Source organism: Flavobacteriales bacterium, from assembly GCA_020435415.1.
Taxonomy (GTDB): domain Bacteria; phylum Bacteroidota; class Bacteroidia; order JACJYZ01; family JACJYZ01; genus JACJYZ01.
In genome coordinates this window covers 1-57,671 of the sequence record JAGQZQ010000006.1, presented here as the reverse complement: position 1 = coordinate 57,671, position 57,671 = coordinate 1, and the positions used below count along the sequence as shown (strand labels likewise).

Annotated in this window: 42 protein-coding genes (1 of these 42 running past the window's edge); 30 read left to right on the top strand and 12 right to left on the bottom strand. The window is 47.8% G+C overall.

The features are described from left to right. The 3 genes from KDD36_02340 to mqnE all read left to right on the top strand — a co-directional run. Positions 1-988, top strand: partial view of a hypothetical protein gene (locus KDD36_02340; protein ID MCB0395463.1) — the 3' portion only. Its footprint begins 614 nt before the window's first position; only the last 988 of its 1,602 coding nucleotides appear in the window; its start codon lies beyond the left edge, outside the window; its stop codon occupies positions 986-988. Positions 989-1,044: 56 nt separating this feature from the next. Next, positions 1,045-1,470, top strand: a complete 426-nt coding sequence (locus KDD36_02335; GenBank protein ID MCB0395462.1) for a T9SS type A sorting domain-containing protein — start codon at positions 1,045-1,047, stop codon at positions 1,468-1,470. Positions 1,471-1,544: 74 nt separating this feature from the next. Continuing rightward, the gene (gene mqnE, locus KDD36_02330; GenBank protein MCB0395461.1) at positions 1,545-2,699 is read left to right on the top strand and encodes an aminofutalosine synthase MqnE; all 1,155 of its coding nucleotides are present in this window, start codon (positions 1,545-1,547) and stop codon (positions 2,697-2,699) included. Here mqnE and KDD36_02325 read toward each other — a convergent pair. Continuing rightward, complete coding sequence (locus KDD36_02325; GenBank protein MCB0395460.1) at positions 2,679-3,080, bottom strand: hypothetical protein; 402 nt, start codon at positions 3,078-3,080, stop codon at positions 2,679-2,681. The two genes, mqnE and KDD36_02325, sit on opposite strands and share 21 nt — an antisense overlap. 206 nt (positions 3,081-3,286) lie before the next feature. Here KDD36_02325 and KDD36_02320 point away from each other — a divergent pair, with 206 nt between their 5' ends. Continuing rightward, positions 3,287-3,628, top strand: a complete 342-nt coding sequence (locus KDD36_02320; protein ID MCB0395459.1) for a single-stranded DNA-binding protein — start codon at positions 3,287-3,289, stop codon at positions 3,626-3,628. A gap of 48 nt (positions 3,629-3,676) precedes the next feature. Here KDD36_02320 and KDD36_02315 read toward each other — a convergent pair whose 3' ends face one another. From KDD36_02315 to KDD36_02290, 6 genes are all read right to left on the bottom strand, one after another. Then, complete coding sequence (locus tag KDD36_02315; GenBank protein ID MCB0395458.1) at positions 3,677-4,729, bottom strand: RluA family pseudouridine synthase; 1,053 nt, start codon at positions 4,727-4,729, stop codon at positions 3,677-3,679. 8 nt (positions 4,730-4,737) lie between these two features. Then, positions 4,738-6,567: a T9SS type A sorting domain-containing protein gene (locus tag KDD36_02310; GenBank protein MCB0395457.1), complete on the bottom strand. Its 1,830-nt coding sequence runs from the start codon at positions 6,565-6,567 to the stop codon at positions 4,738-4,740. Next, positions 6,564-7,424 carry a PASTA domain-containing protein gene (locus tag KDD36_02305; protein MCB0395456.1) on the bottom strand — a complete coding sequence of 287 codons (861 nt, stop codon included), beginning with the start codon at positions 7,422-7,424 and terminating at the stop codon, positions 6,564-6,566. Before KDD36_02305 ends, KDD36_02310 begins: the two co-directional genes overlap by 4 nt. Beyond that, the gene (locus KDD36_02300; GenBank protein MCB0395455.1) at positions 7,402-10,086 is read right to left on the bottom strand and encodes a hypothetical protein; all 2,685 of its coding nucleotides are present in this window, start codon (positions 10,084-10,086) and stop codon (positions 7,402-7,404) included. Before KDD36_02300 ends, KDD36_02305 begins: the two co-directional genes overlap by 23 nt. Positions 10,087-10,166: 80 nt before the next feature. Beyond that, on the bottom strand, positions 10,167-10,745 hold the full coding sequence (locus KDD36_02295) for a non-canonical purine NTP diphosphatase (protein ID MCB0395454.1): 579 nt from the start codon (positions 10,743-10,745) through the stop codon (positions 10,167-10,169). 88 nt (positions 10,746-10,833) lie between these two features. Then, on the bottom strand, positions 10,834-20,352 hold the full coding sequence (locus tag KDD36_02290; protein MCB0395453.1) for a PKD domain-containing protein: 9,519 nt from the start codon (positions 20,350-20,352) through the stop codon (positions 10,834-10,836). Positions 20,353-20,594: 242 nt separating this feature from the next. Here KDD36_02290 and KDD36_02285 point away from each other — a divergent pair, with 242 nt between their 5' ends. The 9 genes from KDD36_02285 (at position 20,595) to KDD36_02245 (ending at position 30,215) form a co-directional block, all read left to right on the top strand. After that, entirely contained in the window at positions 20,595-21,416 is an 822-nt protein-coding gene (locus KDD36_02285; GenBank protein ID MCB0395452.1) for an ABC transporter permease, read from the top strand. 1 nt (position 21,417) lies between these two features. Continuing rightward, complete coding sequence (locus tag KDD36_02280; GenBank protein ID MCB0395451.1) at positions 21,418-22,683, top strand: ABC transporter ATP-binding protein; 1,266 nt, start codon at positions 21,418-21,420, stop codon at positions 22,681-22,683. Beyond that, positions 22,680-24,290: an aminoglycoside phosphotransferase family protein gene (locus KDD36_02275; GenBank protein MCB0395450.1), complete on the top strand. Its 1,611-nt coding sequence runs from the start codon at positions 22,680-22,682 to the stop codon at positions 24,288-24,290. The genes KDD36_02280 and KDD36_02275 overlap by 4 nt, the downstream gene beginning before the upstream one ends. Then, entirely contained in the window at positions 24,287-24,670 is a 384-nt protein-coding gene (locus tag KDD36_02270) for a capsular biosynthesis protein (protein ID MCB0395449.1), read from the top strand. The genes KDD36_02275 and KDD36_02270 overlap by 4 nt, the downstream gene beginning before the upstream one ends. Next, a complete protein-coding gene (locus KDD36_02265; protein ID MCB0395448.1) occupies positions 24,667-25,380 on the top strand; it encodes a glycosyltransferase family 2 protein in 714 nt (237 codons plus the stop codon). Before KDD36_02270 ends, KDD36_02265 begins: the two co-directional genes overlap by 4 nt. Beyond that, the gene (locus KDD36_02260; protein ID MCB0395447.1) at positions 25,377-26,432 is read left to right on the top strand and encodes a hypothetical protein; all 1,056 of its coding nucleotides are present in this window, start codon (positions 25,377-25,379) and stop codon (positions 26,430-26,432) included. The genes KDD36_02265 and KDD36_02260 overlap by 4 nt, the downstream gene beginning before the upstream one ends. Next, positions 26,429-27,238 (top strand): hypothetical protein, encoded by an 810-nt coding sequence (locus tag KDD36_02255; GenBank protein ID MCB0395446.1) that lies wholly within the window; start codon positions 26,429-26,431, stop codon positions 27,236-27,238. The genes KDD36_02260 and KDD36_02255 overlap by 4 nt, the downstream gene beginning before the upstream one ends. Positions 27,239-27,310: 72 nt before the next feature. After that, entirely contained in the window at positions 27,311-28,384 is a 1,074-nt protein-coding gene (locus KDD36_02250) for an NAD-dependent epimerase/dehydratase family protein (protein ID MCB0395445.1), read from the top strand. Further along, entirely contained in the window at positions 28,377-30,215 is a 1,839-nt protein-coding gene (locus KDD36_02245) for an FkbM family methyltransferase (GenBank protein ID MCB0395444.1), read from the top strand. Before KDD36_02250 ends, KDD36_02245 begins: the two co-directional genes overlap by 8 nt. An 8-nt stretch (positions 30,216-30,223) precedes the next feature. Here the strand turns inward: KDD36_02245 and KDD36_02240 are convergent, their stop codons facing one another. Together KDD36_02240 and KDD36_02235 are read right to left on the bottom strand one after the other, a co-directional pair. Beyond that, on the bottom strand, positions 30,224-31,372 hold the full coding sequence (locus KDD36_02240; GenBank protein ID MCB0395443.1) for a class I SAM-dependent methyltransferase: 1,149 nt from the start codon (positions 31,370-31,372) through the stop codon (positions 30,224-30,226). After that, on the bottom strand, positions 31,362-32,555 hold the full coding sequence (locus KDD36_02235) for a glycosyltransferase (GenBank protein MCB0395442.1): 1,194 nt from the start codon (positions 32,553-32,555) through the stop codon (positions 31,362-31,364). Before KDD36_02235 ends, KDD36_02240 begins: the two co-directional genes overlap by 11 nt. A 108-nt stretch (positions 32,556-32,663) precedes the next feature. On the opposite strand from KDD36_02235, the gene KDD36_02230 reads away from it, so the two are divergent. The 8 genes from KDD36_02230 to asnB all read left to right on the top strand — a co-directional run bounded on the left by KDD36_02230 (position 32,664) and on the right by asnB (position 42,036). Further along, positions 32,664-33,596, top strand: coding sequence for a glycosyltransferase (locus tag KDD36_02230; GenBank protein MCB0395441.1), 933 nt, complete (start codon positions 32,664-32,666; stop codon positions 33,594-33,596). A gap of 30 nt (positions 33,597-33,626) precedes the next feature. Then, entirely contained in the window at positions 33,627-34,592 is a 966-nt protein-coding gene (locus KDD36_02225) for a polysaccharide deacetylase family protein (protein ID MCB0395440.1), read from the top strand. Positions 34,593-34,604: 12 nt separating this feature from the next. Continuing rightward, entirely contained in the window at positions 34,605-35,510 is a 906-nt protein-coding gene (locus KDD36_02220; protein ID MCB0395439.1) for a sulfotransferase, read from the top strand. Continuing rightward, positions 35,503-36,690 (top strand): glycosyltransferase, encoded by a 1,188-nt coding sequence (locus KDD36_02215; protein ID MCB0395438.1) that lies wholly within the window; start codon positions 35,503-35,505, stop codon positions 36,688-36,690. The genes KDD36_02220 and KDD36_02215 overlap by 8 nt, the downstream gene beginning before the upstream one ends. A 135-nt stretch (positions 36,691-36,825) precedes the next feature. After that, positions 36,826-37,563, top strand: coding sequence for a methyltransferase domain-containing protein (locus KDD36_02210; GenBank protein ID MCB0395437.1), 738 nt, complete (start codon positions 36,826-36,828; stop codon positions 37,561-37,563). 5 nt (positions 37,564-37,568) lie between these two features. Continuing rightward, entirely contained in the window at positions 37,569-38,909 is a 1,341-nt protein-coding gene (locus tag KDD36_02205; GenBank protein MCB0395436.1) for a hypothetical protein, read from the top strand. A 3-nt stretch (positions 38,910-38,912) separates the two neighbouring features. Next, positions 38,913-40,205, top strand: a complete 1,293-nt coding sequence (locus KDD36_02200; protein ID MCB0395435.1) for a hypothetical protein — start codon at positions 38,913-38,915, stop codon at positions 40,203-40,205. Position 40,206: 1 nt separating this feature from the next. Further along, positions 40,207-42,036 carry an asparagine synthase (glutamine-hydrolyzing) gene (gene asnB / locus KDD36_02195; GenBank protein ID MCB0395434.1) on the top strand — a complete coding sequence of 610 codons (1,830 nt, stop codon included), beginning with the start codon at positions 40,207-40,209 and terminating at the stop codon, positions 42,034-42,036. On the opposite strand, the gene KDD36_02190 is transcribed toward asnB, so the two are convergent. Then, positions 41,999-43,396, bottom strand: coding sequence for a hypothetical protein (locus tag KDD36_02190; GenBank protein ID MCB0395433.1), 1,398 nt, complete (start codon positions 43,394-43,396; stop codon positions 41,999-42,001). The two genes, asnB and KDD36_02190, sit on opposite strands and share 38 nt — an antisense overlap. Positions 43,397-43,432: 36 nt before the next feature. Between KDD36_02190 and KDD36_02185 the strand changes: the two genes are divergently transcribed. After that, positions 43,433-44,668 carry a glycosyltransferase gene (locus KDD36_02185; GenBank protein MCB0395432.1) on the top strand — a complete coding sequence of 412 codons (1,236 nt, stop codon included), beginning with the start codon at positions 43,433-43,435 and terminating at the stop codon, positions 44,666-44,668. Then, a complete protein-coding gene (locus KDD36_02180; GenBank protein MCB0395431.1) occupies positions 44,652-45,755 on the top strand; it encodes a glycosyltransferase family 4 protein in 1,104 nt (367 codons plus the stop codon). The genes KDD36_02185 and KDD36_02180 overlap by 17 nt, the downstream gene beginning before the upstream one ends. A 24-nt stretch (positions 45,756-45,779) precedes the next feature. Here the strand turns inward: KDD36_02180 and KDD36_02175 are convergent, their stop codons facing one another. Next, positions 45,780-46,250, bottom strand: coding sequence for a 23S rRNA (pseudouridine(1915)-N(3))-methyltransferase RlmH (locus KDD36_02175; protein ID MCB0395430.1), 471 nt, complete (start codon positions 46,248-46,250; stop codon positions 45,780-45,782). A gap of 147 nt (positions 46,251-46,397) precedes the next feature. On the opposite strand from KDD36_02175, the gene KDD36_02170 reads away from it, so the two are divergent. From KDD36_02170 to KDD36_02140, 7 genes are all read left to right on the top strand, one after another. After that, on the top strand, positions 46,398-46,799 hold the full coding sequence (locus KDD36_02170; GenBank protein ID MCB0395429.1) for a DUF4783 domain-containing protein: 402 nt from the start codon (positions 46,398-46,400) through the stop codon (positions 46,797-46,799). Further along, positions 46,783-47,676 (top strand): carboxylating nicotinate-nucleotide diphosphorylase, encoded by an 894-nt coding sequence (gene nadC, locus KDD36_02165; protein ID MCB0395428.1) that lies wholly within the window; start codon positions 46,783-46,785, stop codon positions 47,674-47,676. Before KDD36_02170 ends, nadC begins: the two co-directional genes overlap by 17 nt. Beyond that, on the top strand, positions 47,676-48,623 hold the full coding sequence (locus KDD36_02160) for a YihY/virulence factor BrkB family protein (protein MCB0395427.1): 948 nt from the start codon (positions 47,676-47,678) through the stop codon (positions 48,621-48,623). Before nadC ends, KDD36_02160 begins: the two co-directional genes overlap by 1 nt. Positions 48,624-48,951: 328 nt before the next feature. Further along, positions 48,952-51,432: a T9SS type A sorting domain-containing protein gene (locus KDD36_02155; protein ID MCB0395426.1), complete on the top strand. Its 2,481-nt coding sequence runs from the start codon at positions 48,952-48,954 to the stop codon at positions 51,430-51,432. A gap of 253 nt (positions 51,433-51,685) precedes the next feature. Next, positions 51,686-52,270: a hypothetical protein gene (locus tag KDD36_02150; protein MCB0395425.1), complete on the top strand. Its 585-nt coding sequence runs from the start codon at positions 51,686-51,688 to the stop codon at positions 52,268-52,270. A gap of 30 nt (positions 52,271-52,300) precedes the next feature. Continuing rightward, positions 52,301-53,827, top strand: coding sequence for a T9SS type A sorting domain-containing protein (locus KDD36_02145; GenBank protein ID MCB0395424.1), 1,527 nt, complete (start codon positions 52,301-52,303; stop codon positions 53,825-53,827). Positions 53,828-54,038: 211 nt separating this feature from the next. Continuing rightward, positions 54,039-57,317 (top strand): M1 family metallopeptidase, encoded by a 3,279-nt coding sequence (locus tag KDD36_02140; protein ID MCB0395423.1) that lies wholly within the window; start codon positions 54,039-54,041, stop codon positions 57,315-57,317. 7 nt (positions 57,318-57,324) lie between these two features. Here the strand turns inward: KDD36_02140 and KDD36_02135 are convergent. Then, the coding region (locus KDD36_02135; GenBank protein ID MCB0395422.1) for a polysaccharide biosynthesis C-terminal domain-containing protein at positions 57,325-57,671 on the bottom strand (347 nt) is incomplete at its 5' end.

The following is a 57,671-nucleotide window of genomic DNA, read 5'->3' as shown; positions in this document are numbered from 1 at the left end:
CGTAAATCTAATCACGGAAAGGCATGATCGCTGGAGAACGGCCTGGCAGACCCTGCTGTGGTTTGTACTGGTATCTGCGCCAATGCTGATGCCCATCCTTTACCGTCAGTTTTTTCATGCGGTGCCTTATAATAAGGACCTCTACTATCAGATACTATATGTATTCAGAAATCACCTTCATTATATCCCTTCGTTGTTTCCGGCAAAGGCTTACTACAAGCTGGGTGGATTGGTCATTGCAACCCTGCCGTTGCTATATCTGTTTCGTTTAAAGGGCGACAAGCAAAAAATCGTGGTGATGATGGGGACCATTGTTCTCGGTCTTATATTATACTATGTGATGCTGGAGCAGGTTGGATGGTTGGTGGCGGGTAAATTGCAATGGTTCAAAACAACCATATGGCTGAATCTGCTCGCATGTGTGGTGATCAGCATCGTATTAAGTAAAATGATCCAGCTGATCGGGCACCTTTACACGATGCTGGCCTACCTGCGTAACGTGGTGCTGGTATCGGTTGTTCTGATGATATTGGTGTTGCTGAACTCGGAAGATATACCCGTTGCCGGTATGAAGGAGCGTTATCAGGTGGGAAGATACCCTCTGGGAGATCTCACCAAAATGCACGAATGGATCAGGGATAACACACCCAGGGATGCGGTATTTCTATATAGTCCGGATAATTCATCCTTTGCCTGTCAAACGCAGCGGTCCTCCCTGATCGGATATAAAGCGATCATCCATGAACCTTTTTTTCTGTTGCCGTGGTATGAGAAGTTCAGTCTTATTTATCAGGTAGATGTGATGTCTGTTGGTGAAAGCAATGCCCTTGAGGAGGCTACCGCATCCTATCGTGAAAACTACACATCACCTCACGTTCTGCCTTACGATTATCGCATCGATCGTTCGGATGAATGTATGTTCCAGGACAAACTGGGACCGGTCGTTCACCGCTCCGGTGTGTACGTCCTCACCATGGCACAGCCTTAAGACCTGTAACCAATTGGCCCTTTGTTCGTTTAATTCAATAAAGGGGAAGATACGTTATGACGCTAACTTTACACAAAACAGAAGTGGTCAGGGGAATAAAAGTGCTGACACTGGTGGTGGCGCTGTTGATGACAGGGATTGCTGTCGCGGGTTCCGCAGTTAAACATTTGGCTGTGGAAGCGAATGCAAACCTGGTTGGTTCCGATTTTCATTGGAACGGGATGGGGGATGAGCCGGAGGTTAACATCTACCCCAACCCCACAGCGGGAGTCACCTTCATTGATGTGCGCCTCGCACAACCCACCGACGTGACCATCGTTATTTATAATTTGCTTGGAACGGCTGTTGCCCGGATGGATGAAAAGGACATCACCGGTGGAAAATTCAAGATTGATCTTTCAGGCCAGGCCAATGGGTTATATTTTGCAGAAGTTCGTACCAAGGATGGAGTGAAAATGGCCAGGATCAGGGTCACACGCTAACCGGACCCGAGGCTTCCCGATTTTCATTGATTTTTTCCTGAAGAATAGGCTACCTTTGTGGCAAACCCCAAACCATGAAGGACATGCTGGAACTTTTTCGTTCCGACGCACCACCGGATGCCACCCTGCGAACCATTGCTGAGAAAGTACAGGCAGGGGAGCGCATCACTCCGGACGAAGGACTTGCATTATTTGAACGCGGTGAACCCGGTTTTCTGGGTATCCTGGCGGGAATCGTGGCGGAGAGAAAGAACGGTTCACGCGTATATTTCAACCGTAATTTCCATATTGAACCCACCAACCTTTGTGTTTTCACCTGTAAATTCTGCTCTTACTCCAGGTTGCTTAAACAGGAGGACGACGGATGGGTGCTGACGCGTGAACAGATGATGGATATGGTACGTGCCTATGACGGCAAACCGATCACGGAGGTCCACATCGTCGGTGGCGTTCATCCGAAGTTAACCCTGGAATTCTTTTGCGACCTGATACGGGAGATCAAGGCCCATCGTCCGGATCTGCATATCAAGGCATTCACTGCTGTGGAGTTGGAGTATATGATCAGGAAAGCAAAACTGTCTACCGAAGAAGGCCTGGAGCAGCTGAGAGAAGCCGGACTCGGATCATTGCCCGGAGGTGGTGCGGAAATATTCCACCCGGAAGTGAGGTCCCAGATTTGTGATGATAAGGCCAGTGCGGAGAACTGGATACACATTCACCGTACCGCTCATGGAATGGGAATCCCTTCCAATGCCACGATGCTTTACGGTCATATGGAAACGTATGCCCACAGAATTCACCACCTGGAGACCTTGCGCAGCATTCAGGATGAAACCGGAGGATTCAATACCTTCATACCGTTGAAATTCCGGAATAAAGACAATGCCATGTCCCATATCAGGGAGGTCACGATGGTGGAGGATCTCAGAAACTATGCTATTTCACGGATTTACCTGGATAATTTCCCGCACATCAAAGCGTATTGGCCCATGATCGGCAGGTCAACCGCCCAGCTCGCCCTTTCCTTTGGGGTGGATGATGTGGATGGAACCATTGATGACTCAACCCGGATTTATACCATGGCCGGTTCTGAAGAACAAAGTCCCACCATGAGTACGGAAGAACTGGTGCAGCTCATCAGGCAGGCTGGTCGCCAGCCGGTGGAACGCGATACCCTTTACCGGGTGATCAAAGACCACGGTGTGGAATCAGGTCCGCTGGCTTCGTAGTTCCAGCATTATCCCTTCGTTTCCGGGAATGGCCTCATGCACTTTCATCAGTTCAACCTGATCGTGGCGCTGGCTGCTGCTATAAGCATAGTCGTAGCACAGTCTTACCTGGCGATGTCCATCCTCATAGATGCCGGTGCAATGATCGAAGGAGAAGCCGCTGCGTGACAGGAATTCCCGTGTGATCAGTGCCATGCCTTCCTCCAGGATGGAGGATAAGATCTGGCGGTTTCGGGCCAGGATCCGGTTGACCTGTCTGATCTCAGCCCTGTTTGTCGCATAACGTTTGTTGTTGTACCCATTCCGGCATGCATCATCGCAAAACCGTTTATCGCTGCGCCCGGTAATCGGTAGATGACATTGCTGACAGTTTCGTTGCATCTTTTTTTGAGACAAAAGACGGACAATCTTTTTGCCCGGAGAGATAAAGATCTGCATGAAATCACCTGGGTAAGAGAAGTTGAAAAATATGACATCCGGTTTTAGTCGTATTTAAATATTTATATACCGACTTCAGCCAATTCCCTTTCCGTTGTTTGCCCTGTTGTTTCACTCCGGCGTGGTCCGGCAAAATAAAATCAGATGTTATGAATCATTTAAAGAACAGGGTCCAGTTGATCGGTAATCTCGGTCAGGATCCGGAAATGAAGGAATTGGACAAAGGCAAGAAAGTGGCCAAGTTCTCATTGGCAACTTCGGAAACGTTCAGGGACGACTCAGGTAACAAGGTCACCGATACCCAGTGGCATCAGGTGGTCGCATTCGGAAAAACCGCCGATATTATCGGGAAGTACCTGCACAAAGGAAGTGAAGTAGCGGTGGAGGGGAAGCTCAAGTACAGGACATATGACGACAAAGAAGGGGTGACCAGGTACGTCACTGAAATATACGTGAACGATCTGATGATGCTTCGGGGAAATCAAAAATAGGATCGGGCCGGCGGGGTTTTGCGGGATGGGTTGCCCTGCCGGCTTTTTCTATTGCTCATCAGGTATCTGACCTACATACCTGCGCCATTTCTCCAGAACTGTTTCCATGTCTTCCGGCAAGGTGCTGTCAAAAAACATTTGTTTCCCGGTACGTGGATGGGTAAATCCAAGTGAGCGTGCATGAAGGGCATGCCTGGGAATAATGCCAAAACAATTTTCTATGAACTGTTTGTATTTGGTGAAGGTGGTGCCTTTGAGAATTTTATTGCCTCCGTAGGAATCGTCGTTGAATAACGGGTGACCGGTATACTGCATATGCACCCTGATCTGATGTGTACGACCGGTCTCCAGTTTGCACTCAACCAATGTCACGTAGCGGAATCTTTCCAGTAACTTGTAATGGGTTACAGCATGTTTTCCCTGGTCTCCTTCCGGAAACACGGTGATGATCTTCCGGTCCTTTATGCTTCGGCCCAGGTGGCCTGTAATGGTTCCGGTTTCTTCTTCAAAATCTCCCCATACCAATGCGGTGTAGGTTCGCTCAATCGTCCGGTCGAAAAATTGTTTCGCCAGTTTTACCATGGCCATCTCGTTCTTTGCGATGACCATCAATCCGGTGGTGTTCTTGTCCAGCCTGTGTACGAGCCCCGGACGGGATTCAAATTCATTGATGGAAGGAAGACTCAGGTGTTGAAAATGATAGACCAGGGCATTAACCAATGTTCCGGTATAGTTTCCGTGTCCCGGATGTACAACCAGCCCGGCGGGTTTGTTGATCACCACTACATCTTCATCCTCATATACAATGTCCAGCGGAATGTTTTCAGGGTGAATTTCTTTATCCCTCGGAGGATGTGCCAGTACGATGGTCACCGTTTCTCCGGGTTTTACCTTGTAGTTTGATTTGACTGCAACACCGTTTACAAGAATGTTCCCGGCACTGGCTGCATTCTGGATCTTGCTCCGACTGGTGTTCTCCAACCGGTTGATCAGGTACTTGTCGATACGCAGGAAGTCCTGTCCTTTATCTACAATAAAACGGTGGTGTTCGAAGAACTCCTGTTCGTCCTGATCTTCTATTTCGTCATCGTGGTTGTTCAAGGCTGAGGCTATTCGGATTTAATAAATTTCCGTATAGTCACACCGGAGCTGCGATTGTTTTCGCTGAAACTGACCATGTACAATCCGGCTGGAAGTGTGCTGACATCCATAGTGCCGTTTTCGGTTACACCTACCAAAACGCGTTTCCCGGTCATGTCCATCACTTCAAAGTTGAGTAGGTCGGAAATACCCTGTTTGTATCTGACGTGAAGAACAGTAAGTGCAGGGTTCGGATAGATTTCAATATCATTGTTCATCACCGGCACTTCCGGAACGGCATTGGGCATAACAAGCGAGTCTCCGAATACGGGTCGTATCATCCAGCTGCCTTTGAGTTGTGAATTCTGCCAGTTGCCGGTTGTGTTAAAGAACATCCGGTCGTTTGAAATGATGTTGCGATCCAGGCCCAGATTCAGCAGATCCGGGGTAACCTGCACCCAACCGATATAAAAGGAACCTGACAGTGAGATAGCTGAGTCAAGTACATAGGTATGAAACTTGTTCAGGCTATCCGTATAGGTAGGTCTCAGGCCGATCTGCTGGTACAATATATTGCCGGGTGTTCCGCCTCCTGCCCAAACGGTCAGCTTGAATGAATGCCCTGTTGTACTGCTGACCATCTGATTGAAATACATCTGAACAGCCCTGAGGGTATCGGTGGTTGCCATATCAAAGCGGTAGGCGATCTTACCGTTGGCAACACTCAGTCCATATCCGTTCTCAACGGTTCCGTCATCATAGGCATAGTAATTATAGAATCGTTGTATGGCAGAGATGGTATCGTTGTTTTTGTTGAGATCATTCGTGAACTTCTTGTACGCGGTGACCCTGAATTCCGCACTGTCCATTCCGTTATCCGGAAATGTAAATCCCACCGGTACGCGATAGCTGAACTCCGTCATGCCGTTTTGGTTATTGGCAGAGGTAGGGAAGGTATGTACTAAAGTACCGGACTCATCCTGCACATAAGCTCCGTTGTCCACCAGTTGTAGGCCGGGATAATGATTGTATTGCACGACACTCATGCTATCGGTCATGTTGCCTGTTGCATCAAGGAGGTAGTGTGGCCAGGGCATAGCGGTGAAATTCCTGATCAGTGAAGGGATGGGCTTGGTAAAGGCCACATCTTCTTCAATGGTATCACCTGCGCTCTTGGGAATGTAAAGTCTTACATAGTCCAGGTGCCAGTGATCTATATTACCGGAAAGCGTTGCATAGTTGCGGAACCGGAATCTGAAACCCCTCTTAAAGTATGCGGTGTCCTTTACAGGTATGATCACTTTTGTGAACCAGGTGATGTTGGTGTCATTTCCTGCTTTGTTCCATATGCTATGCCATCCGAGTGCCGGGGTATAGAATTGCAGGATCAGGGAATCTTCTTCTTCGGGTGCATTACCCCGCCCCTGGGGTTGGTAGTAAAAACTGAACAGTGCCGAATCACCTACATTTTTCAGGGTATCCATGGCTAACGGCAGGGATGTGAGTGTATCTGCGCTGCCCTGGGTGGTATTGGAAAAGTCATAAGGTGTTCCGTCTGCTTTCAACCCGTCGAACGTGGCGACACCATATGTAACAGGATTATATCCGTACCCATTGTTTATGAATACCGAACGTCCTTCCCAACGGTCAGTGGAAGGGTATACATCTTCCTGTGAGAAATCATCCCTGAACGGTAACGACAGGGTGTCACCCGCGCCGGCGATGCGATTTGACAGGTGTTGATCCTGTTTCTGTAAATGGCGTAAGGTTGGATTCACAGTCAGATCCATCAGCACTTCCTGGGCCTGGACCCTGAGGATTCCGATGAACAGGAACGTGATTATGACGGAGACTTTCATCGTATCGAGTCTTTGGATGCGGAAAGTGAATCCGGTGAGTTGAGTGATGCTTCACGCATCCGTCCTTCTTTATTGGTAATGTATATATCCACCGTGGACCCTTTGAAAAGCACCGGGTCCGGATTTGGACGAGGTTGTTGGTCGTAAACCCTGGCGTTGAGGGTGTCGGTCAATTCGTTGCCCGGGTCAGCCACGGTGGCACCCAGTGAGAGTTCTGCCCTTTCCAATGCTTGTTTTGCTTCCTGTATGGTTAAGCCGTACAGTCCGGGAATCCCTGTTTTTTCCGTAGAAAGTCCGGCGCCAACGACCAGCGTAATGCGGCTGCCTTTGCTGATAGATTGTCCGCCTTTGATTTCCTGGCCTTTGTATAGCTGTTTAAGAACGGCATCTTTTTCTATGCTGGGGATGTAGCGGATGGAGTCAATGTTCAGGTCGTAAGACGCCAATACAGAACGGGCCTGCCGCAATGTTCTTGAAGTTAACTCCGGCATCCTGATGCGTTCGGATAAGACTGCACTTACGGTCAGGTAGATTTTTCGGTTTTGTTTCACGCGCGAATCTGCAGGTGGGTTCTGCTCCAGAACCACCCCTTTTTTTGCTTTTATGTCGTAAACCGAATCCACAATTTCAAACCTAACATCTTTATCCGCAATAAATTGTTCAAGTTCTTTAATCTTTAAGCCTTTAAAATCAGGTACCGCAACAGAAGTATCGTGGTAGGTAAAAGCATCGAGCCAGTTAAGGGTGACCCATGCGATCACCGCTACCGTAACCAATATCAGGGTCAGGTTGATAAAAAAAGACCTGGATCTAAGGAAGCGGAATATTTTCATGTCAACGATGAGGGCTTTTGTCAAGGGTACGGCTTTCGGAAAATTCCATAATCCTGTCTATGAATTCAAAGGGTTTGTATCCGTTGATGGCGGATTGATGAAAGATGCATGTGGCAGGTGTCATGCCAGGTAAGGAGTTGACCTCGATAAAGATCACATCCACCTTACCGTCCGCATAAATTCTGACAAAGGCATCGATCCTTGCGTATCCCTGGATGTTGAGCAATCGTGCCGCCTGTTCGAACGTATCTTTCACTTTGGTTGAAATCCGCACACGCTCTTTATCATCTCTGGCATATCGTGCCGGTGTGATGTTCTGACCTTCGCCTGCCAGGAATTTTTCTTCCAGTGATAAGACATCTCCTTCGGTAAGCGCTTCCGAAGCTTCGAAAACTTCATAACGGATCGTGCCATCCTTCTCCAGATGTGTCAGCATGCCCCCGGTGATTTCCAGAAAATGTGAAGCACCTTCTTTGCTGATCAGGCTTTCTAGCAGGAACGTTTTTTTAGCTGTAAACTCCGTATTGGGTTTGATGCCCAGGATCTGCGCATCATCGGGATCGATCTCATTATTTCCGCGGTAAAATGTGCGGGCGTATGCTTCCAGTTGTTTCCGGTTTTTGATCTTGCAAACAGCAGAACTGCATCCGTCGTCCACTGGTTTGGCGATCAGCGGATAAGAAAACTGTTTCTCTATCTCTTTGATGAGGTCGTCATGCTTTGTTGACCAGTTTTCCTGGTGGATCAGCATGTGATCGGCGACAAGAAAACCATTTTCGCGCAGCAGTTCGTTGGTGGCAAATTTGTCTATCGTGATCTCCGAACTGTGCTGATCAGATCCGTTGTACGGCAGTCCTACGGCTTCCAGTCTGGTTTGGATGGCACCATCTTCGCCCGGTCTTCCATGCAGTGCGATGAATACTTCGTCAACCTCATTCCCGAGTTCTTCAAAGGAGATTTTCCTTGGTTCGAAATGGAAGGCATGATGTGTGAACTTTTTGGTGATGGGCTCCGCCAGGCCAATGATCTCTCTGGTGACTTCATGCATATGGAAGTTCTCCGCCTTGTCACGGATATCGTCTGCATTGTCTTTCAGTAGTATGTTCACCGGGATCTGATACAGTTCATAATGTTCGTCCGAACCGGTCAGAAATATGGGGATGGGAAAATACTTTGCAGAGGATGCCAATTTCTCGTAAACATTTCTTCCGCTTTCCACCGAGATATGTCTCTCCGAAGAGTATCCGCCGAGAATCACAGCTATTCGTTTCTTCCCGTCTTCGGCTTTCTTTTCTTTTTCCAGCAGCTGATCAAGTCGGTCAAGTATTGTTTCCAGTCCCGCGGTAAGGGCGAATGTTTTCTTTCTTTGAACGAAGGAAGTCCGAATGATGTAGGTGAGAAACTGGGAAGGATTCAGTCCGATCTCCGCTGCCTGGTGGAAGAAGAATGAGGACGGCATCATCCCGGACGTGGTATTCGGGTCGTTGAGGAAGATATCGCCTGCTTCCGTGATAAATCCGTCGATGCGCGCATACACATCAAACATAAAGGACGTGAAGAGTGATTCACATTCTTTACGTATCCGGTTGATGTCTGTGATCGGCAGGTCAATCGGTGTGATCTTTCTCGATAATCCCGGAAGGTACTTGGACCGGTAATCAAACAGGTCAACCTTTTTCTTTATTTCAGTGGGAGGAAGTGCCAGTGGTTCTCCATTCTCATCCTGAACAACGATGCATGAAAATTCCTTTCCGTTGATAAATGCTTCGATGATCACATCCTGTTCGGTATCGAGGCTCTGGAGAAATACTTCCTGCTTGCTTTCCCGGAAATGCACGGTCAGTTTTTCCAGCAATACTTCGGGGTGATATACGGTCTCCGATGCCATGAGCAGTGGCAGCCCGATGTGTTCCCTGAAATCTGCAAGCGCTCTCACCAGACCTGGTTTGTCGTCCGCAGCATTCCATTGGTCAATGGTGAGCCGGTGGCAGAAGAAACTTTTTTCCAGGGCTTTTCGGAAAACATCGGGATCATCTTCCTTTAATATGGTTACACCAATGGATGATCCCTGTCTGGAAGATTTGATGACCATAGGCAGTCCGACGATGCTTTTGGCCTTTTCAAATATGGCCTTATACGCGCCGGTCTGTAAAGCTTCCTTTCTGTTGATGGTGATAAAGGACGGAGATGCATAGCCTGCGGAGACCATCAGTTTGCGTTGCGCCACCTTATCGATGGCGATTGCGGAAGGCAGGATACCGGAGCCGGTATAGGGAATGCCCTCGTATTCCAATAAACCCTGAATGCGGCCGTCTTCACCGAATGCGCCGTGCAGGCACAGGAAAGCGATATCGATCATTTCAGAAAGCTGGGCGGGGGTTACCGGTTTTCCCAGACTGGCAGTGAGCGGACGTTTTTCTGCGTCTGCGCCCAGGCATTCCGCATAGATCTGGAATGGGTGATCCGAGGGAGGAATCTCCGCAGCCGGCGGATAAAAATCCCGTATACTTCCTTTATAGATGTAGGGCCATTCAAGCAGTGTCCAGCGGTTGAAGCTATCCACAAAAACGGGTACGGCTTCGAACAAAGCTTTGTTGAGGTTGTCATAAACGGTTCGTCCGCCTGCAAACGAAACCTCGCGTTCCCTGGAGCTGCCTCCGAATATGATACCTACCCTGATCTTCATTTTTTAAAATCCGCTTTTTCCGGATTCTTGCAAATTTAAGGAAATAATGATGCGTACCCCGAAGTCAGTTCATCGCAGGATCAGGTGATCTCGTACAGGAATCTGATGAGTTCTGCAGTGGCCATCGCCCGGTGGCTGATCTGGTTTTTGGTTTCCATGGACATACCGGCGAATGTGGCGGTATATCCTTCCGGAATAAAAATGGGGTCGTAGCCAAATCCTTTTTCTCCGGTTCGTTCGGTGGTAATATGGCCATCAACATGTCCTTCGAACAGCATTTCGCTGCCATCCAGGATCAGGGCAATCACGGTTCTGAATCTGGCCTTGCGATTGTCTTTGCCCTCCATCTCCGCCAATACCTTGGTCATATTATCTTCTGCCGAACAGTGTTCCCCGGCATATCTGGCGGAGTACACACCGGGGCGCCCGTCCAGCGCCTCAATCTCCAGTCCGGTATCATCGGCAAAGCACGTGACATTGAACTTGGTGGCTACATATGCGGCCTTTTCCAGTGCGTTTTCTTCCAGGGTCTCATGGGTCTCGGGAAGTTCATCTGAGCAACCGATGTCTTTCAGGCTCAGGATACGGAAATGTTTACCCACCTTGTTCCGTATCTCTTCCAGTTTATGGGCGTTGTTTGTGGCAAAAACGATATCCATGATTAAAGGTTAAAAGTTTGAGATTAAAAGTTTAAAGTTTAAAGTTTAAAGTTGGTGCAACTTTAAGCCTTAAACCTTGAACCATCAACTATCTCTTCATGAAATGTTTGTTGAGGGTCTGGTCTTCATATAATACACGGCAGGTATAGAAACCTTTGGAGTAGCCATGCATATCCAGTTCGAAACGGTTTAGCCCTTTGGAAGCCTGGGCGGTGGTGTACACTTCCAGGACGCGCCCGTCGGGGAAGATCAGTTCAATTTTTACCGCACCATCGTCGGGAAGAATGAAGTCTACGTGGATATTGTCATCCGCAGGATTCGGATAGGGATTTACCATGACGAATTCCTGCACCAGTGCCTCGCACATCACATTGTTGTCAGGCACATCATCTTCTTCCTGGTTGGGGCGTTGTGCCTCAGCACAGATATAATTGATTCCGGAAGCAGGAATTTCGATAGAGGCATTGAAACTGTATGTTGTGCTTTGTCCGGTAAGCAGTTGTCCGGTCCAGACCTCACGGATGGAGTGGCCGTTCTCGGTTCGCATGACCAGGTCGATAGAATTTACTTCACGGCTACCAAAGTTGATCAGGTCGATGGTCGCAGATGCGAAGTTATTTTGCTGTGTGATCCGTACATCGGTGATGGCGATATCCAGACTCGGTGTCATCACTTTGATCTTTTGGTAGGATGTATCAGGGCATCCGTATGGGCTCCTGGCAATGAGTTGTATGGTATATTCACCAATACCGGTATAGGTATGGGTCGGGTCGGAAGCATTGCTGGTTCCACCGTCACCGAATTCCCATTCATACTGGTCGCCGCCTGAGGTGGTATTGGTAAAATTAACGGCAAGCGGTGGTGCACCATAAGACGGATTGAACGTGAAATCCGGTGCCGGTCCACCATGCAGGGTGATGGGTTGGGTCACCGAATTTGTACAGCCATAGTTGGAAGCCACCGTGAGCAGGACATTGTAGGATGCTTCCTGAGCAATGGTGAATGTAGGATCCGGCACGGTATCCGTATAGGCTCCGGCAACCACCCATGACCAGCTGGTGATGGTGTCCTGGTTTACATAACTGGAGTCATGCAAAGTAAAGGGCATTCCTGCGCAAAAATCTGTACCTGTAAAGGTGGCCGTAGGTATTTCGTGGATGGTTACCATATGTATCAGGGTATCTTCACATCCACTGTTGGCTTTTACAATCAACCTTACCGGATAGGTGCCTGCGCTGTCGTACAGGTATACCGGGTTTGCTCCTGTACTTCCCGGCTTGCCGTCGCCGAAGTCCCAGGTGCGTCCCGTGGTGGTCCATGGGAAGGGGATAACGGAAATGTCCGCAAACCGGATGACATCACCGTCACACACTTCTTCATATTCAAAAACAGCCTGTGGTGCGGGTTTAACAACCACATTCCGGTAGGTACTATCCTTACACCCGTTTGTGGTAATGGCGGTTAGCGTTACGCGATATACGGTATCATCCGGGAATGCGTGTAACGGTTCCTGCTGGTTGGAAGTTTGCCCGTCTCCGAAGTCCCAGCTCCAGGCATTCAGCGGATCGTTGGCATGAAGGGAAAAGGAGTTGTTTACAAAATTCGCAGGGCTGTTGTAACAAGCTACAAGTGCATCGAATGAGGCTGCCGGTAGCGGGAACACAGTGACATTGCTGGTATAACTTCCATAACATCCCACGCCGGTATAAACTTCCAGTGTAACAGAATAGTCGCCGGTATCTGCATACTGATAGGTTGGGTTCCTACTGTTGCTTGTGGATCCGTTTCCGAAATCCCAGTTATAGATGGCGATGTTGTCCGGCAATTGCACACTCGACTGATCCGTGAAGGAAATGCTGTCTCCGATACACGGAATTGTTGAACTGAAGTAAGTGAATGGAGCCTTACCAATGATGGATACCACCGTAATGGTGTCGCGGATCGAACAACCACGGTTGTCCCAGGCTTGCATCCAGTAGGTACCGGCGGTATCTACCACAAAGGATGAAGAGGTGGAACCGTCATGCCACAAATAGCTTACTGCTGAAGTATCTCCCTCAAGCAGCATCACCGCATTGCCTGAACAAAGACTCGTGTCTCCACCCAGCGTAGCGACATATACAAAAGAATCTACATCGAGTGTGATTGAATCCAGCAGCATACATCCCAGGGAATCCCCGATTGTCACAGCGTATGTTCCTTCGTCGTAAATGGTCAGATTCGTGGTGGTATCCCCGGTACTCCAGGTATAGGGATATTGCGGATCAATATTGAGATCCCATATGACGCTGTCTCTTCCGCAGAACCATGAAACAGATGGTTTGCTGTATGAGGGATACTCAACGGTGATCGTATCCCTGGACACATGACCATAAGCACTTTCGACTTCCACCCAATATGTACCGGAATGGTTGGTGGAAATAGTGGAAGTGGTATCGCCGGTATTCCACAGGTAAGAAACATAATTCGATCCTGCATCCAGCGTGGTGTCGCAAAATCCGTATGGGATGTGTACATCCGGACCTAATGTCACATCCGGGATAACCGTGGATGGGAAATATCTGCCCCGAAGGTAATTTTCTACCTGGTATCGTTCTTCTTCACTGAGAGAACGGTTGTACATGATGATTTCGGCGATCTCTCCGTTGAAGTTCTCCCCACCGGAATTGTATCTGGCTATGGTGTACCCATTGTCTGTATGGGTGGTGGTGGTGCTATTATTTGTGCCTGCGCTGATGCCGTTCTGGAAGAAGTTGGTTTTGGGCACCGAGTCCTTGGCATTGATCAGTGAGATGATGTTGAAGTCTGTTGTATTGACCGTACTCGTAAAGTTGGCCGTGGTACTTCCGCCATTCGGCCAGAAGCCGTATTTCTGAGATGTGCTGGTGGATACACTGAAATGTTTGAGCGTTCCTGCCGGTGCGTTCTGGAATATCCAGTTGTACGATTTGTGTGCATTCACCCTTGCTACCACAAAGAAGGAATAGTTGGTCATGGTTCCCATCGCTCCGGTTCCGTTGAGGTAGTCATTGTTGCCGTCGAAGATGATGGAAGGTTTGTTATTGATGGCAGCCAGGGATGGGTTGTATAAAGGGCGGTTGATGTTTGCGGACTGTGTCGCGTTGTAGCTGTTGCCACTCTTGTCAAACAACGTGATGAGGGTGTCGTTGTCCAGTTGCACGGAATCAGACCGTAACCATAAGGTCAATCCTGAGATCAGATTCGGGGCGATGATAGAAAAGGACCCTGTTGAAGACCAGTTGGAGTAGGTAACACCATCAAAATATCTTACCCGCCAATAGTACTGACCGGCCGTGTATGTTCCCAGGTACTGCGGAGCATTTAACGTATCCTGATCGTAAATGGGTGTGGTGAATGTGGGCTGTTTGGCAACTTGAAGATGGTACTGTGAGAAACAAGGACTGGTTTGCCAGGAGAATGAAACGTCCCCTGTACCGGTGTATCCGAATGAAGGACTGATAAGATCAGGTGCTATCGTAGTCAGATCAGTGATGTTAAGGTTCTCGGTGATTGAATCGGTGCACCCCAAAGCTGTATTCAGGACCAGTAACAGATTGAAGTCGCCTGGTGCGTTATAAACGTTTATGGTATCCTGTCCGGTTGCCATGTTTCCATCCCCGAAGTTCCAGTTCCATGAGGATGGCGTGTCCAGAGAATCAAGTGATGCAAATGCATGGAATGGGGCATCAGCACCCATACAGAAATTATCATAGGTAATGGAATCAATCACTGGCGCGTTTGCGATGATCACAGCCAGGTTTGAAATGTCGGAACAGCCGGAATCTGTTGTGACGGTCAGACTGGTATTGAAAATACCTCCGGAACCATAAGTATGGGAAGGTGACGGCAAGGCACTCGAAGAGCCATCTCCGAAGCTCCATTGCCAGGATATGATATTGCTTGCATCCGTTGGCGCTGAAAGATCCGAAAAGGTTGTATTCATGCCAAGACAAACCGTGTCTGAAACATACGAGGCGTTTGGCGCTGAACCGGATACATTCACAACAAGGGTGTCGGAAGCTATACACCCGATGGCATCCGTCACATCTACCCAGTACGTTGCGGGAAGGGTAATGTTGATGGTATCATTCGTGCCGCCTGTAGACCATAGGTATGATGTTACAAGCGAATCACCTGAAGTCAGGGCGATATAATTCCCGCTGCACAGCGTGGTATCTGCTCCGAGACTTACAAACGCCGCAAAGGAATCTACAGAAAAAGTGAGGGTGTCTGTTGTGATAGAACAACCCAGGGAATCGGTAATGTCTGCATAGAATGTACCCGGACCGGTAATAACAATGGAAGCTTCGGTACTGCCATTGCTCCATGCGTAAGTGTAGTCGGGTCCCATGGATGTATTCCATACCACCGAGTCTCCCAGACAGAATGTGGTGGATGCCGGTTGAACAGGTGCCGGATAGGTAACCGCAATTGTGTCATAAGACATATGGTTGTAAAGATCATTTGTCCTTACCCAATAGGTTCCAGCATTGCTTACATCTATTGATTGGGTGGTGTCGCCGGTGCTCCAGAGGTAGGAAACATACCCTGTTCCCGCATCCAGGGTGGTATCGCAAAAACCATACGGAAGATCAATGTCCGGTCCGAGCGTTACATCCGGGATCAGGGTGGAAGGGAAGTACCTGTCGCGAAGGTAGTTCTCCACCACATACCGTTCGTCAGGGGAAAGGTTCCTGTTGTAGATGATGATCTCAGCGATCTCTCCGTTGAAGAAATCGGAACCTGCACTGTAACCGGAAATCGTGTAGCCGTCATTCGCGTGGGTGTTTGTCGCAAAAGTTCCGGTTCCTTCCGCAATTCCGTTCTTGAAGAACCTGGATATGGGTACCGAATCATTGCTGTTGATGACAGATACAATGTTGAAATTGGTGGTACCTACCGTATTGGTGAAGTTGGTGAGAGGCCCTCCACCTGCCGGCCAGAAGCTGAACTTTTGGTTGCTGCCGGCAGCCAGACTGAAGTTCTTGTTGGTTCCTGCCGGTGCATTCTGGAAGATCCAGTTGTATTGTTTGTGAGTATTGATCCGGGTCACGATGAAAAAGGAATATTTGGTCATGGATCCCATAGTGCCGGTACCTGCCAGGAAATCATTGCTTCCGTCAAAAATGATGGATGGTTTGTTGTTGATCAATGCCCGCGATGGGTTGTATTTAGGACGATTCCCTGCGGCTACCTGCGTTGCATTGTAATTGTTGCCGCTTCTGTCGAATACCGAAATGACCGTGTCGTTTGAAAGTTGTACAGAATCGGAACGTAGCCACAATGTCAATCCGGCAATCAGGTCAGGAGCTATGATGGAAAACGTACTCGTAGACCAATTCGAATAATTGACCCCATCATAGTACCGCACCCGCCAGTAGTACTGTCCCGCTGTGAATGTGGACGCATGATCAGGTGAGGTCAAATTGTTATCGTCGAATATGGTTGTTGCAAAGGTGGGGTCGGTGCTGATTTGTAAATGGTACAGTGAAAAACACGGACTGACTTCCCATGAGAAGTTCACATCACCGGTTCCGCTGTATGCATACGGAGGAGAAATAAGACCAGGAGCAACGGTTGTCAGATCCGTCACCGTAAGGCTTTCGACAATCGTATCTGTGCAACCCAGGGAAGTGTTGAGTACAAGGGCCACGTCAAAGTCTCCCGGTGCTGTATAGGTATGAACAGTATCCTTCTGAGTGGCTGTTTTGCCATCCCCAAAGTCCCAAATCCATTCAAGGTCCGTGTCGATGGAATCCAATGTGGCAAAGCCGGAAAAAGGCGCCACCGCATCAAGACAGAAATTGTCGAATGTGATGGAGTCAATAACGGGAGCTTTTGCCATGACCACGGCCAGTGAATAGATGTCTGAACAACCGGAGTCTGTTGTGATTGTAAGCGTGGTGTTGAAAGTGCCGGTGGACGCATAGGTATGCGTTGGTGAAGCGGCACCACTCGTACTACCGTCATCGAAATCCCAATTCCAAACCGCAATGTTACTGGCATCGGTGGGTACGGAAAGGTCATTGAATGTGGTGGTCATGCCAAGACAAACCGTGTCGGCGGTATACATGGCTGCAGGTGCTGACCCCGATACGTTTACCACGATGGTATCGGAGGTAATACATCCTAATGCATCCGATACATTCACCCAATAGGTGCCCGTATTGTTCACAACGATGGTGTCGTTGGTGCTGCCGGTTGACCACGAATATGAAGTTACGGGACCATCCCCGGACACCAATTCCACATAGTTGCCGCTGCACATTGTCGTGTCTGCACCGAGACTTACAAATGCAGCAAAGGAGTCAACAGAAAAGGTCAGCGTATCCGTTGTGATGCTACACGCAAGTGAGTCGGTAATGTCCGCATAATAAATCCCGGCGGTGGTAATATCCAGGATTTCATCGGTTGCGCCGTTACTCCAGGCATAGGTATAACCGGATCCGAGTGAGGTATTCCATTGGACGGTATCACCCAGGCAGAAAGTCAGTAAGGCGGGATTACCCGGTGAAGGGAAGGAAACATTAATTGTATCGGAAGATTCGTGGCTGTAAGTATCGCTGGTACGCACCCAATACGTGGCGGGTTTGTTTACCTGAATTGATTGCGTGGTCTCGCCGGTACTCCAAAGGTATGAGGTGTATCCGGCACCAGCATCCAGGGTGGTGTCGCAAAAGCCATAGGGAACATTGATGTTAGGCCCCAGAGCCACATCAGGGATTAATGTGGAAGGGAAGTAACGGTCGCGTAAGTAGTTTTCTACAAGATAGCGTTCTTCGGACGATAACTTGCGGTTATACATGATGATCTCGGCGATTTCCCCATTGAAGAAATCCGACCCTGCACTGTAACCGGAGATGGTGTATCCATTATTGGCATGCGTGTTCGTAGCAATGGTGCCGGTTCCCGCCGCAACACCATTGCGGAAGAACCGCGCAATAGGCACTGAATCGTTGCTGTTCAGAATGGTGACGATGTTGAAATCTGTGGTGTTAACCGTGTTGTTGAAGTTGGTAAAGGATCCGCCACCCGCAGACCAGAAGCTGAATTTTTGCGTGCTACCGGCAGCCAGACTAAAGTTCTTGTTGGTTCCGGGCGGTGCATTCTGGAAGATCCAGTTGTACTGTTTGTGAGCATTAATCCGGGTCACGATGAAAAAGGAATAATTGGTCAGGTTTCCCATCGCTCCGGTACCGGCCAGAAAATCATTGCTTCCGTCAAAAATGATGGATGGCTTGTTGTTGATGGCAGCCTGAGAAGGATTGTATTTTGGACGTTTGGTATCTACGGACTGGGTGGCGCCATAATTATTACCGCTTCTGTCAAACAGCGAAATGACCGTATCATTGGTCAGTTGCACGGAATCGGATCGCAGCCAGAGCTGAAGTCCGGAGATGATGTTCGGAGCGATGATGGAGAACCTATTAACAGATGACCAGTTGGAATAGGTTACCCCGTCGTAGAAACGTACCCGCCAGTAATATTGTCCCGCCGTATAGCTTCCGGCATAGTCCGGTGATGATAGCGTGTCGCTGTCGAAGATGATTGTGGCAAAAGTAACGTCCGTGCTGATCTGAAGATGATATAACGACAAACACGGACTGGTCTGCCAGGAAAATGCCACGTCACCTGTACCGGTATACCCATATGCCGGTGTGATCAGGTTAGGTGACATAGCAGAAAGATCGGGAACGCTGATCAACTGCTGAAGTGAATCCGTACAACCCAGACGGGTATTTAAAACCAGTAAAAGATTAAAATCACCCGGGGTGGCATAAGTGTTCACGGTATCTGCGGCGGAACCCGTGTTGCCATCCCCGAAATTCCAATTCCAGTATGAAACGGTATCCAATGCATCATGGATGCCGAATGCAGAAAAGGGGGCTTCCGAACCCAGACAGAAATTATCAAATGTGATTGAATCGATGGTGGGCGCTTGCGCAAGTTTCACCGTCAGCGATGCGATGTCTGAACACCCCGAATCCGTCGTCACCGTCAGTGTTGTGTTAAAACTACCGGTGGTGCCATAGGTATGTGTTGGTGATGGAGCAGCACTGGTACTGCCGTCCCCGAAATCCCAAAGCCACGTAATGATGTTGCTTGCATCTGTTGGTGCTGAAAGGTCGGCGAATGTGGTATTCATACCCAGGCAAACCGTGTCGGCTGTGTATGCCGCTGATGGTGCTGAACCGGATACGTTCACAACAATGGTGTCCGATGCCGTGCAACCGAACGCATCCGTAACATCCACCCAATATGTTCCGGTCGTGTTGACCACAATGGTGTCATTGGTTCCGCCGGTGGACCACAGGTAACTGGTCACCATGCCATCGCCGGAAACCAGTTGGATGAAGTTTCCGCTGCAAAAGGATGTGTCAGCACCCAGACTGATGAAGGAAGCGAATGAGTCTACTGTGAAAGTCAGGGTATCCGTGGTGATGGAGCACGTCAATGAATCGGTAATGTCCGCATAGTATATTCCTGGCGTAGTAACTTCCAGGATTTCATTTGTTGACCCATCACTCCAGGCATAGGTATAATCAGCACCCAAAGAGGTATTCCACAAAAGGGTATCTCCCAAACAGATCAGATTGAATGCTGGATTGACAAGGGAAGGATAAGATAGATTAATGGAATCCGATGAAGTATGACCGTATGAATCGGTGGCGGAAACGGAATAGGTGCCCGGTGTATTCAATGTGACTGACTGCGTCGTCTCTCCGGTACTCCAGAGGTAAGTGCTATAACCTGCACCTGCGTCAACAACGGTGTCGCAAAAGCCATAGGGAACATTGATGTCCGGGCCAAGCGCCACATCAGGTATCACAGTAGACGGGAAGTACCGGTCGCGAAGGTAGTTCTCTACCGTGAACCGCTCCTCCCCCGTCAGCGCGCGGTTGTACACGATGATCTCATCAATCTCCCCTTTGAAAAAATCGGATCCGGCACTGTATCCGGAGATGGTATACCCGTTGTTTGAATGGGTATTAGTCGCTGAGGTATTCGTGCCGTCCGCCACACCGTTCAGAAAAAACCGCGTGATTGGGACAGAATCGTTCACATTGATCAGGGTTACAATGTTGAAGTCAGTCGTGTTAACTGTGCTGTTGAAGTTCCTGATGGTACTTCCGCCAACCGGCCAGAAGTTGAACTTTTGTCCACTTGAGGCAGCCAGACTGAAGTGCTTGTTTGTTCCGGGCGGTGCATTCTGGAAAATCCAGTTGTACTGTTTATGCTGATTGATACGGGTGACGATAAAGAAAGAATACCGCGTCAGGTTTCCCATGGCACCCGTACCCGCCAGGAAGTCGTTGGTGCCGTCAAAAACGATGGAAGGGTGGTTGTTGATGGCAGCCTGAACCGCAGTGTACTTCGGCTTGTTGGCATCCGTGGATTGAGAAGCATGGTAATTGTTACCACTTCTGTCATAAAAAGTTAAAACGGTGTCATTGGCAAGTAATGTCGAATCCGATCGCAGCCAAAGGGTCAGACCTGAAAGGGTGGACGGGTCATCCACCTGAGCCCAAGCCGGGAGGTTGAATAGCCAAAAAGAAAACAGGAATATGGCTCTAAGTAACTTCAAATCAATAAAATAATAATTTATCTGGTCGGATACACCCTGCCTTACCTCACTTCCCACTGCGAAATAACCATTTTGTACGGTGAATATAGCTATAAGTTGCCTGTTTTTTTACCCGCTTCTTATTGATAACAAGGGTGATCAGGCTATAGCCTTCCGGGATGCGCGGATTCTGTTAACTTTGAACCAGCATTAAGCGTCTCATGCAAACGACGTCAGATCTCAGAAAATACCATTGGCGGGAAATGATCTCCCCCCGCACCGGGCTTTGGAACCTGGAGCTTGGGGAGGTATGGCGATACCGTGATCTGGTCATGCTCTTCGTGTACCGTGATTTTGTCACGTTCTATAAACAGACGATCCTCGGCCCGGTATGGTTCGTGATTCAACCCGTCCTCAGTACGGTGTTGTACATGTTCATCTTTGGCAGGGTAGCAGGTTTGTCCACTGATGGGATTCCTCAGGTCCTGTTCTACCTGTCGGGCGTCACCGCCTGGAATTATTTTGCGGAATGTGTTCAGAAGACTTCCAACACCTTTACTTTGAATGCAAACATGTTCGGTAAAGTTTATTTCCCGCGCCTGATCGTTCCTGTTTCTGTGGTCATATCCAACCTAATGAAACTCGGAATCCAGTTGTTGCTCTTTATCGGGGTGCTCGTATACTATATCATTCAGAAAGATTACCCCGTACCGGTCGCTTCTCTCTGGATGGTGCCCCTTCTGATTTTAATGATGGCTACGCTGGGACTGGGTGCGGGTCTGACCATTTCTTCGCTTACAACACGCTATCGTGATCTGCAGTTTCTGGTACAATTCGGCATTCAGCTGATGATGTTTGTAACCCCGGTGGTATATCCGCTGTCCATGATCCCGGAACAACACCGGTGGTGGCTGTCACTGAATCCGATGACCACCGTGATCGAAGGGTTTCGTTATGCTTTTCTCGGTACCGGTAACCTGGATGCCTTGAGTGTTGGGTATAGTGTCGGAGTAACCATCCTGCTGTTGTTGACAGGACTTGTTGTTTTTCAGAAGGTGGAAAAATCATTCATAGATACGGTATAGTATGCAACCTGTGCTGGCTGTAGAAAATGTATCAAAATTATACCGGCTGGGGCAGATCGGTACCGGCACGTTGTCGCATGACCTGAACCGGTGGTGGGCAAGCCTCCGAGGGAAGGAAGATCCTTATTTGAAGATCGGACAAACCAATGACCGGAGTGCGCAGGGCGGACAGTATGTCTGGGCCCTGGAAGATATTTCTTTTGAGCTGCAGAAAGGTGATGTGCTGGGTGTGATCGGAAGGAACGGCGCCGGTAAATCAACCCTCCTGAAATTACTTTCCAAAGTCACCCGGCCGACCAAAGGGAACATATACCTCAATGGCCGGATCGCCAGTCTCCTGGAAGTGGGCACCGGATTCCATCCCGAACTGACCGGCCGTGAGAATATCTTTCTGAATGGTGCCATCCTTGGAATGAACAAGCGCGAGATACGATCCAAGATCGATGCCATCGTTGATTTTGCAGGAGTGGAACGTTACCTGGATACGCCTGTGAAAAGATACTCTTCCGGCATGTATGTGCGTTTGGCCTTTGCCGTAGCCGCACACCTCGAACCTGAGATACTCATCATCGATGAAGTTCTTGCCGTAGGCGATGCAGAGTTCCAGAAGAAATGCCTGGGAAAGATGAAGGATGTGGCAGAAGAAGGGCGCACGGTTTTGTTCGTCAGTCATAACATGCAGGCCATCAACACCCTTTGCACCAAAGGCGTTCTGCTGGATCAGGGTAGGCTGATCTATCAGGGAAGTGCACATGAGGCGATCCGTGTATATCAGAATGAGATCCATGAGCTGACTTCGTCATGGAAAGGAGAATCCGGAGATGAGAATGCCATGCTCCAGGAGACATGGGTGAAGCCTTTGGGTGAGGACTTTTTTACCGATGTGCCGGTGGAAGTCGGTATGAAATATACGGTGAAGCAACCTGTGAGTAATCTGGTGGTTGGCTTTCACCTGAAATCACAGTTTGATGATATGCTGGCCTATACCTTGTTTGACGATTACCAGGAAAATCCGCCTGACGTGACCCAGCCGGGAACATATGAACGGCGGTTTACCATACCTGCCAATCAACTCGCCAAAGGCAACTATTATGTGCAGTTTGATCTGGGCATTCATGATGTAAAACGAATCTCATTCGGGCACGCCGATGTGGCTTTTTACATGATCAACCGTTCAGCAAAAGGCTGCCGTTTTCCGGTACAGGATATCAAAGGCTATACAAGTTTGTTCCGTCCCGGTTGGTATCAGGATAAAGACAACATATGAAGAAGGCGGTACTCATCCTGGCGGTTGGTGATATAAGGGCCAAGTTCAGTTTTCTGAGAATGTCCCATATCGGACCTTCTCTGATCCCGTTGCACACAAAACCATTGGCTGCACATTGCATTGAGTTTTATGCGGATCATCTGCCTGATGCGACGCTTTATCTCGCAGTGAATGAATCCGAAAAAGATCTGGTGAATACAGAACTTGCACACTATGAAGATAACGTGAAGGTTCTCGGTATCGGTCCGACAGATGGTGTTACTGAGACATTGTCACATTGTCTCAGGCAGGTGGATGCTTGTGATCAGATCATCGTACAGTTGGTGACCACCATTCCTACCATTTGCCCGGATGTGAATGAAGTGCTTGTGGATGACCGGAAGTCATTCAATAAACAGTGGTCTACCTTGTCAGTAGTAAATAACGGGATCAAAGATTTTGGATTTAAGAATGATGATCATCCGGTCGAAGGGTATGCTTTCTCGGGTACGTTCTGTTGCACATTTCCTTCGCTTACATCGGTCATGGAGGACGGAGTGGAAAGACCCGATGATCTCCTGCTGGTGGTTCGTGCACTTCATCGGAAGAATAAAATGAAACCGGTGCTTTGTGAATGGATAGATTGCGGCCATGAAGCAAACTATTACAAGGCCAGACTTAGTAAACTACAGAGCCGCGATTTCAATTATGTAAAGCTTATCCGAAAGGGCGTGCTGGTGAAGTCGTCCTCAAATGAAGAGAAGATCAGGGAAGAAGTGCAGTATCTTCAGTCTGTTCCCGAGGATCTTCAACCGTTTTTTCCAAGGGTCTTCGGTGAAGCCGTGGTGGAAGGCCGGCCTGCTTATCGCATGGAATATTATGGGTATCCGGCGGTATCGGAACTGCAGCTTTACTGGGAGCTGCCTGAGCAACTCTGGGAACGATTCTATGGAACGGTGGCCGAAACACTGAAAGGTTTTCGTTCGGTGCATGATACGCTTGACCCGAAAGATCATCATGACATGTACATCGGGAAGTTGGAGAGACGCACCAATGCTTACCGCGAAAGGTTTGAGAAAGAAGAGGCAGCCCGGATATTTGAAAAGGAATGGCGCATCAACGGAACGTTATGTCAGCCGCTGGAGAAACTGTTGCCTGATCTGGAAAAGGAGATGAAGGTCATTCTTGATGAATCGGAGTCATGCATCATGCATGGCGATTTCTGTTTCGGAAATATGCTCTACGACATCTCCTCTGATATTATCCGTCTCATTGATCCACGCGGTAAATACGGAAACCGGGTCACCATATATGGAGATCAATATTATGATCTGGCCAAACTCTGCCATTCGTCTATAGGACATTATGACTACCTTGTGAACCATCTTTTTCACATGCAGATGAATAAAGATACGTGCGACATCAGATTTAATCTTAGAAAGAATAACGGCCTTCATCAAAGCCTGACATCGCAATTGTTGAATGACCTGGGTGCGAATGAGCGTAAGATGAATATACTCATGGCCCTGCTCTTTCTTTCCATGACACCGTTACACGATGAATCACGTAGCCGGAGTCTGGCAATGTATATGCATGGTTTGTACTTATTAAATACACATATCAAATGAGGATTTGTATCGATCTGGATGGGGTGATTGCGAAACTGAAGACGGCGGATGAGTCCTATGCCGATCTGGAACCGGTGCCAGGTGCTGTGGAAAAGTTGAAGCAACTGAAGGACAACGGGCATTATATCATCATCCATACCGCCAGGCACATGAAAACCTGTGAGGGCAATGTGGGAAAGGTGTTGATGAAACTCGGAAAGATCACCCTGGACTGGCTCGAGAAACACAATGTGCCTTATGATGAGATCTATTTCGGTAAGCCCTGGGCGGAAATATATATTGATGATAATGCCTTGCGGTTTTCTTCCTGGGCTGAGATCAACGGGGATGGAAGCAGCCTTCCGGAATCCCATGAAAAACAAAAAAGCAGGACCACATGAACATGGTGATTCCCATGGCAGGCGCCGGTCAGCGTTTTGTTGATGCCGGCTATGAGATTCCCAAGTACCTCATTCAGGCCAAAGGAAAATCATTGCTTGAGTGGAGTGTGGATTCATTGCCGCTTGACATTTGCAGCCGGCTGATATTCGTGGTGCTTGCCAGTCATGAAAAGGAACATGGTCTGGAAAATTGGCTGAATGATCTGTACGGTAAGTATTGTCCGGTAAGCCTTGTCATGCTTGACGCTCCAACGCGCGGGCAGGCCGAAACGGTGATGAAGGCAAGGGATGTCATCGACCCGTCTGCATCTTTGCTGATCTATAATATTGATACACGGTTTGTTTCCGATACCCTGCAGGAGATGCTGTGCAGGGAAGACAACGACGGTGTTCTGGGGTGTTTTGAAAGCATTGAGCCCAGGTTCAGTTTTGCCAAAACCGATGATCATGGCCGTGTTGTGGAAGTCACGGAGAAGGTGCCCATCAGCACCCATGCACTCACCGGTCTGTATCACTTCAGAAATGCGAACGATTTTTTTCAGGTGGCGTCGGATTCTATTGCTGCCAACGAAACGGTAAAGGGCGAATTCTACGTGGCGCCCATGTATAATGCACTGATCACACAAGGTCGTAACTTCGTGCTGGATCAGGCCCGTCATGTTGATATTCTCGGGACGCCGGAAGAGTTGAATCAATTCCTTGCATCATGAAGGCACTGCTCTCTGCCTTTGCCCGCCTCATCAGGCTGATGTCCCCTGATGATCTCCAGGAAGCATTGCGCATTCTGGTTCATCGCATGGAACGGGTTGGGTCGGATTTCGTGACCTATCACCTCAGACCGAAACGTCCGGGAGAAGGACGGGTATATGCCATAAGCGGCAAAAGCAAAGATCATAAACCAATGGCCATCGTGATTCAGGGACCTGTGGTACATCAGGATTCGTTTACACTTGAAACGGTCAGGTTTTATCGCAAGCGCTACCCGGAAGCTAAATTGATCCTATCTACTTGGAAGGACCAGGCTCCGTTGGACGCATTCCAAGCGTTGGGTGTTATGGTTTGCCTGGGGGATAAGCCTTCCAACAATGGGCCTTTCAATATCAACATGCAGATCGTTTCGGCCACCAACGGTATCAGGGCTGCGAAGGAATCGGGTTGTGGTCTGGTGGTGAAAACACGTACCGACCAGCGTATGCATGTGGAGGACCTGGAGGGTTTTATGTATGGCCTTCAGGAAACCTTTCCTGTGAAAGATGGACCATTGAAAGCCCGTTTGATCGCTTCCAGTTTTACAACACTAAAGTACCGGCCGTTCAGCATATCGGATATGTTCATGTGCGGAGATGTGGATGACATGCTCCTGTATTGGGACTTGCCGCTGGATGACAGAACACAACATGATATTGCCTTTAAGACCGTAAAGGACTTTACAGATAACCGCATAGGTGAAGTGTACCTTTGTACGGAGTTTCTTAAAAAACTGGGTGACCTGGAATCCTTGTCCCTTCGGGCGTATTGGGATGTATTGAGGCAATATTTTTGTATTGTCGACTACCATAGTCTGGATGCATACTGGCCCAAATACGATCGGTTCAGAGAGCACCGGTATACCTATTACGAAGGCTTGCATAGTTATGAATTGCTGACCTTCAGGGATTGGTTGTCTGTGTATCGCGGATACTATCCTCCTGAAATTTCAGATGAGACGATGGCCGGAACACCGGAAGGAAAGTATTTTAAAATACAATCGGAAAAGGTGTGAGTGCCGTCGTTGTGATACCCGTTTACAAACCGGATATGAATCCTTACGAGGAACTGTCATTCCGGAATTGTTGCGAAGTGCTGCGTCAGCATCCGATACACCTGATCACCTTTAAGGACTTATCCCTGGACCGGTACCGCGAAGTGTATGATGGTTTTAAGGTTACTTTTTTTGATCCCTCCTATTTTGAATCCATCAGCGGGTATAACCGTCTGATGCTTTCCCTGGATTTCTACAATGCCTTCCGCTCTTTCGATTTTATGTTGATCCATCAGCTGGATGCATATGTTTTTCGCGATGAACTTGGGTTTTGGTGTGATCAGGGTTTTGACTATATCGGAGCACCATGGATCACCAAGGATGGCGATGAACTTTGGCGTGTAGGGAACGGAGGTTTTTCGTTGAGAAACATACCGTCGTTTATCAACGTGCTTGATAACCGCAAACCGGTGTACCGATACCGCCAGTTGCTTGCACAATATCAGGAGATCCATGACCGCAAGCGTATTTTCAGCATTATCTCCAGCCTGGTACGTTCAACGGGATTCCGGAATAATGTGCAGTTCTTTGTTCAATCATTCATGCACAATGAAGATTGGTTCTGGAGTGAGATTGCAAGGGAGGTAGATGAACGGTTTAAGGTGTCGGATGTACATACGGGGCTGAAGTTTTCATTTGAGTACCTGCCGGGTATGCTCTATACCATGAACAACAATAAACTCCCGTTTGGTTGTCATGCCTGGGAAAAATCCCCCGGGTTCTGGGAGTCTCACATTCCCGGTATGAAGAAATTGCTTCAGGCGTAGCAACGAAAGTTTTGGTCTTTTAACGAGAATAGTACATTCGATATACTTTTTTAAATACAGTGAACAATCATCATGGGTAAAATAGCCATTGTCACAGGTTCTGCCGGTCTCATCGGAAGTGAGGCCGTGCGTTTTTTCTCGGATAAGTTCGATACCATCATCGGCATTGATAATGATATGCGGTCCTATTTTTTCGGGAAGGATGCATCGGTAAAATGGAACAAAGAGCACCTTCAAGCAGAATGTGAGAATTACATTCACAACGAGGTGGACATCCGCTCCTATGAAGCCCTGGAAAAGATATTCAGTAAATATGGTTCAGATATCGCCCTGGTGGTCCATACCGCTGCCCAGCCCAGTCACGACTGGGCAGCCAAGGAACCCTTGACAGACTTTTCTATTAATGCTTCGGCTACCCTGAATCTGCTGGAGGTTACAAGGCTGCACGCTCCTGAGGCCGTCTTTATCTTTACCTCCACGAACAAGGTTTACGGCGATACACCCAATGATCTTCCTTTGGTTGAACTCGACAAGCGTTGGGAGATAAGCAAAGAACATCCTTACTATGCCAACGGCATTGATGAACACATGTCGATCGATCAAAGCAAACACTCGGTATTCGGGGCCTCCAAGGTCGCAGCGGATGTGATGACCCAGGAATATGGCAAGTATTTCGGTATGAAAACCGGCGTTTTCAGAGGTGGTTGCCTTACCGGACCGCGGCACACAGGTGCTCAGCTACATGGCTTTCTTGCCTACCTGATGAAGTGCACCATTACCGGCACGCCCTACACCATATTCGGATACAAGGGGAAACAGGTGAGGGATAATATTCATTCGTATGATCTGGTGAATATGTTCTGGCAGTTTTATAAACAACCCCGCCCGGGAGAAGTTTATAATGCCGGAGGAGGCAGAAATTCCAACTGCTCCATGCTGGAAGCAATTGAGATCTGCGAGCGGCTGACGGGAAAAAAACTGAGTTATAGCTATAGCGAAGACAACCGTGTTGGCGATCACATCTGGTGGATCAGCGATGTGGGAAAGTTCAAATCGCACTACCCGGATTGGAACTGGAAGTACGATCTGGAAGCTATCCTGAGTGAAATGCATGAAGAAATGCTATCAAGGTATTCGCATGCCTAAAATTAATTTGTTCACCACCTACTATGCAGATCGTTCGCCGGAAAGGCAAATGGAAAATCTGTATAGCATCAGGAAGAACCTGGATTGTTCCTATGTGGATAAGGTTTACCTGATCCTTCAGGACAACAATTCGGATCCGGATATCAGTGGATATGATCATAAGCTACAGCTGGTCCCGCTGGGTGAACGTCCCACCTTTGAAAAGTTATTTGAGATCGCAAACAGCCATTCCAAAGAGGAGGATTTCAGCATCATTGCCAATACCGATATATTTTTCGACCGGCATATCTCTCTTCTTAAATACATCGACTGGAAAGACACGGCCCTTGCATTGACCCGATGGGATATTCTCGGCAATGGCAATGCGCGGTTCTTTAACAGGGACGACAGTCAGGATGTCTGGATATTTAAAGGCAGGATAAAAAAGATCACCGGTGACTATTTTATAGGCCAGCATGGTTGTGATAACCGGCTTATTTATGAAATGAGGCAAAGCGGATATCGGGTGCAGAATCCGTCGTATCACCTCAAGACATTCCACTATCACATGTCCCAGCTCAGGGAGTATTTCAAAGACCCGAACTACAAATGGGTAAGTGAGCCATATGGGTATGTGAAGCCTGAACCGCTCTTCAGCCCCTCCGAATTGCATGATCTTAAAACGAAGGATCCGGAAATGTACCATCTGTTGAAGAATGATAGAAGGATGTTCCGAACCTTCCGATATGATTTTTACAAAAAGATATTTCGTGATAGCAAGAGGGGGGAGAAATTTAAGGCAGCATGTAAAATGCTTGTGAATTATCACTACCTCAAAAAGCTGACCGGAAAAGGTGCGAAAGCAATGGAGTATAGAATAGATGGGGCGTGGAATCATGTGCATGGAGGGTTTCTGAAACACGCATTCCCGAAGTTTGTTTTGGGAAATATTGTTTCGCCGTTGTTGAAGATTGGGCCTGTCTTGCGGATGTACAATGCCATTTATGAAAGCGCCTCTCCGAAGTGGGTCAACGTATTTCATGCTTATGTGCAATTACCTGATAAGGATTTTGACTGGCAGATCCGGTTAAGGAATAGACACCGGGTCACAACCAGGGTGGAGCGCGGAAAGAAATTCACCATGCAATTTGCATTAGACTACCGGTGGTATTCTCCGGGACTATCGTTTCTGGAAGATCGTCTTGTCAGCCGGTCCGGTCGCGATGCGTGTTTTGCCGACGTAGGCAGTAACCTTGGAATGCGATCTCTGACGGCGCTATCCATGCATCGCCGGGTCATCATGATCGAACCCAACCGGGAGCTGAATGCCATCAACAATTCACGTTGCACGCAAAACAATTTCACCGATTATAAGATATTGGAATTCGGGGTGTCGTCCTCTGCCGGTGAATTTACCTTTTACTATGATCAGTCGACCTACCTCAGCAGTTTTGTGGAAGAACGCGTGAAGCCCCGGGGATACGCTTCGGAAGAGATGGTACAGACCAGAACCCTCGACGACTTATTGAGCGAGAATATGCAGGGCGAACTATATATCAAAGTGGATGTGGAAGGTTATGAATGGGAAGTGTTGAAGGGATCGGAACGTATATTGAAAGAACATCAGCCTACCTGGCTTATAGAGATCAACGACAAGGGCGAGAACTTTGAAAAGATATTTAACCTGATGCACGGTCATGGCTATATTTGCTGTGCCATTCGCGTGAGTGAGCCACGCCCCCCCTTGTTGTTCCGGATCACCGATATATCAGATACAGGGGCAATTCAGGAGTCCTGTGATTTTCTTTTTTGCAAGGAAGATGTACTGAAGGTTTGTCAGGATCTTTTCTGATAACCTGATCAGGCTTTCTTCTTTGTATTGATCACAATGATCGGGTACTGACCGAAGCGTCCCATGAATTTCGGGAACAGGCTTTCCAGTATATTGAAGGTGCCGAGTAAAATCTTTCCGACCCATCCTTCTTTTACAAATCGCTGCATGAATGGTACACTTGTGATGCGCCAGCTGTAAACGGTGAACGGCGCTGTTACATTTTTTCTGAACCATTCATAGGAATAGGCATGAAAGTAAAGCATGTCATGCGGAAGATCGTTGGATGATTTCTGTTCGATCTTGAGCGGAGCAAATGCTTTTATGCCGATAGACGCCAGTTTGATGCTTACCGCTTCATACCATCCCATGAACTTTCTGATCCGGGCATGCCCTGCCCAGGTGTAAACAATAATGGTATTGGGGCCCGGTTTGGCCACCCGGCACAATTCTTCAATAGCCTTTAACTGTTTGGATTTGTCCACATGGTAAATGGTGTGCAAAGACAATGCTGTGTCAATGGTGGCAGTTTCGAAAGGCAGGTTGGTGATATCTCCGAGGATGTAAACCCCATTTTCACCGAGACGTTTCTGGGCCTGCATCAAAGCATTCACTGAAACGTCCACACAAATCCTTTTTCGGTAATTCCCGGAGTAGGTCAGATATTCGTCATACTGCAGCGGGCCGGAAGCCACATCCAACAGGAACTCTCCTTGCTTCTGAAGAAATTGATGAATCTTCATGTGGCACCGTGCGCGGTATTTCGCAGTCAGCGGTCTGAGGTCCTCCCATTTTTCCGCATCTACATGGGCCTGGTCCCCTATGGTCCATCCGAATTCGTCGTAGAACTTCATAGCTCCTGCGGTAACCTCATCACCTTCTTCCGGTGCCGCCACTTCAATGTTTTTATCCGGGTGTGGAATGGCCAAGGAACGAATCAGAACCATGATGCCATCACGAATCTCATAGAAATAAAGTTGTTGCTCATCCACCAGCAAATTCTGAACGGGACCTGTAAGAACTTTACCGCTGTACCATTTGGCTGAACCATTTTCCACGGCCCTATTGATCATGTCAATGTCTTCAGCGTTGGCTGGCTTTAGTGGCGAACCACTGATCGGACATCTCAGGATGGCGATTACCGAAGGATCCAGGTGATATGGAGGCTTATCGACCATGGTGGCGTTTAAGAATCTTTTCGTTTTCCGTCTCCCAGGCATAGTCATCTTCCGTTGGTACATAATCATGCATCTCCGGATCTTCAAAATCAAGTCTCGTATAAGGCATGCTATCCTTAAGGATAACATTAAAGCGCGGATTCTCTTTTAAGAGTTCATCTGCCAGCACATCCGGATAGCCACCCAGTTCACCGTTCAGTAATGGCTTCATGGTAGAGCAATACAGCCTTTGAAAACGCCATTTGATCGCGCGATGATCCGTGGTGCCGAAGCCGGTCCATCCATGTTTTACAAAGTTCTCAAACGTCTGAACGGATTCCGGTCTGTTATTATCATTGTATTTGTTATACTGTTCCCGCCAATCGAAATATTGGTAACGGTAGATCAGGTTATCATCCGGTTTGATCCCCTCGCAGTGAACATAGTAGTGTTTTTTCTCGCTGATCATCGAATAATAGAATGGTGTTGATATGGCATCAAACCGTCCGAATTCTCTATAAATGATATGTCTTCCGAACCTCACAAGGATAGGTTCTCCCGGATCTGCCGCGCCTTCAGCCCGGGTGTATTTGAAATCCCCGCGCAAATTCAGTCTTGGCAATTGAATTGTACGGGGCCGGTCGTTTGACAGCACTTTGTTTCTCAGTTTCCTCATGTCGTTTTCACCGGAAGTTCTGCACAGCATGTCGGCATCCCACCGCAGGTGCCATTTATAGCGGCTATTATCCAGCCCTGCATTGCGGCACTCACCCAGTGTCTTACCCGGCAGTGAAAGCACGGTCACTTCGAGATCAGCGTTATGTTCTTCATTGAAGCGTTGCATCTCTTCCAATGTTCCGTCCGATGATCCGTTGTCAATGCATATTACCTGGTCTACCACACCAATCAGGCTTTTCAGGCAGAATGATATCAGGTATGCCTCATTTTTTGCACAAACCACCGCCGTGATTCCATTCTTCAGGGGATGCCCATCTCTTGAAACATCCCAACTCTTTGCGTACCGGTAAAAGAGATTGTAAAGTACCCGGGCAAGGATAGTTCTGATCCATGATTTCAGATGTTCAACCATATTTCGCAGACTGTGAATGCTCCGTCTTTGATCGGGGATTTTTGACGGGTAAATGTAGCCATTATATGCATATCTGTGATAAGTAAAAGCAAGGCCGGACGGACCTCGGTACATGAAAATGAATGATTACCTTTGGAAGGTAACAATGCATCGCCATCAAACTGTTGCAAATCCGGATCAGCCGGTAGGTTAACAGCGGGCAAAAGGACCTGTGCCAACGAAATGAAACCTCTGTTTTCTGTCATCATACCCACATATAACCGTGGTGACCTGATTGAGAAAGCGATCACAGGAATGATCACACAAAGCTTTGAGGCGTGGGAGCTGATCATTGTCGATGACGGTTCTACCGATGATACTTCCAAACGTGTTTCCCGGTTTACGGATTCACGCATCAAGTATGTCTACCAGGAAAACGCGGAAAGAAGTGCTGCCCGGAACAATGGCATTGATAAGGCGCAGGGAGATTACATCTGTTTTCTGGACAGCGATGATCATTTTGCAAGCAATCACCTGCAGGCTTTTCATGATTTTATTGAATCCGTGAAACCCACCCCGGGGCTTATGATGGGGGTGATTGAGAATGTCAATGACAGGGGAGAATCAATGGGTGAGTTCGGCCCATACCCGGACAGGAATGATCTGTTGGAATACCTGATCGCTCATCGCCTTACCTTCCCGCTGAATGCATGTTGCATACACCGGGATGTGCTTCAGGAAACACGGTTTGATCCTCGTTTTAATATCTGGGAAGATTCCCATCTTGCCTTTCGCATCCTGACCCGATGGCCCTATTACGGCGTAAAGGACGCCTGCGTACATGTGGTGGCACACGAGGGATCGGGGGTTGTTCAGATTCGCAGGCAGGTGCAGCTGGAAAAGGTCTTGAGATATGAAACCGCTGTACGGGATCTTTTCACGCAATGTGGCCCCATCAGACCGGAGGTGTTTTCACTAAAAAATCGCACCGATTATATATTTACAAAACTTTCAGGCTTTTTTTACAGCGCCAGGATAAGCGGTCAATACCAGATCGCTTTCCGGCTAATGACATTGTTGTGGAAGAAGTACTTTCGTTTGTCGGATACCGGATTCTATATAAAAGGGGGAATTAAACTGCTGTTAAATCGTACACTTGGAATTAAGACCAGGTAAACTAAAGTGCTTCGGAGAATCGGAAATAAAATGTACCGTACCTGGGTGGATTTATCCTGGGGGTCGCCGTTGACCATCAAGCCACGCAATGGTTCTCTTATTCTGATGTACCATGGCGTGGACATACTCGGCAGCAAGCGGTTTAACTTAAGGCATATGCCCCTGAGCGATTTTATTCATCAGCTTGAATGGTTGCACACCCATTGTCAGGTGGTCGATCTCAGGGAAATTTTTTCTGAAAAGGACCGGGAGGAATCATCCAAACCAAGGGTGGCGATAACGTTTGATGATGCGTTCAGAAATGTTTTCAAATATGCGGTTCCTGAACTGGTAAAACGGAAATTGCCCGCGACCATCTTTGTGACCGGTGTGAACAGATTGGATTGCGACATCCTGTGGGGTGATATGGTGAGCCTTGCCAGGACATTGGTGAAGGAAGATGTAACGGTCAATGGACGAACCTTCCGGTATGTGCCCGGAGAGGAGCATAAGGATCCGGATTCGGGTGAATCGCTCAGTGAAGTTTGCCATAAGAATGATTATCGCTTCAAACATGAAATGATCGAGGCTTTCGGGAAAAAATTCGACCGGTACAAAGATGAACTCCTTGACTACTGGCAGCTGATGAGTGATGATGAGATCCGGAAGACGGCGGATACGTCTTGTGTCCGGATAGGTTCACACGCGTGGTATCATAACAATCTTCCCAATGTTCCACTGGAGATGGCCAGGGAAGAACTGATCTCATCAAAGAACTATCTTCACGATCTGGTGGGTTATGATATCCAAACGCTTGCCTATCCAGATGGAGATTACTCTCCTCAACTTGTTGATGTGGCATACGATCTTGGACTTACCTGTCAATGTACCACGGAAACATATATCGGGGACACCACCAATGATCCCAGGATAAGAACACGGGTGGGCCTGTACCCCGCTTATTCCTGGAAGAACCAGCTGAACTATGCGTTTAGGAATGCAATTCACCCGATCTGATATCAACATCCTGTGACCTCTCCTGACATAAAAAAAGGACCGGATTTTATATGTATCGGTGCCATGAAAGCAGGCACGACGTGGTTGTATGAACAGCTGAAACAACATCCTGAAGTGTGGCTTCCGCCTGTAAAACAGATCAATTATTTTGATGAAAAAGAAGAAGGGTTGTCCGATCATTGGTACAGCAAAATTTTTAGCAGAAAGGAAAAATACAGGCGACTGAGATGGCGGTTTAAAAACAGACTATACCTGTCTTATAAATCCGGCAATTGGAAACACCTGCGGTGGGATGTCCGATACTTTCTCGGAAAAAGAAATGATGCATGGTACCGGAAACTGTTTCTGCCGGAAGGAAACCGGATCAGTGGCGATGTAACACCGGACTACAGTGCGCTGTCTGAAGAGACCGTCAACTCAATCGCAAAAGCATATCCACATGTAAAAATACTGTTGATCCTGAGGAACCCTGCCGAACGTTTATGGTCTCATCTCCGCATGGTATTAGGTGATGTTGAACTTCAGGAAAACACATCCAATATTGACGTTTGGAAAAGAGCCATCGAACGGGCATCAGCTTTCGGAAACTATCATGATATCATTGAAAGATGGTCGAAGGCTTTTGGCAAGGATAGATTTCACATTTATTATTACGATGATCTGGCTTTGCAACCCGATGTGCTTCTAAACCGTATCTGTGCCGACCTGAACATAGCTCCCATGCCGAAAGATATCGATCTGACCAGGGTATTTAACAAGGGAGATGAACGGATGCCACCGGGTAAACTTCGGGCGATGATTTCCGAACATTGTCGTGCCGTTTTGGATCAACTTGTTCCGCTGGAATTGCCCGGGAAAAATATCATCCAGCAATGGCGGTCGGACAACGAACCTGCAAATACATCAAGCCATGAGTAGGTCGCAAAATGAACGACATATTCTGATCCTTCCCTCCTGGTATAAGTCGGATGATCTGCCTTTTTTCGCATCCTTCATCGATGAACAGGTCCAGGCGGTCAAACGCCAGGGCCTCCGGGTTGGCGTCATGTATCCCAGGTGGAATGGTAGTTTCTCAATAACCGGTATGTTCACGAAGGGTAAAACAGAGTGGCGCAGGAATGGAGACATACCCACACTACAGGTGGAAGTGCGATCCGTGGTCCCCAGAAATCTGAGACTGAATGTGGCCGGTATGTGGCCTCAGCTAAGAAAAGCGTTTGACCAATATACCGGTGAACATGGGGTGCCGGACATCCTTCATGCACACTGCGTTTTTATAGGTGGAATTTCTGCGTACCATTTGCACCAAAAAACCGGTATACCGTATGTGATCACGGAACATGCCTCTTCCATGATCCTGGACCATGATACATTCAGTCCTGCTCAAAAGGAGGTGATCCTTAATGTCTACCGGCATGCGAGATATGTTATCGCGGTGAGCCACTTCTTAAAGGACAAACTGGTGGAGAAGTATCAACTGGACCCTGCATCCATACGGGTGGTGCCAAATCTTCTTAACAACATGTTTGATAAACCTTTTGTGCCACCTCCGCCTGCGCCGCCTTTTTTGTTGCTGTATATGGCGGAATTCAGTGAAAACAAAAATCATCTTTTTTTGCTTTCGCGTTTCAAAGAATTAAGTAACTCTTTTGATGTAAAGCTTTGTCTTATCGGGAAAGGAGTCACAGAGCACAAGATTCGTCATTTGATCGTTGAACTCGGGCTGGAATCCAGGGTGGAAATATTTGGGGAGATGGGAAGAAATGACGCCCTCTCACATCTGGAAAAGGCACATGTTCTTGTCTCAACCAGTAAGTTCGAAACATTTGGATTGAGTATCCTGGAGGGAATGGCTGTTGGCCGGCCGGTCATTGCAACTGATTCAGGTGGTCCACGGGATTTTATGCAGGAATTTAACGATACCCTGACCGATGAATCCACATTTCTTTCTGCAGTGACAAGATGCCTCCATGAATACAGCACATTTGACGGACAGTTGTCGAGAACTAAAATCCTTGAACGGTTCAGTGAGAATGCAATCGGAAAGCAGCTGGTGGATGTATACGAAGATGTACTGGTCACACAAGCCGGTTCCTGATGTTACTCCTTTGCTTTCCGTTGATTCTGTGATACAAAGTGGGTCAGGTGATCCTTCAGGATATCGGCCATAAAAGCGTATATTCATCCCTTGATAAATCGTCATGGAAACCGGGTAACCCGAAGCCTCTAACCTATGAGTCAGGTAGTAGAACAAAAGGAATTTTTTAAAGAATATTGGGTCAATGAGGATAACCCTCACCATGCCAACAGCGAAGAGGGATGGGTAGAGAAATATGCCCGCGAAATCTTGTTCCATGTGGGCTCGGGTGGTAAGTTGCTGGATTGCGGATGCGGCAACGGAGACTTTCTCCTGCACCTGGCCGGTGCCTTTGAAAAGGTTGTCGCACTTGACTATTCATTGAAAATGGTTGAACGTGCCGGCGAAAGACTAAAGCGGAATAACATAACCAATGTGGCACTTCAGCAGGCGGATGTACGCGACCTGGAGAGAATGCCAGATACCGGTTTTGATGTGGTTTTTTGTAATGGCCTTATCCAATACCTCAACCTGGAAGAGGCATTTGGTTTTATCAAAAGTGCACGAGACAAACTGACCGGTAACGGGAAGATCGTAGTGATGAATATTCCCGATATGAAAATGCAGCACTTATACATTATTGAGCATTTCAAAAATCATGGCCATACCCGGGACCTGCCACTCATATTGAAACTGGCCCGGGCGAGGTTCTACCTTTTCCGCAAAAGACTGTTTCAGAAGAACGATATGAATATCCTGGGGATAGGATTCTGGTACAAGTATTCGGATATTGAAGCCATCGCAAAACGACTGGACATGAGGTCCGAGATTTACTATTCCATGTATCCACCGTATGGATATCGGTTTCATGCGGTACTTGAAGCCAAATCCTGAAACCGTTGAGGGGACTTGATGCAATAAGCGAATCGGAGATCCGATACATCCTCGATGGCATCGTATTTTGTCCTTCGCCATTCTCTCCGAATAAAGTGAAGACAGATTATACCGTCGAGCATACGCCGGATGGATTCCGTATTCGTTTTCACAATGCGTCTGATCCGTATGAGGAGAAACGATTCAACTTTGACCACCCTGAGCTCGACGATCAGGACCGCGAATGCCTGGATATTATTCTTCAGATTGAAGAAATCCAATGGGCCGGTGTAACGGAAAAACTCGCAGGTTTGCATGTTGCCTACCTCAAGCTGATACACTTTTTTGTAAATGAATATTATTTCGTTCCCCAACTGGAAACGGATAAACATGGTCGGCTTTCATCCACTCAGGTACGTAGTGAACTGAAGCCTTACCTGGAATTACCGGTCGCTGATATTCTCATCACACTCTTTCTCAGGAAACATCACTTTAATGAGGCTTCCCTGTTCCGCAAGCATGCCTATTTCACTTCAGATTTTGATATCATTGATTTTCGAAGACATATTGGTTTAAAGGGAACTGTTCGCCGGTTTTTGCGTGCCATCTCAGAAGGAAATATCCAACAGATGATTCATGAACGCCACTATCTGTGGCAAGGCAAAAGTAAGGCAGAGGAGATGCTGCGTACGGATATGTTCGTGCCCGGGAATACGTTCCGCAATATCACCACCGTAAACATCTGTTTTCACCTCGTGATGAAAAGCCATCCGGAGTTTGATGTGGAGAATGATTTTGCAACCCCGGAATTCAAACGTTTTCTTATTTCTTGTCAGGCACTGGATGTGTTGCATGCCTTGCACCCGAATTATGATACACCAGGAAATACAGAACAGATGCTTCGCCAGGTTGAAAAATTCAGGGAAGTGTTTGGTCATGCGCCTGTCATCTCCCGAAATCATTATCTGAAAGGCGCATTTCCGGAAAACATTGCGATGCTGAAGGAGGCCGGGGTAACGGCTGATGCAACCTTCGGCTTCCATGATTCGATGTTGTTCAGAGGTGGCATCACCCGCCCGTTTGTTCCATGGGATAAAAAAGACGGCAACCCTCTTTCCATCATCGAACTACCCCTTACATTAATGGAAGGAACGCTGAAGGATTATATGAAACTTCAAAAGAATGATGCGGTAGCCGCAGCGGTAAAGAAAACAGATCGTGCTCTGAAATTAGGGACTACACTGTGTTTATTATGGCATAACCGCTCCATGTATCGGTATGGTGTTCCCGGAAATTATTACCCTGAGGTATTGGAGGCGATCATCAGATCAATGAAGGAGATGGATGAAAGTCTGGCGGTAAACTGATGTATGAAAAAGGTTCTGGTCATTTCCTACTTCTATCCACCTTGCACGCTCACCGCGGCACAACGGACAGGGGCATGGGTGAAGTATCTGGAAGCATATAACTGGCAGCCGGTGGTGGTGACTCGTTGCTGGCCCAATGCCATCCATGGACCAATGGATGCACTTCGTCCGTGTGGCAATGACATACGATTTTCAAGGGAAGGGAAAGCAGAAGTTTTCAGGCTCCCATATCGTCCTTCCTTCAGAGACAGGTACGTTGTTCGTCATGCAAACCGGCCATGGCGGGTCCTGTCACGTTTGTTAACCCTCTGGCAAATGGTATGCGATCATTGGCTCTCACCGGTTGGTGTGATGAAGGACCTTCAGGTGCAGGCAGACAAGGTTATTGCCAATGATCCGGATATTTCTGCCGTGATCATTTCCGGAAATCCATTCGAACAGTTCAGGATCGGATACCGGCTGCACCGCAAACACGGCATCCCCTGGATCGCAGACTACCGTGATGATTGGAATACGAGCGAATTGGAAGAAGCCAAAACCTTAACCGGAAGGTTGCTTCGGATGATCACATCTGTAAACGAAAAGCTTTGGGTTGGTACGGCGAGCTTCATCACATCCGTGTCTCCGTGGTATGTTGAGAAAATACAACAATTCACAGGTGTGAAAGGGGAGGTGGTCCTGAATGGATATGATGAATTGCCGGAAATGGATAATGACCATCCTCCAATTAGTCCGACTGAATTTATCATCACTTACAATGGTACCCTGTACGAAAGTCAGGACGTTGAAACAGTCCTGGATGTGGTCAAATCCCTGATTGATCAAACCGGAGATAAACTGAAGATAGTGATACATTTTCCCGGATTGGCCTATGATTCTGTAGCTGAAAACAGGGTCAGGAAAAACATGAGAGGCTATGAAGATCATGTGGTGATCACGGATCGTATTCCCAGGCTAAAGGTGTTGGAGATACAACAACAATCTGACGTGTTGCTGATGATAGCACATGGAGGGGTCAAAGGTGTACCCTCCAGCAAGGTGTTTGAATATATAGGTCTTCGAAAGCCGGTTTTGCTTTACCCCAATGACCATGACATCCTGGAATCTCTGCTTACGGAAACCAATCTCGGTGTGATTTGCAACAACCGTGAGCAGTTGGAAAATTCAATGAAAGAAATGATCTTGTCCAAAGTCCGCGGAGAAGCCAATACCACCCGCCCGGATAAGGCCGTGATCGCCGGACTGTCCAGAAAACAACAGGTGGAAAAATTGGTGCATCTCCTGAACCGATTATAGCATGTGTGGGATTACAGGATACCTTTCATTTAAAGTGACCCCGGACCAACTGGATTTGTCCGTTCGCTTACTGGAACACCGTGGACCGGATGCTTCAGGTACATTTTCAGATCCCGAATCCGGAGTAGGTTTGGGACACCGGAGACTCGCCGTACTTGATACCGGAGCTGCCGCAAACCAACCAATGGCCTCTTCAAACGGACGATATGTGATTGTGTTCAATGGGGAGATTTATAATTTCAAAGAATTAAGGAAGGAACTTGACGGGCCTTTCAAAACCCAGTCGGATACGGAGGTTTTGCTGGCAGCCTTTGCAAAGTGGGGTGAAACACTGCCGCGGAAATTGCATGGGATGTTTGCCTTTGCCGTTTGGGATCGCCAGGAGAAAAGGTTATTCCTTTGTCGCGACCGGGTTGGGATCAAACCCCTTTATGTCGGTCAATGGGGTCATGGTATATGTTTTGCCTCCGAGATCAAAGCTGTGAGAGCATTGATGCCGGCTGTGACCGTGTCTCAACATTCACTTGCCGGTTTTCTCAGGTTCGGTTTTGTGCCTGATCATCAAACAGCATTCCACGAAATAAGTTCCCTTCCCCCCGGACATTACGCGTTTATCGACGATCAGGGGCTAAAAATGGAAAGGTATTGGACGTTCTCCACTTCGGAGATCAGCCGACCGGTATTTTCTGCCAATGAGGCCGAGGAAATGTTCATACATCTGCTGACTGCATCAGTGAAAGAGCGCTTGATCAGTGATGTACCACTCGGAACATTTTTAAGCGGCGGCGTGGATTCAAGTCTGGTTACTGCGATTGCCCGTCAGGAGGCCAACGCTCCTGTCAAAACATTTTCAATAGGGTTTGAAGAACAGGCATACAACGAACTTCCGTTTGCTTCCAGGGTGGCCGGACTGCTGGATACCGATCATACTGAATGGGTGATAACGGAGAAAGATGCCCGGGAGGAATTACTTCATGCGATGGATCATTTTGACCAACCTTTTGCGGATTCGTCAGCATTGCCGGTTATGATCATTTCCCGCATGGCACGAAAGGAGGTGACGGTTGTCCTGGCCGGTGATGGCGGGGATGAGTTGTTCATGGGCTACGGCCGGTTTCAGTGGATGCAACGATTGAATAACCCACTGGTATGGCCGGTCCGGTGGCTGATAGCCGATATGGTTCGACGCGCCAATCGTGGCATGAGATCCAGGGCGGAGCTTTTCCGGGCAAAGGACAGATTGACTCAGGCATCCCATATTTTCGCATCCGAACAAGCATTTTATAAGCAGAAGGACATTCTCGAAATGACAGGATGTGACTTGCTTGAAATGGAGAGGAATATGATGAAGCCTTATGGAACGCTGCCTCCACTCATGCAGCAATTCGCGTTTGAATTCTCACATTATCTTCCGGAGGATCTGCTTGTGAAGGTGGATATGATGTCCATGCGTTCCGGTCTCGAGATTCGGGTGCCGTTCCTTGATCACCGGATGGTGGAATGGGCGGTGAACCTGCCCGCACGTTACAAGATCAATGCGCAACATATATTGAAATGGCTACCGAAAAAAGCCCTGTGTCGTTATCTGCCGGAAGATCTGGTATTCAGAAAAAAACAGGGCTTTAGTATTCCGCTGGCCAAATGGTTGAGAAGGGATCTGGCCTTTCTCCTTCATGATCATTTGTCAGATGCACAGTTAAAAAAATGGCCGGAGATGCATACGGAACCTGTTCGTCATTCACTACAAGCGTTTCAGGCCGGAGATGACAGCCAATGCCATAGGCTATGGTCGGCTATATTGCTAAGCCGATTTCTCTCGGAGCATTCTTAGCCGCCTCCTTAGCCGCTTCGTTTTGTTCCTCAATTCTCTGCTTGTTCAGGTGTCTGATCATAAAAATGGCCGAATAAAAGAATGGAACCAGCGGTGCCTTATACCTTACCAGTGCACCGAAATTGGTGGAAGCCAGCCCCACACCAAAGGCAAAAAATAAACTGAAACCGAGGGAGAATGTGATGAGCGGGTTGTCCAGAATAGTACGGATGATCTGCCTTAAACGATACCTCAAAAGGGTCAGAAATGTGAACACAAGAAGGATGCAATTCTCGATGACCGATAACACCATGATCGGACTTCCGATCTCATTTGGAAGTGGCCGGAAAATGGCTGTAAATATGGCCATGGGTGCAAGACGTAGCATGCCGGTAATTGTGCCATCAATGGTGCCGATATTGTAACTGTTGGAGCCATATTGTTCCTCTCGCAACAGGTCTGCCTGAATAATCTGGGCTTTTTTGATCGCCTTATCCACATCCCCATATTCACCCAGAATACTTCCGAAGGTTGAAAATGTGATATACCCTGTGGCAGCGATCAGGATGGAAAAGATCGGAAAGAACACCGCCCTGAGGATCTTGTTCGGTATTTGTTTGATATAGGCATTGTTTACCCAAACCAGCAATACCGGGAACAATGAAAGCAGAACGTATGGCTTGAGGTTGATGATCAGAAATAAATTCAGGGTCATGAAAAGGAGGTTGATAGGAATCTTCTTTTTCTCCAGCATGATCCGATGGAAATTCACGGTAAGCCAACATGTGGCGCTTAACGTGAAGGAGTCTTTCATGATACCTGACCCCCAGAAAATCAGCGAAGGAATAAACAGGATACAAACCGCAAGTTGTAACCGAATGCCCGGGAAATAACTCTTGAACAGGGTGTACAGTTTCCAGGGGCCGATAAAATTGTAGAAAGCAACAAGAAATGTGGTACACAAAAAGCTTTTCCAGGCGATCATGCAAAAAGGAAACGAAAAGCGAATGACGGAAAATGTATTGGCATCCCGCCACATGTAGAACGGAGGCCATCCCGTGGTGCTCGTAAAGGACATGAAATTCTCAAAAGAAAGATCATTGCCCATGATCGACCACATGGCCGTGGGATTCTCTCTGGCCAGATTCACCAGCGATACACTGCCCCGAAAGTAGTTGATGGTATCACCACCACCATAGTAAAAGGCATAAACCGCACAAAATGCTGAGGCTGCTACCAGTTTGTAGATTAGTGCTGTGAAGAACATTCCCCGGTCGAATGACTCCGGGATATACCTGCTCGCGATGAAGAATGCAGCATAGCTGATCCCGGCGAGGAAAAGTGGAATAAGAATGAGGTCTTGTGATGTAAAAAGATCCAATATGGTATTTTTACCGTGCGAACCAAAGATAATCAATTGAAAATCCTCTACCTCTCTTATGATGGTATGTTAGATCCCCTGGGTCAATCGCAGGTCATTCCGTACATACAGGGATTGGTGCGCAAAGGGCATGCGATCACACTGATCAGCTTTGAGAAGAAACAGCTGCGCCATGGTGAGGTGGCAATGAGAGAATACCTTGCCGCGTCAGGGATAGACTGGGTACCGCTCAACTACAGAAACAAACTTCCGGTTCTTTCAACCCTGGGTAATGTGAGGCGGCTGGTGAGAAAAACCAGGGATATCTGTGAGTACAAGGGTATTCAGGCTGTACATTGCAGGAGTTATATTCCGTTGATCGCAGGCCTGAAAATGAAGCAGGAAAGGAAGTTGTTTCTGGTCTTTGACATGAGAGGTTTTTACGCCGATGAGCGGGCCGAGGGTGGTCTGTGGAAACGTTCAAACCCCATTTACAACGCCATCTACAAATACTTTAAAAAAGTTGAAAAACAGGGGATCGCTCAGGCGGATCACATTGTGTCCCTCACCACAGCAGCAAGGGTCATCATGGAGCGTGATTGGATGGAAGCCAGGAAGGTGCCCGTTTCGGTGATACCGTGCTGTGCAGACCCGAATGTGTTTACCACCTCTGTTGAAGAACCCCGTATCAAGGCCTGGAAAAATAAGCTGGATATTCCGGATGATCATTTTGTCCTGGGTTATCTGGGGTCCATCGGAACGTGGTATATGCTGGATGAGATGCTTGCGTTTTTTAAGGTGCTTCTTGAGAAACGCAGCAACGCCGTGTTTCTTTTTATTTCCCCGGATCCACCGTCCCTCATTCTTAGCGAGGGGGTAAAGCATGGAATTCCCGCTGATCGTATCAGGGTGCAAAGACTGACGAGGAATGAAGTGGCAGAAGCCATTCATGTGTTCGATCTTTCGATATTCTTTATCCGGCCGGTATTTTCCAAGAAAGCATCTTCCCCAACCAAAATGGGTGAACTGCTTAATGCAGGAATTCCGATCATTACAAATGCAGGTGTGGGTGATGTGGATCAGGTGTACGAAGAAGCTTTCAACCTTAAACCTGTAATGACTTTTACCGAATCCGCATACCATGAGGCATTGGAAAACCTCGACCATCTCCTGGATCAGGATCCCGAACATCTGAGGGAAACCGCATTACGCCATTTTTCGTTAGAGCAGGGCATCGAAGCCTTTGACAGGATTTATTGCTCACTACAACCAGCGAATGACCTCGCCTCGTAAAAAAATACTTTATATCGCTGCGCACCGGCCTGGGCGTTCACCGGGACAACGTTTCCGGTTTGAGCAATATATGCCGCTGCTGGAGTCCAACGGCTTTGATGTCACCCATTCACATATCATAAGTGAGAAAGATGATCAGGTCTTTTACAGCAAAGGCAACTATCTACGTAAGACGGCCATCCTGTTTAAAAGCTTTCTGAAGCGGCTGGAAGACGTGCTCAAAGCCGACCACTTTGATCTGATCGTGGTTTACCGGGAAGCATTGATGCTCGGTTCAACTGTGTTCGAACGATTATTGCAGCGGTCCGATACACCTGTGATCATGGATTTTGATGATGCCATCTGGTTGCAGGATGTGTCTGAAGGCAATCAACAGTTTGCCTGGCTGAAGAGACCTTCCAAAACGAGCCGGATCATAGCCATGGCTGATATGGTATTTGCCGGTAATGACTACCTGGCGAAATACGCATCCGGGTTCAATACACGTGTGAAACTGGTGCCTACAACCATAGACATGGATTACCATTCGCATCGGAAACAAACAAATGACCAGGATCATGTGGTGATCGGATGGACAGGCACTTCCACTACGTTAAAGCATTTCGAGTTGGTGCTGCCCGCTATGCATCAACTCAAGAAAACCTTTGGAGACCGGATGAAGATAAGGGTGATAGCCGATGTTCCACCAGCCACCAACGGATTGGCCACCGAGTTTTGTAAGTGGAACCTGGAGACGGAAATTGCAGACCTTGCGAGTTTTGACATAGGGATTATGCCGCTTCCTCAGGATGATTGGAGTCAGGGGAAATGTGGTTTCAAAGGGTTGCAATATATGTCCCTGGGAATTCCTACGGTGATGTCACCGGTCGGTGTGAACAACAAGATTATCAATGATGGTGTCAACGGTTTTCTTGCCGGAAACGAATCTGAATGGGTTGAAAAACTCTCCACCCTGATTACTACCAAATCCCTTCGGGAACAATTGGGAGCCAAGGGTTATGAAACAATCCGGGAGCATTATTCCCTGCAATCATTCTCTGCCGATTATCTGAAATACATTCGTGAAGCGATGGATATCCGGGGATGAATGACTTCATCGGTCCGGTAATGATTAACCGTGATGATAAGGTTCATTGTTCAGGATGGTGAAAGCCCGGTATATCTGCTCCAATAGAATGATGCGGACCATCTGATGCGTGAAGGTCATGGACGAAAGGGATATTTTTCCATTGGCCCGCGCAATGACTTCCTCCGAAAACCCATAAGCCCCGCCGATCATGAAAACCAGGTGGCGGGTAGAACGGTTCATGCGTTCTTGAATCCAATCTGAAAATGCTTCTGATGTATATCCCTTCCCGGTGCTGTCAAGCAGAATAACTTCTTCCGTATCGCTGATGCGATCAAGAAGTAATCTTCCTTCAGCCTTTAACTGTTCATGGGGAGATGAGGACCGGATTTTACGAAGAGGAATGGCATCAAATGTGATTGGCAGATAACGTGAAATGCGCTTCGAATAATCGTTGATAAGTGTTGTCAGTTCTGACTTATCGGTTTCTCCGACAGCCATCACGGATATTTTCATCTCCCCGGGATTTTATATTTTCGCAAAGGTGCCTTTGAATTGGCTTGGTTTTTGTGTGAAGGTAATCAAAAGAAACAAGGCCGGTGGTTGTACCTACGTGCAGTACACAAGCTCCGGTATGGTTCAGAACCTTTTATTGATACGCAAATGAAAAAATTTGGTGCACTTGTGATCTTGCTTACCGGAGTTTACCTCTCTACATTCGCGGTGGTGGATGTGTCGGATGATATTTCGGCTGCCATTCGTGCCGGAAGTGCCAGGGAGTTATCACGATTTATGGCCAATACAGTGACCCTCACCATCGAGGATGATGAAGATGCTTTCAGTCGTGAGCAGGCGGCCCAGATACTGAAAGACTTCTTCACCCGGAATCCGCCGAAGGCATTTACCCTGATGCACAAAAGTGCTGCAAAGGACGGCTCACAATATGCCATCGGAAAATTCGAAAGCGGAGATAAGGTGTACCGCACTTATTTTTTGCTGAAGAAAACCGGTGACTCGTATACCATCGACTCCCTTAGCTTTGAGCTCGATGCCAATCCAAAGTAAAACATTGCAGTTGTCAGACAGGTTTCCCTTGCCCGATCCGGAACGACGCGGACGCTTACTAAAAGCTGCCCTCGACGAGGATATCGGCCAGGGCGATCATACTTCCCTGGCCTGTCTGCGCAAAGAATTGACAGGGGAAGCACAGTTGGTGGCCAAGGATGAAGGTGTCATTGCAGGCGTCTATCTTGCCAGGGAAGTATTCCAGCTTGTTGATAGGTCGATTGAAGTGATCCCACACGTGAATGATGGAGATTCGGTTCGCCCGGGGAATACCATATTACATGCGAAAGGTCCTGCGGCCTCTCTGTTATCCGCCGAACGTGTAATGTTAAACTTTATGCAACGTTTGAGCGGAATTGCTACTGCTACCCGTGATATGGTACAGGTGCTTGAAGGAAGCGGTATCAAAGTGCTGGATACCCGAAAGACCACACCCGGCATCCGGTTGCTTGAGAAATGGGCCGTCACAGTAGGTGGCGGATACAATCACAGATTCGGCCTTGATGATATGGTGTTGATCAAGGATAACCATATTGATTTTTGTGGTGGTGTTACAGAAGCGCTGAACAGGGTGGCGGTTTACCTGAAAGAAAATAGCCTGGATCTACCTGTGGTCATTGAGGCGCGGACAATGGAGGAAGTGGAGGAGGTGCTTGCCGCGGAGAATGTCTACCGCATACTCCTGGATAATTTCACCCCCGGTCAACTGAAAATGGCAACGGAGCGGATAGCAGGCCGGATAACCACCGAGGCATCCGGTAATATTGGCCCGTCAAATGCTCATGCCTACAAAGATACCGGGGTGGACTTCATCTCTTCAGGTAGTCTCACCCACTCCGTGAAGTGTCTGGACCTTAGTCTAAAAACCGTGTTTTAATGCACGAAGAGAGGAAGCCCGGGAAAGTGATATCGTACCTGCTGCAACTGAAAGTGGTGGCACATATTCTGGCTATTTCCAAGCGCATTGTTATTCCCGGATTCGATAAGTTGCCTCTGTATAGTGTGGCGAGCTTTTTTATTTCGGGACTAAGGAAAAGTTCGATTACCACCAGGGCGTCATCCATGGCCTTTCACTTTTTTCTGGCCCTGTTTCCCGCCATCATCTTTTTCTTTACCCTCATCCCCTATATTCCGATTGCCGATTTTCAGGATCAGTTAATGGAGCTATTGGGGAGTATCCTTCCGGAAAATGTTTTTGATGCTTCCCGGCAAACCATAGAAGGAATTGTCAATGACAAAAGAGGTGGCCTGCTATCTGTTGGTTTCCTTTCCATGCTTTACTTTGCTACCAACGGGATCAACTCCATGATCCATAATTTCAATCAGACCTACCACGCTGTTGAGACAAGAAACTTTATCCAGCAACGCCTGGTATCCATTGTTCTGATGTTAATCATGAGTACGCTCATTCTTGCGGCTATTCTGATCATTATCCTTGGAAAGCAAGTACTTCAATTGATGGTGGATGAAAGCTGGATGAAAGAACAATGGACCATCCTGCTTTTTGAAGGTGGAAAATGGCTCATTATGATCGCCCTGTATTTCTTCACCATTTCGTTTATATATTTTCTCGGTCCTGCAAAGCGGTCCCGATGGCGCTTCATCTCCGCAGGCTCCACCGCCGCTACTTTTTTCTCCATCCTGACCTCTCTGGGATTCGCTTTTTTTGTCAATAATTTCGGACAGTACAACAAACTCTACGGCTCACTCGGTACCATTATCGTGATGATGCTTTGGATATATTTCAATTCTCTTATCCTGCTGATCGGCTTTGAACTCAATGCCAGTATCAAATCTGCGGGTACCAAGCCCACGCTTCAATAAAGGATTCCGAAATACATCGGAATACCGTCCTTAAAATCATCATGTATGGCCGGTATGGGCTTGTTTAATGTGATTATATCCTTTATAATATTTAATGTAAAGTGCATATAAATAGTTATTTAGATTATGTCACGCCGTTTTGAAACATAATATGGGAATAAAATGTTTGTTGACTTTGGTCAATGTCATTCTCATTTTGCAATCAGTGACGCTCACAATTTGATTCTCTTAATGGAAGTATTCTGCCGAGCTAACCGCAGACCAATCATTGCCACAAGACCCCGCGTGGAGTAGTGCAGGGTATGGTATTAGTATAATTATTTTCTCGATGAAGACGATGACAAGAAAAGGAATAGTGGGTCTCTCCATTATGTTATTTGGAGTGACATTCGCTTTTGCGCAGGCAGAAGTAAAGGTACAATTGCAGGGAACGGTTATCGATTTTGTGGAACCGTTCGTTAGTCCTAATAAAACAGGACAGCCGGTAACCGTGGCATTGGATGCCTCCCGTGAGATTCAGGTGGAGGTGAATGTGAATACCGTTACCAATGGATACTATGATGTGATCGGGGGAGTTGCAGGTGTGGAACACGCCTCCTTCTTTTTTGACGGATATCCGGATGCCATTTCCGGAAAGGTCATTTTTATGGATACCCGGGAAGCCTTTGATATTTTTACCACCCCTTCAGGTCAGGTTGCCATTCGGCCCATTGACATTAATAAAGTGATTGGTGTGGATGCCTGGGAACTTCCTGCCAATGCATTTACGCTGTCGAATGGAATGACCTCCGAAGAGATCATTGAAGCACAGGAGAAAATGGCCATCCCACAGCTCGAAAGCCAACCGGGTGCTACCGGTGTTCTCTACCTCGATTTTGATGGAGAGGTGTCAACCAGCAGATGGAACAACGGACAAACCATCAATGCCCAGTCGCTCAACTGGAGCGATCAGAATATCACCAATGCCTGGAAACTGACTTCGGAGGATTATCTGCCTTTCAATGTGAATGTGACCACGATCCGGGCCCGCTATGACAATGCACCTGCGGATCAGCGCATGATGTGTATCTACACAACGACCAATACCGCTGCACCGCAATATGGAGGTGTGGCCTATATCTCTTCCTTTTCCGATGGCAGAAACGATCCTTGCTGGGCATTTTTCTCAAGTGAATTCAAAGGGGAAGCGGAGACAGGGTCTCATGAGTTCGGTCATACGGTTGGCCTTGAACATGACGGTGATAACAATGCCGGAACCAATTATTACCTGGGACACGGAGACTGGGGTCCGATCATGGGCGCATCCTATGGCCCTACAAAAAGAAAGATATCCCAGTTCAGTAAGGGGGAATATCAGGGGGCGACAAATACTTCACAGGATGATGTGGCCACCATCGCCAATATTATCGATGCCGGGTATAAGACCGACGATCACAGCAATACCACCAGCAATGCCACGCCTCTGGTAACGGATGGATCAGGAAATGTGGCAGCGGCCGACAACCATGGTATCATTGAAAAACGAACCGATAAAGATGTGTTTGAGTTCACCACGACGGGAGGGAGTGTGCAGTTTGACTTCAATCCTGCGGATGACTTTCTTGATCACCCCAACCTGGATATTCAGGCACGACTTCTTGACAATACCGGTGCGGAAATCGTTAAATCAGATCCGACCGGCCTGAGCGCAAGCATTTCCCAAAATCTTGCCGCAGGTACATACTATATTGAAATTGATGGCGTGGGTTATGGAAACCCCTTGAACACCGGTTATTCTGATTACGGTTCGCTGGGGTATTTTGATATTTCCGGATCCTATCCCGAAGGACCAAATACCAATCCTCCCGTTGCCGAATTCACCGCAGATGCGACGGAAGGCTGTGGTTCTTTGACAGTCTCCTTTACCGATCAATCCGCCAACAGTCCTACTTCCTGGTCATGGGATTTCGGTGACAGCAGTCCGGTATCAACCCTGCAAAACCCGACCCATACGTACAGCACACCCGGTGATTATACGGTTACCCTGACAACCACAAGCCAGTATGGAACCGATTCCGAGATAAAAACGCAATACATTTCGGTGATGACAGGCCAGCCGTATACCGCAGTCAAAGGTGGGCCTGTGGACAATACTTCTGTTGGCGGCGGCGGTTACTTCACTGCCAATGACACCCGAGGATTGATCTTCGATGTGCTGCAACCTTCCGTGATCAAGTCTGTGAAAGTATTTGCAGATGGTGCCGGTGACCGCACCATCGAAGTGCTTGACGCGGTCGGTGGTAATGTGGTGCATACCAAAACGGTGAATATTCCTGATGGAGAAAGCCGCGTTACCCTGGATTTTGCCCTGGATCCCGGCACCGATTATCATATCAAGATCACCGGTTCCCTTGTCAGCCTCTATAGAAATAATGCAGGCGCCTCCTTTCCTTATGATATTTCAGGACTGATCTCCATTACACAAACGGACTATGCATCCACCGACCCGAATTACTATTACTATTTCTATGACTGGGAGGTTGTGCAACAAGGTTGTGATCAAACGGTAGGTCTTGGTATGGACAAATCAAATTCCGGAATTTCTGTTTACCCTAACCCTGCAACGGATCTTGTACACATAGAGCTGCCATCATCAGGGCCATGCGAAGTGAACATCGTGGATGTGGCCGGAAAAAACGTGTTTCAACAATCATCTGTAACAGGCACTTCCATGAAGGTATTCATGGGCGACCTGTCCAATGGTGTATATATTGTGAAGGTTCAATACGGACAAAAGTTATCTGTCGGAAAGATTGTTCTTTCCAGGTAAAGTAGAAGTAGTAGATATCACGCCAACTTATGCAGTGGGAGGTGAGGAACGAGCCGAACTATCTGTATTTAGTTGGGGTTATACCAGCGGAGTTCTCCCTCTCCCTGAGTAGCAACATTGCAACGGACCGGATTTTCCGGACCACATCGATTACCGATTTCGCTTGATGGCAATGCCTTCGTGTGCCTGTACCGGCAGACTTATGAGGTATTACTTCACGGAGTTTTAACTGGATTATCTTAAAAACCGATCTATGAAAAAAGTAGCAGTATTCTTTTTAACACTCTGTACATCGCTATTTGGTTTTTCTCAGAACAGCCGGATCATGCAGGTCGCACAGAACAATTTAAAATCCTACCTGGAGGTTATTCCTGCAGGCCTGGAGCAGCAACACGGGTTTCATAACCGGGCAGAATTTGCAAAGGTAACTTTAGGTTCGCTTTATCAGATCACTGCTCTGGACAAAGAGGGACGCATTACACCAACAGGGTTTTTCTATGTGGTGGTGAGCGTTGATAATGAATTCAGGGCGCTACTTACCGTAGGTGAGGTGAATGGTAAAACGGAGATTCAATCGGTGGGTGCATCTATCCTGGCCCATGATCTTCAGGTGGCAGAAGAAAAAGAAAAGGTAGCCGCGGATGCGCGAAGGGTTTTGCTGAACGACTATATAAACGGTTGTTCGTTTGTCACCTACAACGAGCAGAATAAGCCGGTCGAGGATGGAATGTTCATTCCCTTGTCTTCCGCGAGGTCCTTCCTTGGACTGTCAGATGACGTACAGCCATCATATTCGTTGCCGGAATTGGCGAAGTCCATCCCGGGTCATTCCAGATAATTCAATATAAATCAACAAAAGACCTCTTTTATGAAAAACGTAAAAACGCTTTTAGCCATTGTTGGTTTTGCGATCGGATTAGCTGGCGCAGCCAATGCGCAAACGGTTACTGCAGATGTTGAAGTAGTCATGCAAACCCAGTCAAACTGGTGCTGGGCTGCCAATAGTGAATGTATCCTTCGTTACTATGGCACGGAAGCATCGCAGTGTGAAATAAACAACTTCAATTGGAATAAGAGCACCTGCTGCGGTTCCCCCGGCTCATGTAACCAGACCAATGAGATGATACCCATTAAGGATATTCTCACGCATTTCGGACCGGTCAACAGCAAACTCTATACAGGACCGTTATCCGTATCTCAGATAACAACAATACTCGGTGATGAAAGACCATTTATTATTGGCGTCATGTGGAACAGCAGCGGAGGCCATGTGGTTGTGGGATGCGGATACAATACTTCCACGAGCAAGCTGACCGTCATGGATCCCTGGAACGGAACGACTACCGGCAACTACAGTGGAGGAAGTTCCATCGTGATCAGCGGAAGCTCCGGTACATGGAAGGAAGGCCTGGAAGTAACAGACGCTCCCGGAGGAAGCATGCCCACCGCCGATATCAATGTCGATAACAGCTCGGGCTGGGGTAGTCTGACGGTTCAGTTCACCGATAATTCAACCGGGAATCCGGACAGCTGGAAATGGGACTTTGATGACGGTACCTCATCAAACCAGCAAAACCCAACACATACCTTCGCGCAGGGAACATATAATGTCTCTCTGACCGTGACCAATGCCAACGGCAAGGACACAAAGGTGACCCCCATTACCGTACTGGCCGGAGACCCATTTCCTTCTGTTAAAGGTGGTCCGCAGGATTATGCTTCCGTTGGCAGTGGCGGGTATTTTTCCTCCAATGATATGCGGGGTCTCATCTTTGATGTGCTTAAACCATCCGTGATCAAGTCTGTGAAAGTATTTGCAGATGGCGCCGGTGACCGGACCATCGAAGTGCTGGATGCTGTGGAAGGAAATGTGTTACTCAGTAAAACGGTGAATATACCCGATGGGGAAAGTCGTGTGTCGCTTGGTTTTTCTGTGGATCCGGGAACGGGTTACCATATCAAGGTCACCGGGTCCACTGTGAGTCTGTACAGAAATAATTCAGGGGCTTCTTTTCCTTACGATATCTCGGGATTGGTTTCCATTACACAAACAGACTACGGAACCACCGATCCGAACTATTACTATTTCTTCTACGATTGGGAGGTGACCCCACAGGGTTGCGATCAGACCACCGGCATGGATCAGATATCGGGTACACGTACAATGCGTATCTACCCGAACCCTGCACAGGATATGGTGCATATCGCATTGCCATCGTCAGAGAGAAGTGAAGTGTCTGTCGTGGACATGACGGGAAAGGTGGTTTACCGGAACAGCGCCGTTTCAGGCCCCGCGCTGGATGTGAATATGGAGCACCTGCCTGATGGTATGTACGCTGTCAGGGTGTTATCCGGCGCTCATTTACTCATGGACAGGGTTGTCCTTTCGAGGTAGCTCCGTAAGCTTGATTTCAAACGCGTTTGTGCAACGCGATCCATGTGCATCACCTGTTTCCGGCTCAACGTCCGGAACGGGTGATGCTTTTTTATATCCGGTGGTTACGCGCATCAGTTCTGTTTCTACGAAGCATGTCTTTTCAAAATTGTACATTCGTAACTGGGTCAGAATGATCCAGGAACGAATACAGAACAAAGAGAATCTATATATGAGCAGAATCAGATTTGCATTCACCTTCATATTGCTGACCGCCTTCGCCGTTGCGATCGCCCAACAGCATGATCCGCTCCGCCCCCCCAATACCTACGCTGTAAAATCAAATCCGCATTACTGGAAGAACAGAAAACCTTATGCCGATTATTGGCAACAGGATGTTCACTACACCATCCATGCCCGTATCGATGAAGTGAGTGATGTGATAGAGGCGACTGAAACGCTTGTGTATACCAACAACTCGCCGGATGAACTTCCGTTTGTGTATTTCCATCTTTACCAGAACGCTTTTCAGCCGGGCTCTTACTATGAGAAAATGGAGGCTGCGGCGGGAAGGAGATATTCTTACAATCCCTATGAGTTGAACGGATTGGGAACAAAAGTGAAGGAGATCAAATCTGCAGGTCAGGACCTGAAGACGGAAACGGATAATACGGTTATGAAAGTCTTCCTGAACAAACCCCTAAAACCGGGTGAAAGCATTACCTTCGACATTGCTTTTACCACCTACTTCGGTTTGTATGATGGAAGGGGAGGTGCCCTAACCAACTATGCCATGCGCAGACGTATGAAGCGTTTCCTTAGCGGAAACTTCAAGCATTACGATGGCGTGCACTGGTATCCGAGAATCTCGGTCTATGATCATAAATTCGGATGGACCACGGATCAGCATCTCGGCAGGGAGTTTTACGGAGACTATGGAACCTATGATGTAGAACTGGATTTTGCCAATGACATGGTCCTGGATGCCACCGGTTTTCTCCTGAACAGAGATGAGGTACTTCCGCCGGCACTCAGAGAAAAACTGGACATCAAGAACTTCAAAGACAAGCCGTGGAATGAGGCACCCTCTGTCATCACTCCCTACGATACCACCCAACGAAAGGTCTGGAAATTTCATGCGGAAAATGTCCATGATTTTGCCTTTACCGCGGACCCTACATATCGTATCGGAGAATTTGAATATGTACCGGAAGGGCAGCGTGGGCGCAAGATCCGGTGCGTGGCTTTAGCACAGGAGGCACATGCCTCGCGTTGGCAGAATGCAGCGGAATATGCGGCAAAAGTTGTTCAGTTGTACAGTGAGGATATTGGCATGTACAATTATCATAAGATGATCGTTGCCGATGCCAGGGATGGCATGGAGTACCCCATGCTCACACTTGATAACGGTGGTGATCCCGGTTACCGGGGCCTGCTTTGCCATGAGATTGGACACAACTGGTTCTTCGGACAGGTAGGGAACAATGAAACTTACCGGGCGGCACTCGACGAAGGTTTTACTTCGTGGCTAACAGCTTATTCACTCATGAAGCTTGAAGGTGATACCCTGCCGGCCAGCGGAGCCAAAAGCAAGTATGTTAGAAAATTCAAAAACCGGGATCTTGTGTTATGGCGCAGGGCAATGCAACCATATATAGATGGAGCCATTGACGGGGATCTGGCCACGCTCAACACCCATTCCGATGACTTCTCTCTATTCCCCGATATAGGTGCCGGCTACAGGAATGTATATTACAAGACGGCGGCGATGATGTTCAACCTGGAATATGTGCTGGGTAAAGATTTGTTCATGGATGCCATGCGCCATTATTTTGATCAGTGGAAATTCTGTCACCCTTATTTTGAAGATTTCAGGGCTTCCATTATCAACTATACCAAGGTGGATCTGAATTGGTTCTTCGATCAATGGATGGAAACAAACAAAACCATAGACTATGCGGTCAGTCGTGTGAAACCAGGCATCGACATGGATACCTATGTGATCCGGTTTCGCAGAAAGGGAGATATGGAAATGCCCATAGATTTCAGGGTAGTGGGTGTGGATGGTAAGATCAGGGATTTTCATATCCCTAACCAATGGTTTGTGAAGAAGACGGACGCTACGATTCTTCCGAAGTGGTCCGGCCGCGGGATTCTCAACCAGGAATATGAGGTCACCATTTCCATGCCGGGCGGTATACAGGATGTGATTATTGATCCTTCAGGGCGATTGGCTGATGTCAACAAACTCAACAATACCTGGCGCTTTCCTTATACCCTGAATTATGATGCCCGGATAAGGAATGCATCCGACTGGGACCATTATGAACTCTTTGGCAGGCCGGATGTCTGGTATAATGGATATGATGGTGTGAAAATGGGTTTCCATGTCAATGGCAATTACCTGCAAAAATTTCATCGCATCCATGCAAGCGTTTGGTTGAACACCGGATTACTGCAATCCAAACTGCCTGAAAATATCGATTTCGGAAGGTATGATAACATATCCTGGAATCTGCAGTATCGCACCGCTACAGATAAGTTCATTCCGGCGTCCGAATTGGCGCTTGGAACTTCCCACATCGATGGACTGAATACATTTACAGGCGGATTCAGTAAGCGCAATAACAGGTCAAACACCACATGGCATCTCAATGGTAAGGTCATGTACCGGGTGGATAGCACGGACCTGACCTATCTGATCTATCCTGAGGAGTGGGGTGTGGCCAGGGACTCTTCTGAGATCAAATTCAACAATACCCTGGAGTTAGGCGTGGAACGTAGTTACCGTTACAAGCGGGGTGCAGGTTCCGTGAATGCGGAACTTCGGTCCAGCACCTTTGCCAGTGATTATGATTATGCATATGTAAGACTTCGTGCAGTCAATCATACCTGGATATGGAAGACCCTCCTGCGCACGCGTGTCTTTGCCCAGATAGGTCTTGGAAAGAACTGGGCACCGGAGTCGTCATTATTCCTGGCAGGAGCCAATCCGGAAGAAATGATGGATAATAAGTTTGTTCGTTCCATTCCTTACTATGACAGGCGGTACCAGGGCTTCGGTGATAACACCAAACACCTGCATCATGGTGGTGGCCTTAACCTGAGGGGATATGCCGGTTACCTTGTGGCACAGCTTGATGATAATGATGAGGTGCGAACGGTTTACAAAGGCAGAACGGGCGTGTCGCTGAATACCGAACTGGAGTTGGACAAGCTGGTGCGATTCCGTCCTAAAGCATTAAGCAGGATATTGGGTTTCACACCTTACCTGTTTGCAGATGCAGGCCTGATCAATATGTCAGAACAGAATGAGAATTTCGCATTTGCCGATCTGAGGGCGGATGCCGGTTTGGGTTTTGCACTCACCATCAAGAAATGGCCACCACTTGAAATGACAGAACCGTTGACACTTCGTTTGGATCTGCCCATATTCCTTAACAGAACACCTGCCGTGGATCCGGAGTTTGTTCAGTTGAGGTACGTATTTGGGGTGAGCAGGGCATTTTAACAAACGCCTACTTTAGGAAATCCCTCCAGTTGAATAGTTCAGGCGTGATCCTGGTCAAATATAGGATCAGGAAATAGGCAATTCCTATTATGCCGGAATGAATAGCAATATCCAGAATTGGTTGATCAACAGATGGGATGGCTTTGGCGGCAAAATAAATCGCTATAATCAATACCATTCCTATAACGGTATCCTTATCAAACGGCTGCAAGCCAAACCTTTTCCATATGAACAGATATTTTAAAATATTGAACATTATCGAAGACAGAGCAGTGGCAACCGCCGCACCAATCATCTGATACTTTGGTATAAATATCAGATTGGAGGTAAATGCAAAAACGATCATTAGGAAAA

Coding starts and splice junctions, on each gene's coding strand:
- KDD36_02310 (MCB0395457.1), bottom strand. CDS start 6,567: ATGAAAGTCTCCGTCATAATCACGTTCCTGTTCATCGGAATCCTCAGG.
- KDD36_02200 (MCB0395435.1), top strand. CDS start 38,913: ATGAAAAAGGTTCTGGTCATTTCCTACTTCTATCCACCTTGCACGCTC.
- KDD36_02240 (MCB0395443.1), bottom strand. CDS start 31,372: ATGGTCGATAAGCCTCCATATCACCTGGATCCTTCGGTAATCGCCATC.
- KDD36_02210 (MCB0395437.1), top strand. CDS start 36,826: ATGAGTCAGGTAGTAGAACAAAAGGAATTTTTTAAAGAATATTGGGTC.
- KDD36_02260 (MCB0395447.1), top strand. CDS start 25,377: ATGAAGGCACTGCTCTCTGCCTTTGCCCGCCTCATCAGGCTGATGTCC.
- KDD36_02275 (MCB0395450.1), top strand. CDS start 22,680: ATGAAGAAGGCGGTACTCATCCTGGCGGTTGGTGATATAAGGGCCAAG.
- KDD36_02145 (MCB0395424.1), top strand. CDS start 52,301: ATGAAAAACGTAAAAACGCTTTTAGCCATTGTTGGTTTTGCGATCGGA.
- KDD36_02155 (MCB0395426.1), top strand. CDS start 48,952: ATGAAGACGATGACAAGAAAAGGAATAGTGGGTCTCTCCATTATGTTA.
- KDD36_02320 (MCB0395459.1), top strand. CDS start 3,287: ATGAATCATTTAAAGAACAGGGTCCAGTTGATCGGTAATCTCGGTCAG.
- KDD36_02245 (MCB0395444.1), top strand. CDS start 28,377: ATGCCTAAAATTAATTTGTTCACCACCTACTATGCAGATCGTTCGCCG.
- KDD36_02225 (MCB0395440.1), top strand. CDS start 33,627: ATGTACCGTACCTGGGTGGATTTATCCTGGGGGTCGCCGTTGACCATC.
- KDD36_02295 (MCB0395454.1), bottom strand. CDS start 10,745: ATGGATATCGTTTTTGCCACAAACAACGCCCATAAACTGGAAGAGATA.
- KDD36_02325 (MCB0395460.1), bottom strand. CDS start 3,080: ATGCAACGAAACTGTCAGCAATGTCATCTACCGATTACCGGGCGCAGC.
- KDD36_02285 (MCB0395452.1), top strand. CDS start 20,595: ATGATCTCCCCCCGCACCGGGCTTTGGAACCTGGAGCTTGGGGAGGTA.
- asnB (MCB0395434.1), top strand. CDS start 40,207: ATGTGTGGGATTACAGGATACCTTTCATTTAAAGTGACCCCGGACCAA.
- KDD36_02265 (MCB0395448.1), top strand. CDS start 24,667: ATGAACATGGTGATTCCCATGGCAGGCGCCGGTCAGCGTTTTGTTGAT.
- KDD36_02215 (MCB0395438.1), top strand. CDS start 35,503: ATGAGTAGGTCGCAAAATGAACGACATATTCTGATCCTTCCCTCCTGG.
- KDD36_02150 (MCB0395425.1), top strand. CDS start 51,686: ATGAAAAAAGTAGCAGTATTCTTTTTAACACTCTGTACATCGCTATTT.
- KDD36_02175 (MCB0395430.1), bottom strand. CDS start 46,250: ATGAAAATATCCGTGATGGCTGTCGGAGAAACCGATAAGTCAGAACTG.
- KDD36_02180 (MCB0395431.1), top strand. CDS start 44,652: ATGACCTCGCCTCGTAAAAAAATACTTTATATCGCTGCGCACCGGCCT.
- KDD36_02300 (MCB0395455.1), bottom strand. CDS start 10,086: ATGAAGATCAGGGTAGGTATCATATTCGGAGGCAGCTCCAGGGAACGC.
- KDD36_02160 (MCB0395427.1), top strand. CDS start 47,676: ATGCACGAAGAGAGGAAGCCCGGGAAAGTGATATCGTACCTGCTGCAA.
- KDD36_02235 (MCB0395442.1), bottom strand. CDS start 32,555: ATGTACCGAGGTCCGTCCGGCCTTGCTTTTACTTATCACAGATATGCA.
- KDD36_02280 (MCB0395451.1), top strand. CDS start 21,418: ATGCAACCTGTGCTGGCTGTAGAAAATGTATCAAAATTATACCGGCTG.
- mqnE (MCB0395461.1), top strand. CDS start 1,545: ATGAAGGACATGCTGGAACTTTTTCGTTCCGACGCACCACCGGATGCC.
- KDD36_02140 (MCB0395423.1), top strand. CDS start 54,039: ATGAGCAGAATCAGATTTGCATTCACCTTCATATTGCTGACCGCCTTC.
- KDD36_02250 (MCB0395445.1), top strand. CDS start 27,311: ATGGGTAAAATAGCCATTGTCACAGGTTCTGCCGGTCTCATCGGAAGT.
- KDD36_02270 (MCB0395449.1), top strand. CDS start 24,287: ATGAGGATTTGTATCGATCTGGATGGGGTGATTGCGAAACTGAAGACG.
- KDD36_02170 (MCB0395429.1), top strand. CDS start 46,398: ATGAAAAAATTTGGTGCACTTGTGATCTTGCTTACCGGAGTTTACCTC.
- KDD36_02335 (MCB0395462.1), top strand. CDS start 1,045: ATGACGCTAACTTTACACAAAACAGAAGTGGTCAGGGGAATAAAAGTG.
- nadC (MCB0395428.1), top strand. CDS start 46,783: ATGCCAATCCAAAGTAAAACATTGCAGTTGTCAGACAGGTTTCCCTTG.
- KDD36_02230 (MCB0395441.1), top strand. CDS start 32,664: ATGAAACCTCTGTTTTCTGTCATCATACCCACATATAACCGTGGTGAC.